General features: G+C 71.7%; 60 protein-coding genes (1 of these 60 only partly in view). 33 read left to right on the top strand and 27 right to left on the bottom strand.

Annotation, left to right across the window (positions count from 1 at the left end; all coding sequences use genetic code 11):
* The 4 genes from ACFSC0_RS00300 to ACFSC0_RS00285 all read left to right on the top strand — a co-directional run.
* Positions 1-252, top strand: the end of a protein-coding gene (locus ACFSC0_RS00300; protein WP_377281346.1) for a class I SAM-dependent methyltransferase. Its footprint begins 615 nt before the window's first position; only the last 252 of its 867 coding nucleotides appear in the window; the start codon falls outside the window, past its left edge; its stop codon occupies positions 250-252.
* 142 nt (positions 253-394) lie between these two features.
* Entirely contained in the window at positions 395-751 is a 357-nt protein-coding gene (locus tag ACFSC0_RS00295) for a hypothetical protein (RefSeq protein ID WP_377281347.1), read from the top strand.
* 197 nt (positions 752-948) lie between these two features.
* Positions 949-2031: a methyl-accepting chemotaxis protein gene (locus tag ACFSC0_RS00290; RefSeq protein WP_377281348.1), complete on the top strand. Its 1083-nt coding sequence runs from the start codon at positions 949-951 to the stop codon at positions 2029-2031.
* Between the two features lie 90 nt (positions 2032-2121).
* Positions 2122-2754 (top strand): DUF6655 family protein, encoded by a 633-nt coding sequence (locus ACFSC0_RS00285; RefSeq protein WP_377281349.1) that lies wholly within the window; start codon positions 2122-2124, stop codon positions 2752-2754.
* Between the two features lie 16 nt (positions 2755-2770).
* Here ACFSC0_RS00285 and ACFSC0_RS00280 read toward each other — a convergent pair whose 3' ends face one another.
* On the bottom strand, positions 2771-4003 hold the full coding sequence (locus tag ACFSC0_RS00280; RefSeq protein WP_377281350.1) for a TetR/AcrR family transcriptional regulator: 1233 nt from the start codon (positions 4001-4003) through the stop codon (positions 2771-2773).
* Positions 4004-4184: 181 nt separating this feature from the next.
* Here ACFSC0_RS00280 and ACFSC0_RS00275 point away from each other — a divergent pair, with 181 nt between their 5' ends.
* Positions 4185-6791, top strand: a complete 2607-nt coding sequence (locus ACFSC0_RS00275; protein WP_377281351.1) for a TonB-dependent receptor — start codon at positions 4185-4187, stop codon at positions 6789-6791.
* A 17-nt stretch (positions 6792-6808) separates the two neighbouring features.
* A complete protein-coding gene (locus ACFSC0_RS00270) occupies positions 6809-7864 on the top strand; it encodes a tyrosine-protein phosphatase (protein ID WP_377281352.1) in 1056 nt (351 codons plus the stop codon).
* 69 nt (positions 7865-7933) lie between these two features.
* Here the strand turns inward: ACFSC0_RS00270 and ACFSC0_RS00265 are convergent, their stop codons facing one another.
* Genes ACFSC0_RS00265 through ACFSC0_RS00250 form a run of 4 tightly spaced genes read right to left on the bottom strand, consistent with a single transcriptional unit; the run spans position 7934 to position 9499 of the window.
* Positions 7934-8116, bottom strand: a complete 183-nt coding sequence (locus ACFSC0_RS00265) for a DUF3606 domain-containing protein (protein ID WP_377281353.1) — start codon at positions 8114-8116, stop codon at positions 7934-7936.
* The gene (locus ACFSC0_RS00260; RefSeq protein WP_377281354.1) at positions 8116-8277 is read right to left on the bottom strand and encodes a hypothetical protein; all 162 of its coding nucleotides are present in this window, start codon (positions 8275-8277) and stop codon (positions 8116-8118) included. Before ACFSC0_RS00260 ends, ACFSC0_RS00265 begins: the two co-directional genes overlap by 1 nt.
* Positions 8278-8321: 44 nt before the next feature.
* Positions 8322-8702, bottom strand: a complete 381-nt coding sequence (locus tag ACFSC0_RS00255) for a DUF2200 domain-containing protein (protein ID WP_377281355.1) — start codon at positions 8700-8702, stop codon at positions 8322-8324.
* 44 nt (positions 8703-8746) lie between these two features.
* A complete protein-coding gene (locus tag ACFSC0_RS00250; RefSeq protein ID WP_377281356.1) occupies positions 8747-9499 on the bottom strand; it encodes an exonuclease domain-containing protein in 753 nt (250 codons plus the stop codon).
* A 134-nt stretch (positions 9500-9633) separates the two neighbouring features.
* Here ACFSC0_RS00250 and ACFSC0_RS00245 point away from each other — a divergent pair, with 134 nt between their 5' ends.
* The 4 genes from ACFSC0_RS00245 to ACFSC0_RS00230 are packed head-to-tail and all read left to right on the top strand — an operon-like array spanning position 9634 to position 11549.
* Complete coding sequence (locus ACFSC0_RS00245; protein WP_377281357.1) at positions 9634-10284, top strand: glutathione S-transferase family protein; 651 nt, start codon at positions 9634-9636, stop codon at positions 10282-10284.
* Between the two features lie 50 nt (positions 10285-10334).
* The gene (locus ACFSC0_RS00240) at positions 10335-10547 is read left to right on the top strand and encodes a DUF4287 domain-containing protein (RefSeq protein ID WP_377281358.1); all 213 of its coding nucleotides are present in this window, start codon (positions 10335-10337) and stop codon (positions 10545-10547) included.
* Positions 10548-10586: 39 nt separating this feature from the next.
* Positions 10587-11024, top strand: coding sequence for a YybH family protein (locus ACFSC0_RS00235; protein ID WP_377281359.1), 438 nt, complete (start codon positions 10587-10589; stop codon positions 11022-11024).
* A 27-nt stretch (positions 11025-11051) separates the two neighbouring features.
* Entirely contained in the window at positions 11052-11549 is a 498-nt protein-coding gene (locus tag ACFSC0_RS00230; protein WP_377281360.1) for a GNAT family N-acetyltransferase, read from the top strand.
* A gap of 16 nt (positions 11550-11565) precedes the next feature.
* Here the strand turns inward: ACFSC0_RS00230 and ACFSC0_RS00225 are convergent, their stop codons facing one another.
* A complete protein-coding gene (locus tag ACFSC0_RS00225) occupies positions 11566-13128 on the bottom strand; it encodes a long-chain-fatty-acid--CoA ligase (protein ID WP_377281361.1) in 1563 nt (520 codons plus the stop codon).
* A 133-nt stretch (positions 13129-13261) separates the two neighbouring features.
* On the opposite strand from ACFSC0_RS00225, the gene ACFSC0_RS00220 reads away from it, so the two are divergent.
* The 3 genes from ACFSC0_RS00220 to ACFSC0_RS00210 all read left to right on the top strand — a co-directional run bounded on the left by ACFSC0_RS00220 (position 13262) and on the right by ACFSC0_RS00210 (position 16098).
* Complete coding sequence (locus ACFSC0_RS00220; RefSeq protein ID WP_377281362.1) at positions 13262-13837, top strand: GbsR/MarR family transcriptional regulator; 576 nt, start codon at positions 13262-13264, stop codon at positions 13835-13837.
* 69 nt (positions 13838-13906) lie between these two features.
* Positions 13907-14608: a DUF4166 domain-containing protein gene (locus ACFSC0_RS00215; protein ID WP_377281363.1), complete on the top strand. Its 702-nt coding sequence runs from the start codon at positions 13907-13909 to the stop codon at positions 14606-14608.
* Complete coding sequence (locus ACFSC0_RS00210) at positions 14605-16098, top strand: TIGR01777 family oxidoreductase (RefSeq protein ID WP_377281364.1); 1494 nt, start codon at positions 14605-14607, stop codon at positions 16096-16098. The genes ACFSC0_RS00215 and ACFSC0_RS00210 overlap by 4 nt, the downstream gene beginning before the upstream one ends.
* Here the strand turns inward: ACFSC0_RS00210 and ACFSC0_RS00205 are convergent.
* The 3 genes from ACFSC0_RS00205 to gcvA all read right to left on the bottom strand — a co-directional run bounded on the left by ACFSC0_RS00205 (position 16080) and on the right by gcvA (position 18439).
* A complete protein-coding gene (locus ACFSC0_RS00205; RefSeq protein ID WP_377281365.1) occupies positions 16080-16733 on the bottom strand; it encodes a nucleotide-binding protein in 654 nt (217 codons plus the stop codon). The two genes, ACFSC0_RS00210 and ACFSC0_RS00205, sit on opposite strands and share 19 nt — an antisense overlap.
* A gap of 89 nt (positions 16734-16822) precedes the next feature.
* Entirely contained in the window at positions 16823-17386 is a 564-nt protein-coding gene (locus ACFSC0_RS00200) for a putative glycolipid-binding domain-containing protein (protein ID WP_377281366.1), read from the bottom strand.
* A 96-nt stretch (positions 17387-17482) separates the two neighbouring features.
* Positions 17483-18439: a transcriptional regulator GcvA gene (gene gcvA, locus ACFSC0_RS00195; RefSeq protein ID WP_377281367.1), complete on the bottom strand. Its 957-nt coding sequence runs from the start codon at positions 18437-18439 to the stop codon at positions 17483-17485.
* Between the two features lie 174 nt (positions 18440-18613).
* On the opposite strand from gcvA, the gene cobA reads away from it, so the two are divergent.
* The 6 genes from cobA to ACFSC0_RS00165 are packed head-to-tail and all read left to right on the top strand — an operon-like array spanning position 18614 to position 23556.
* Positions 18614-19459: a uroporphyrinogen-III C-methyltransferase gene (gene cobA, locus ACFSC0_RS00190; RefSeq protein WP_377281368.1), complete on the top strand. Its 846-nt coding sequence runs from the start codon at positions 18614-18616 to the stop codon at positions 19457-19459.
* A complete protein-coding gene (locus ACFSC0_RS00185) occupies positions 19456-19815 on the top strand; it encodes a DUF2849 domain-containing protein (protein ID WP_377281369.1) in 360 nt (119 codons plus the stop codon). Before cobA ends, ACFSC0_RS00185 begins: the two co-directional genes overlap by 4 nt.
* Before the next feature lie 8 nt (positions 19816-19823).
* Positions 19824-21479: a nitrite/sulfite reductase gene (locus ACFSC0_RS00180; RefSeq protein WP_377281370.1), complete on the top strand. Its 1656-nt coding sequence runs from the start codon at positions 19824-19826 to the stop codon at positions 21477-21479.
* Complete coding sequence (locus ACFSC0_RS00175) at positions 21463-21972, top strand: DUF934 domain-containing protein (protein ID WP_377281371.1); 510 nt, start codon at positions 21463-21465, stop codon at positions 21970-21972. Before ACFSC0_RS00180 ends, ACFSC0_RS00175 begins: the two co-directional genes overlap by 17 nt.
* Positions 21972-22712: a phosphoadenylyl-sulfate reductase gene (locus tag ACFSC0_RS00170; RefSeq protein ID WP_377281372.1), complete on the top strand. Its 741-nt coding sequence runs from the start codon at positions 21972-21974 to the stop codon at positions 22710-22712. The genes ACFSC0_RS00175 and ACFSC0_RS00170 overlap by 1 nt, the downstream gene beginning before the upstream one ends.
* A gap of 31 nt (positions 22713-22743) precedes the next feature.
* Entirely contained in the window at positions 22744-23556 is an 813-nt protein-coding gene (locus tag ACFSC0_RS00165; RefSeq protein ID WP_377281373.1) for a ferredoxin--NADP reductase, read from the top strand.
* Between the two features lie 208 nt (positions 23557-23764).
* Here the strand turns inward: ACFSC0_RS00165 and ACFSC0_RS00160 are convergent, their stop codons facing one another.
* The gene (locus ACFSC0_RS00160) at positions 23765-24247 is read right to left on the bottom strand and encodes a 3D domain-containing protein (RefSeq protein WP_377281374.1); all 483 of its coding nucleotides are present in this window, start codon (positions 24245-24247) and stop codon (positions 23765-23767) included.
* A gap of 153 nt (positions 24248-24400) precedes the next feature.
* Between ACFSC0_RS00160 and ACFSC0_RS00155 the strand changes: the two genes are divergently transcribed.
* The 4 genes from ACFSC0_RS00155 (at position 24401) to folD (ending at position 27471) form a co-directional block, all read left to right on the top strand.
* Entirely contained in the window at positions 24401-25021 is a 621-nt protein-coding gene (locus ACFSC0_RS00155) for a glutathione S-transferase family protein (RefSeq protein ID WP_377355020.1), read from the top strand.
* A gap of 9 nt (positions 25022-25030) precedes the next feature.
* Positions 25031-26038: a S1/P1 Nuclease gene (locus ACFSC0_RS00150; RefSeq protein WP_377281376.1), complete on the top strand. Its 1008-nt coding sequence runs from the start codon at positions 25031-25033 to the stop codon at positions 26036-26038.
* The gene (locus ACFSC0_RS00145) at positions 26038-26493 is read left to right on the top strand and encodes an NUDIX domain-containing protein (RefSeq protein WP_377281377.1); all 456 of its coding nucleotides are present in this window, start codon (positions 26038-26040) and stop codon (positions 26491-26493) included. Before ACFSC0_RS00150 ends, ACFSC0_RS00145 begins: the two co-directional genes overlap by 1 nt.
* Before the next feature lie 81 nt (positions 26494-26574).
* Positions 26575-27471, top strand: coding sequence for a bifunctional methylenetetrahydrofolate dehydrogenase/methenyltetrahydrofolate cyclohydrolase FolD (folD, locus tag ACFSC0_RS00140; protein ID WP_377281378.1), 897 nt, complete (start codon positions 26575-26577; stop codon positions 27469-27471).
* A 558-nt stretch (positions 27472-28029) separates the two neighbouring features.
* Here folD and ACFSC0_RS00135 read toward each other — a convergent pair.
* The 4 genes from ACFSC0_RS00135 to ACFSC0_RS00120 are packed head-to-tail and all read right to left on the bottom strand — an operon-like array spanning position 28030 to position 31491.
* Positions 28030-28647: an ABC-type transport auxiliary lipoprotein family protein gene (locus tag ACFSC0_RS00135; RefSeq protein WP_377281379.1), complete on the bottom strand. Its 618-nt coding sequence runs from the start codon at positions 28645-28647 to the stop codon at positions 28030-28032.
* Entirely contained in the window at positions 28644-29582 is a 939-nt protein-coding gene (locus tag ACFSC0_RS00130) for an MlaD family protein (RefSeq protein ID WP_377281380.1), read from the bottom strand. Before ACFSC0_RS00130 ends, ACFSC0_RS00135 begins: the two co-directional genes overlap by 4 nt.
* The gene (locus ACFSC0_RS00125) at positions 29582-30379 is read right to left on the bottom strand and encodes an ABC transporter ATP-binding protein (RefSeq protein ID WP_377281381.1); all 798 of its coding nucleotides are present in this window, start codon (positions 30377-30379) and stop codon (positions 29582-29584) included. The genes ACFSC0_RS00130 and ACFSC0_RS00125 overlap by 1 nt, the downstream gene beginning before the upstream one ends.
* Positions 30376-31491, bottom strand: a complete 1116-nt coding sequence (locus ACFSC0_RS00120) for an ABC transporter permease (RefSeq protein ID WP_377281382.1) — start codon at positions 31489-31491, stop codon at positions 30376-30378. Before ACFSC0_RS00120 ends, ACFSC0_RS00125 begins: the two co-directional genes overlap by 4 nt.
* A gap of 301 nt (positions 31492-31792) precedes the next feature.
* Here ACFSC0_RS00120 and ACFSC0_RS00115 point away from each other — a divergent pair, with 301 nt between their 5' ends.
* A complete protein-coding gene (locus ACFSC0_RS00115) occupies positions 31793-32158 on the top strand; it encodes a hypothetical protein (protein ID WP_377355019.1) in 366 nt (121 codons plus the stop codon).
* A 10-nt stretch (positions 32159-32168) separates the two neighbouring features.
* Positions 32169-32663: a YdcF family protein gene (locus tag ACFSC0_RS00110; protein WP_377281384.1), complete on the top strand. Its 495-nt coding sequence runs from the start codon at positions 32169-32171 to the stop codon at positions 32661-32663.
* A gap of 4 nt (positions 32664-32667) precedes the next feature.
* Here ACFSC0_RS00110 and ACFSC0_RS00105 read toward each other — a convergent pair whose 3' ends face one another.
* The 3 genes from ACFSC0_RS00105 to ACFSC0_RS00095 form a co-directional block, all read right to left on the bottom strand.
* Positions 32668-32889: a DUF3072 domain-containing protein gene (locus ACFSC0_RS00105; protein ID WP_377281385.1), complete on the bottom strand. Its 222-nt coding sequence runs from the start codon at positions 32887-32889 to the stop codon at positions 32668-32670.
* A 155-nt stretch (positions 32890-33044) separates the two neighbouring features.
* A complete protein-coding gene (locus tag ACFSC0_RS00100) occupies positions 33045-33578 on the bottom strand; it encodes a CinA family protein (protein WP_377281386.1) in 534 nt (177 codons plus the stop codon).
* Positions 33579-33582: 4 nt separating this feature from the next.
* A complete protein-coding gene (locus ACFSC0_RS00095; RefSeq protein WP_377281387.1) occupies positions 33583-34134 on the bottom strand; it encodes a hemerythrin domain-containing protein in 552 nt (183 codons plus the stop codon).
* Positions 34135-34241: 107 nt separating this feature from the next.
* On the opposite strand from ACFSC0_RS00095, the gene ACFSC0_RS00090 reads away from it, so the two are divergent.
* From ACFSC0_RS00090 to ACFSC0_RS00080, 3 genes are read left to right on the top strand one after another with little or no spacing between them, the layout of a single operon-like run.
* Positions 34242-35285 carry an NAD(P)/FAD-dependent oxidoreductase gene (locus tag ACFSC0_RS00090; protein WP_377281388.1) on the top strand — a complete coding sequence of 348 codons (1044 nt, stop codon included), beginning with the start codon at positions 34242-34244 and terminating at the stop codon, positions 35283-35285.
* Entirely contained in the window at positions 35285-36451 is a 1167-nt protein-coding gene (locus ACFSC0_RS00085; RefSeq protein ID WP_377281389.1) for an acyl-CoA dehydrogenase family protein, read from the top strand. The genes ACFSC0_RS00090 and ACFSC0_RS00085 overlap by 1 nt, the downstream gene beginning before the upstream one ends.
* 32 nt (positions 36452-36483) lie before the next feature.
* Positions 36484-36876, top strand: coding sequence for a DUF1801 domain-containing protein (locus tag ACFSC0_RS00080; protein WP_377355018.1), 393 nt, complete (start codon positions 36484-36486; stop codon positions 36874-36876).
* On the opposite strand, the gene ACFSC0_RS00075 is transcribed toward ACFSC0_RS00080, so the two are convergent.
* The 4 genes from ACFSC0_RS00075 to ACFSC0_RS00060 form a co-directional block, all read right to left on the bottom strand.
* Complete coding sequence (locus ACFSC0_RS00075; protein WP_377281391.1) at positions 36873-37649, bottom strand: sulfite exporter TauE/SafE family protein; 777 nt, start codon at positions 37647-37649, stop codon at positions 36873-36875. The genes ACFSC0_RS00080 and ACFSC0_RS00075 overlap by 4 nt on opposite strands.
* A gap of 71 nt (positions 37650-37720) precedes the next feature.
* Positions 37721-38158, bottom strand: coding sequence for an RrF2 family transcriptional regulator (locus tag ACFSC0_RS00070; protein ID WP_377281392.1), 438 nt, complete (start codon positions 38156-38158; stop codon positions 37721-37723).
* A gap of 66 nt (positions 38159-38224) precedes the next feature.
* Entirely contained in the window at positions 38225-38893 is a 669-nt protein-coding gene (locus ACFSC0_RS00065) for a DUF2306 domain-containing protein (RefSeq protein WP_377281393.1), read from the bottom strand.
* 123 nt (positions 38894-39016) lie between these two features.
* Entirely contained in the window at positions 39017-39712 is a 696-nt protein-coding gene (locus ACFSC0_RS00060; protein WP_377281394.1) for an energy transducer TonB, read from the bottom strand.
* 131 nt (positions 39713-39843) lie between these two features.
* Between ACFSC0_RS00060 and ACFSC0_RS00055 the strand changes: the two genes are divergently transcribed.
* On the top strand, positions 39844-40698 hold the full coding sequence (locus ACFSC0_RS00055) for a transglycosylase SLT domain-containing protein (RefSeq protein WP_377281395.1): 855 nt from the start codon (positions 39844-39846) through the stop codon (positions 40696-40698).
* Positions 40699-40813: 115 nt separating this feature from the next.
* Here ACFSC0_RS00055 and ACFSC0_RS00050 read toward each other — a convergent pair whose 3' ends face one another.
* Together ACFSC0_RS00050 and ACFSC0_RS00045 are read right to left on the bottom strand one after the other, a co-directional pair.
* Positions 40814-42010 carry a CaiB/BaiF CoA transferase family protein gene (locus ACFSC0_RS00050; RefSeq protein WP_377281396.1) on the bottom strand — a complete coding sequence of 399 codons (1197 nt, stop codon included), beginning with the start codon at positions 42008-42010 and terminating at the stop codon, positions 40814-40816.
* A 65-nt stretch (positions 42011-42075) separates the two neighbouring features.
* Entirely contained in the window at positions 42076-43860 is a 1785-nt protein-coding gene (locus ACFSC0_RS00045) for a hybrid sensor histidine kinase/response regulator (RefSeq protein WP_377281397.1), read from the bottom strand.
* Between the two features lie 163 nt (positions 43861-44023).
* On the opposite strand from ACFSC0_RS00045, the gene spbR reads away from it, so the two are divergent.
* The gene (spbR, locus tag ACFSC0_RS00040; RefSeq protein ID WP_377281398.1) at positions 44024-45172 is read left to right on the top strand and encodes a SpbR family protein; all 1149 of its coding nucleotides are present in this window, start codon (positions 44024-44026) and stop codon (positions 45170-45172) included.
* A 100-nt stretch (positions 45173-45272) separates the two neighbouring features.
* A complete protein-coding gene (locus tag ACFSC0_RS00035; protein WP_377281399.1) occupies positions 45273-46049 on the top strand; it encodes an NUDIX hydrolase in 777 nt (258 codons plus the stop codon).
* On the opposite strand, the gene ACFSC0_RS00030 is transcribed toward ACFSC0_RS00035, so the two are convergent.
* Together ACFSC0_RS00030 and ACFSC0_RS00025 are read right to left on the bottom strand one after the other, a co-directional pair.
* Positions 46046-46528, bottom strand: coding sequence for an Hpt domain-containing protein (locus tag ACFSC0_RS00030; protein WP_377281400.1), 483 nt, complete (start codon positions 46526-46528; stop codon positions 46046-46048). The two genes, ACFSC0_RS00035 and ACFSC0_RS00030, sit on opposite strands and share 4 nt — an antisense overlap.
* Before the next feature lie 66 nt (positions 46529-46594).
* Positions 46595-47371: an NAD kinase gene (locus ACFSC0_RS00025; protein ID WP_377281401.1), complete on the bottom strand. Its 777-nt coding sequence runs from the start codon at positions 47369-47371 to the stop codon at positions 46595-46597.
* Between the two features lie 538 nt (positions 47372-47909).
* On the opposite strand from ACFSC0_RS00025, the gene ACFSC0_RS00020 reads away from it, so the two are divergent.
* The gene (locus ACFSC0_RS00020) at positions 47910-48428 is read left to right on the top strand and encodes an endonuclease domain-containing protein (protein ID WP_377355017.1); all 519 of its coding nucleotides are present in this window, start codon (positions 47910-47912) and stop codon (positions 48426-48428) included.
* A gap of 10 nt (positions 48429-48438) precedes the next feature.
* Here the strand turns inward: ACFSC0_RS00020 and ACFSC0_RS00015 are convergent, their stop codons facing one another.
* A complete protein-coding gene (locus ACFSC0_RS00015) occupies positions 48439-49548 on the bottom strand; it encodes a DUF2336 domain-containing protein (protein ID WP_377355015.1) in 1110 nt (369 codons plus the stop codon).
* A 127-nt stretch (positions 49549-49675) separates the two neighbouring features.
* Between ACFSC0_RS00015 and glpK the strand changes: the two genes are divergently transcribed.
* The gene (glpK, locus tag ACFSC0_RS00010) at positions 49676-51172 is read left to right on the top strand and encodes a glycerol kinase GlpK (RefSeq protein WP_377281404.1); all 1497 of its coding nucleotides are present in this window, start codon (positions 49676-49678) and stop codon (positions 51170-51172) included.
* Here glpK and ACFSC0_RS00005 read toward each other — a convergent pair.
* On the bottom strand, positions 51151-52071 hold the full coding sequence (locus tag ACFSC0_RS00005) for a phosphotransferase (RefSeq protein WP_377281405.1): 921 nt from the start codon (positions 52069-52071) through the stop codon (positions 51151-51153). The genes glpK and ACFSC0_RS00005 overlap by 22 nt on opposite strands.
* Positions 52072-52194 lie beyond the last annotated feature (123 nt).

Genomic DNA, 52194 nt, shown 5'->3' with positions numbered 1-52194 from the left:
GCCGACGTCGGCGCGCTGGCCTGGTACCTGAAGAACGTCCCGTTCGTTTACCCCGGGTTCTTGATCGCGGCGGCCCGCGACCGGCTGCGGGCGCTGCATGCGGCGGGGCCGATCCAGGTGCGCCAGCCGCTGTTCCGAATCGAGGCGCGGCGCCGACCCAACGTGGGCCCCCGCCTTCGCGGGAATGAGCGGGGTTCTAGGAAGGTGACAGGTAGCCCTGTGGGCAACCAGTCACCGGCCGCCCTTTGGTGACTGGTTGGCCGGAGGCCTACCTGTCACCCGCGCCCATTCCTGGCCCCAGGCCCGATTTCGGCCCAGCCGGCGCCCCGCGGGGGTCGCATTAAGGCTTACAGGTGGCGCCCGGCCGGGGGGCGAAGCCCGAAAGGACTATCCAATGCGTTCGTTCCTGCCCCTGCTGGCCGCCTTCGCCATGGCTGCGCCCGCCGCCGCCCTCGCCCAGACTGCGCCTGCCGCGGCCCCGTCCGACGCCGCCGCGCCGGCCGCCGCATCCGGTGGAGCGTCCGCTCAGGCCGAGGCCGAAGTCGCGGCCGGCCAGTCGGTGAAGGACAAGACCGGCGCGGTCATCGGCGAGGTCGCCGAGGTGAAGCCCGACGCCTCGGGCAAGGCCACGGCGACGATCAAGATGGGCGCCGAGACCTTCGCCGTCGACACCTCCGCCCTGGCGGTGCAGGACGGGGCGGCGGTGATCAACGCCACCCAGGCCGAAATCCAGGCGATGCTGAAGAAGTAGGCGGACGACGGCGGGTGCGCGGCCCTGCGCCGCCGCCCGCCGACACCGCAGCAATCCGGTCCCCGCGCCACCTGCCGAGCAAGTGTGCAGAAATGATCGCGTCTGCCTATATTATGAACACTTAAGGTTAAATCTTATCGTTACTTTTCCGTGTTTCGCTGGATCAAAATACAACCAGCAGATTCGGGGAGAGGGCGGTGGAGCAGCGCGAGAACGACCTGCGTCCCGAGCGGATACTGGAGCTCTCCAAGCGCCTGAGCGACGTCGCGGGCCTGCGGATCGGCGAGATCGCCGCGGTCAACCGCATGGCCAAGATGCTATCGGTCAACGCCATGATCGTGGCCGCGCGGGCGGGCGAGGCCGGCAAGGGCTTCGCCGTGGTGGCCCAGGAATTCAAGAAGATCTCCGACGACATCGACGCGGTCGCCGCCTCCATGGAGAGCGAGGTGGCCGCGGACCTCGCCGAACTGACCAGCGTCGGCGGCGGCATCCTGGAGCATCTGCGCGGGCAGCGGCTGACCGACCTGGCGCTCAACGCCATCGAGATCATCGACCGCAACCTCTATGAACGGACCTGCGACGTGCGCTGGTGGGCGACCGACCCGGCGGTGGTCGAGTGCCTGGCCGAGCCGTCGCCGGAGCGGGCGCGCTATGCCACCCGGCGGCTGGGGGTGATCCTGGACGCCTACACCGTCTACCTGGACCTGTGGATCTGCGACGCCGAGGGGCGGGTGGTGGCGAGCGGCCGGCCCGAGCGCTATCCGGGCGCGGCGCGCGCCTCGGCGGCGAACGCGCCCTGGTTCAGGCAGGCGATGCGCACCGCCTCGGGCATGGACTTCGCCGCCTGCGACATCATGGAGGAGCCGGCGCTGAACGGGGCGGCGGTGGCCACCTACGCCACCGCCATCCGGGCGGGCGGAGAGGCCCGGGGCGACATCCTGGGCGTGCTCGGCATCCACTTCGACTGGCGGCCCCAGGCCCAGGCGGTGGTCGACGGCGTGCGGCTGACCGAGGGCGAGCGGGCCCGCTCGCGGGTGCTGATCCTCGACGCCTCCCACCGGGTGCTGGCCGCCTCCGACGGCAAGGGGGTGCTGACCGAGAAGGTGGCGCTGGACGTCTCGGCCGGGCCGATGGGCTGCTACACCGAGAACGGCCGCACGGTGGGTTATGCGCTCACCCCCGGCTACGAGACCTACAAGGGGATGGGCTGGTACGGCTGCGTGCAGCAGATGGCCGAGGCGGCCGGCGCCGGCGAGGCGGAGGCCAGGCGGGCGGCCTAGCGTGGACGCCGCGGGCCTAATCTCTCCATCATCGCGCCAGGAGTAACCTTCGGGTAACCACGCGGGCCGTTCTTCCTGGCCGGACGACCCATGCGACATCTGACGAGAAACCTCCTCGCCGCGGCGGGGCCGCTGTGCCTCGGCCTGGCGGCCTGCGCGACCGCCACCGAGACCCACCCGAACCGCACGGCGACCGAGCAGCTGCTGGTCTCGCGGGCGGTGGAGCGGGCGGCGGCCGAATTCTCCATGGCCCTGCCGAGCAAGGCGCGGGTCTACCTCGACGCCTCGGCCTTCCGCGGCGAGGGCTCGGACTACGCCGCCAGCGCGGTGCGCGAGGCCCTGCTCGCCCAGGGCAACCCGATCGCCACGAGCCGGGCCGACGCCGACGTGGTCGTGGAGGTGCGGCTGGGGGCGCTGTCCATCGACAAGACCCAGCGGGTGGTCGGCATCCCGCGCCTGACGGTGCCGGTCTCCAGCAACTTCTCGACCGTGACCGTGCCCGAGCTGTCGGCCTATTCGCGCCGCGACCGCACGGGCGTGGCGGAGTTCTCGGCCTTCGCCTACGAGGCGGCGACCGGCCGGCCCATCGCCCTGGGCGCACGCTTCTCCGGCACCGCCAAGATCCGCAGCCACACCATGTTCATGGTCTTCTCCTGGGGCGACCTGGAGGTCCGGCCCGACGACGCCTCGGTCGAGGCCGACCAGTGGTGGAAGCTCTGGTGAGCGGCCCGCCTCAGCCCTAGCCGAACAACGCGTCGACGTCGGCCATCGCCCGGCGGGTCAGCCAGGCCCGGCGCTCGCGGGGATCGACGCCGTAGACGCCGCGGATGGCGCCCATCAGGACCGTGGAGAGGAGGTGGGCGTCGAGGCGGTCCGGCGGGTCGCCCCTCGGTCGCAGGCTCTGCAGCGTCGCCACCGAGCCTTCGCCCCGGCCGGCGCGCAGCTGCATGGCCACGTCGCGGATCGCCGGGTCGCGGCCGGCCGACATGATCAGTTCCTCAAGGGCGATGGGCTCCGGGCGCAGGCCGCCGTGGGCGTCGACGACGACCCCGGCCAGGCCGTCGGCCACGGCGGCGATGGAAAGCTCCGAGGGGCCGGCGCGGCCGGCGTCGGATCCTGCGGCGACAAGCCGGCTGTGCAGCCGACGGAAGGCCGCATGGACCAGGGCCGAACGGGTCGGGAAATGGTGGGTCACATTGGCCAGAGAGGCGCCGGCGGCGCGCGCCACCGCCCGGTGGGTGAGGCCTTCGACGCCCTGCGCCCCCACGATGCCGATGCCGGCGTCGAGCATCCGGATCGCCGCCTCGGACGCCGGAGCGGTCCAGGGTCCGATCGCAGCGGCGGCCTGCCGTTCGGCCAGGGCGCGCCAGCCGTCCCAGCCGGGCAGCCCGGCGCGTGCGCCCCGCAGGCGCGCCGCCAGCCGCTCGCAGCTCTGCAGCAGCCACGGCAGCTCGAGCCGCCAGTCCGCCCCGCGCCCGTGGGTGAGGGTGGCGCCGGCGGCGAAATCGGCGACCGGCCCTGCGAGCGCCGCCGGCAGGCCGCAGCGCTGGACGATCTCGCGCCAGAAGGCGTCGGCCTGGACCTGGTCCTCGCGGGCGAGGGCGGCGAGGCCGGGCGTGCGGGCCGCGAGCTGGCGGAACTCGCGCGAGACCAGCAGCAGGTCGCGGCGCGAGCACAGGTCCTGGACCAGGGACGCCGTCCAGGCGGCCAGGGTCTGCGCCGGCGCGGAGGGCGGCGCGGCGGCCAGGGCGGCGGCGCGCCAGCGCTGCGCCTCGGCGCCGGCGTGGCCGAAAGCCCGCGCCAGCAGGCCATCGCGGCCGCCGAAGTGGTAGTTGACGGACGAGGCGCTCACTCCGGCCCGGTCGCCGACGGCGCGGGCGCTGACGCCCGAGGGGCCGTCCTCGTGCAGCAGATCCAGTGCGGCCTGCAGCAGGCGTTCCTGGGCCTCGGCCGGGCCTGCGTCATCCTTCATCCCTGTCACCCTAGGCGGATCCCCCTACGGATGAGGCGGGCCGTACAATCGTTCGACGAACCTCCGATGACAAGCAGACAAGTTCGGCAGGCCAAGGGCGTTTCATGAATCTGTCTTGGATTTGTTGCGCCGTACACATGTTCGAACACTAGGAGCCCCCCGCAACAACGAGGGGGTTCACATGATCCGGTTTGACGTTCGCTCCGCCCGCCGGGCGCTGCTGATGGGGGCGGCGGGCGCGGCCCTGGCGGCCGGCGCGGCCCAGGCCCAGGAGGGCGATGTCGAGGAGATCGTCGTCACCGGCGTCATCGTCGGCAGCCAGAGCGCGGCCCTGCTGCAGCAGCGCGAGGCCGACAACCTGGTGAACATCGTGGCGGCCGACACCATCGGCCAGTTCCCCGACCAGAACTCGGCCGCGGCGCTGGCGCGGATCCCGGCCGTGGCGGTCCAGCGCGACCAGGGTCAGGAGCGGTACCTGCAGGTGCGCGGCGCACCCAACCGCTGGACCAGCGTCTCCATCGACGGCATCACCGCGATCGGCGTGGACGAGGCCGGCGGCCAGCGCGCCTTCCGTTTCGACGCCGTGCCGGCGGTGATCCTCAGCGCGCTGGAGGTCAACAAGTCGCTCACCCCCGACCTCTCCGCCGAAGCGGTGGTGGCCCGGGTGAACCTCAAGACCTTCTCGCCCTTCGAGCGCCGCGGCTTCAACGCGACGGTCGAGGCGGGCCTGGGCGAGATGGACCTGGGCGGCGGAAAGCAGGAGCAGTACTCGGCGCGGCTGTCCTGGTCCGGCGAGCGGTTCGGCATCGTCGCGGCCGCCTCGCACTATCTGCGCGAGCAGACCACCGACAACCGCGAGTTCGACTACGACGCGGCCGGCCTGCCGACCGCCTTCGACGTGCGCAACTACCTGGTGACGCGGGAGAACAACGCCGCGCTGCTGGGGGTGGAGTTCCGGCCCGCCGACGGCCACAGCCTGTTCGCCAAGAGCCTCTACACCGAGTTCAACGACGACGAGCAGCGCAACCAGTACGTCTTCCAGATCGGCTCTGCGGCCTCGGGCGTGCGCGGCGCCACCGCCGGCGACCTGGTGGGCGTGCCGGTGCGCGGCAGCTTCAACTACGGCGAATACCGCAACTGGAACCTGATCCACACGATCGGCGGCGACCACGAGGTGGGCGGCTGGGATGCGAGCTGGCGCATCAACCGCACCGAGACGGAGAACACCACCGACCTGCCGCTGGTGCTGCAGCAGTACAGCTCCTCCTCGGTCGCCCTGCGCCCCTCGCTCAGCTACGACCTGTCCGACCCCAACTTCCCGCGGATCAGCCTCTACCGGACCGCGCCGGGCGCTACGGCCGGCAGCTTCGTGCGCGGCGCGCCGCTGACGGCCGTGGACCAGTCGGGCTTCAACCAGAACCTCGTCCTGCCGCTGACCTCGGCCGTCTCGTCGGAAAGCTGGACCTGGAAGGCCGACGCCTCGCGGTTCTCGGTCATCGCCGACCGGGAGGTCGAGCTCGGCTTCGGCGTCCAATACGACGACCGGCGGATCGACGGGGCGGTGCTCTCCGGCGTCGCACCGCCGGTGGCGATCTTCGCCCTGTTCCCGGCGGTGGGGCTGAGCTTCCGGCCCGGCGACTATGTGACCTCCGAGCCGTGGAACAGCGGCTTCCCGCGGGGCTTCGACGTCAACTACGTCGACAACGAGCGGATGACCGCCGACGTGCGCGCGGGCCTGGCGGCCCTGCAGGCCCGCGGCCTCTACGATCCGGCCCTGAACACCGCGCCGTCCGACGTCTATTCGATCGAGGAGAAGGTGCTGGCCGGCTACGGCATGGCCAAGTTCGAGGTCGGCCCGGCGCAGGTCGTGGCCGGCCTGCGGGTCGAGCGGCTGGACCAGACCATCGCCGGCTTCGTGACCGCGGGGACGACCGTCACGCCGCTGACGGTGGAGAACGACGACGTCGAGTTCTTCCCGAGCGTGAACGTCAAGTTCGACCTCACCGACGACCTGGTGCTGCGGCTGGCGGGGCAGCGGGCCATCTCGCGGCCCTCGTTCGGCACGGTGCGGACCGGCGCCTCGGTGAGCGATCTCGACGGCGTGGTCTCGGGCGGCAACCCGATGCTGGAGCCGGAGCTGACCTGGGGCGCCGACGCCTCGCTGGAGCGCTACCTGCCCGGCGCGGGCCTGGCCTCCATCGGGGCCTTCTACCGCCACGTGGACAATGTGCTGTTCAACACCACCGCGGTGGTCGGCGACGACCGCTATGACTCGGCTGGGATCGACCGCAGCGGCTACCGCTACAACTCCACCCTGAACGGCGACTCCGGCAAGCTGTACGGGCTCGAGCTGGCCTATGTGCAGCAGTTCGTCTTCCTGCCGGCGCCGTTCGACGGGTTCGGGGTGCAGGGCAACCTGGCCTTCCTCGACGGCGAGTTCACCACGCCGGACGGGCGCAAGGCGCCGTTCCCCGGCACCTCCAACACCATCGTCAACGCCTCGGTCTACTACGAGAAGCACGGCCTCTCGGCGCGGCTGAGCTACCAGTGGCGGGACGACTGGGTCGATACCCTGAGCCTGGTCGGCTACGGCGACCAGTACCGCAAGGCCTACGAGAGCCTGGACCTGTCGCTCCGCTACGCGGTGAACGACCGCGTCTCGGTGTTCTTCGACGCCAACAACCTCACCGACGAGACCTTCGTCGCCTTCGAAGGCGACGAGCGCCATCCGACCGAGGTCGAGCAGATCGGCCGCCGCTGGATGGCCGGCCTGCGCCTCTCCTTCTGAACCAGGGACGACAGATCATGCGAACGACACACCTGCTGGCCGGCGCCGTCGCCGCCTGCTTCTTCGCCACCGGGGCCGGCGCGGCCGTCTCGGACGCCGCCGTCGAGCGCTCGGGCGGCCAGCTGCAAGTGACCTGGACGGCCGCGGCCGGCGAGCCGGTGGACGTCTTCGTCGCCGACCGCCCGGACGCGCCGGTCTCGGCGATGACGCTGGTCTCAGACGACGACAAGGACGGGCGCCACGCGCTGGCGGCGCCCGAGCAGCGGCGCCTGTTCGTGCTGCTGCGCGGGCCGGACGGCGCCGACGTGCGGGTCGCCGAGCGGCTTGTGCCGCTGGAGGCGGTGCAGAACTTCCGCGACGTGGGCGGCTATCGCACCGCCGACGGCAGGCGCGTGCGCTGGGGCCTAATCTACCGCTCGGCCGAGCTTGCCGGGCTCAGCCCCTCCCACGCCGAGGTGGTCCAGGCGTTGGGCATCCGCAACGTCCACGACCTGCGCTCCAACTCGGAGCGCGAGAGCGCGCCCACCAACTGGCCCGGCGAGGCCAAGCCGGCGATCCACGCCGCCGACTACAAGATGGATTTCAGCGGCTTCGCGCAAGCCTTCGCCGGCGGCATCGACGAGGCCGAAGCCCGGGAGACCTTCAAGGCCTTCTACCCCCAGGTGCTGGAGAGCCACCGCGAACAGTTCCGGGACCTGTTCCAGTCTCTGCTGAAGGCCGAGGGCCCGGTGCTCTACCACTGCTCGGCGGGCAAGGACCGGACGGGCGTCGCCACCGCCCTGGTGCTCACCGCGCTCGGCGTGCCGCGCGAGACGGTGATCGCCGACTACGAGCTGTCGAACCGCTACTACCGGATGGACCTCAGCCGCGCGGCCGACGCGTCGCCGGAGTTCAGGATGTTCGCCAGCCTGCAGCCGGAGGTGGTCAAGGTGTTCCAGGGGGTCGAGGGCGAATACCTCGAAGCGGTGTTCGCCGAGATCGACCGCCGCGGCGGCATGGCCGCCTATCTGGAGAAGGAGCTGGGCGTCGGCCCGGCCGAGGTCGCCAGGCTGAAGGCGGCCTACCTGGAGTAGGAGAGGGGCGGCCCGGCGGGCTTCGGCGCGGCGGGCCGTTCTCCCTGCAGTCGCGCGGGCCGCGAGGCCTCAGCGGCGCTTGCCGAGCTCGGCGGCGATGTCCTTGGTCAGGCGGCCGACCTTGCGGTGGGCGGCGGTGATCTGCTCGCGCGTCACGCCCCAGCGCTTCATCCAGTATTCGACGGCCTTGCGCTCGGAGAGGTCCAGCCGCTCCTTGTCGATGAAGCCGCGCTTGTCCTTCAGGCCCGCCACTAGCGCTTCAGCCAGGGCTTGGAGGCGCCGGTCGGCATGCCCGCCTGCTCGCGCTTGACCTTGGCCCCCGGGGCCTTGGGCCGGGCCTCCTGCGCCGCCTTCTTCAGGCGCAGCGCCCGCTGCATGGGCGACTCGTCGGGGGCGTCGGGGCGGTCGGTCATGAGAGGGGGTGTAGCATAGGTGAGGGCGCGGCGGGGCGGATTTGCTATCGCGCCCCCTCGGCGGCGGGCGCCGGCTGGCGGCGGAGGATCTTCTCCATCGTCTTGCCCTTGGCGAGTTCGTCGATGAGCTTGTCGAGGTAGCGGATCTCCCGCATCAGCGGATCGGCGATCTCTTCCACGCGCACGCCGCAGATCACGCCCTTGATCTCGGCGCGGGCCGGGTTCAGCTCGGGGGCCTGGGCGAAGAAGGTCTCGAAATCCGTCTTGCTCGCCAGATGCGCCTCGAGCTGCGCCTGGCTGAAGCCGGTCAGCCAGCGGATGATCTCGTCGACCTCGGCCTTGGTCCGCCCCTTCTTCTCCGCCTTGGCGACGTAGTGCGGATACACGCTGGCGAAGCTGGTGGTGTAGATGCGGTGCTTGGTCATCTGATCCGCTCCCGTTCCAGGCGTCCTGGCGATGTTAGCATCAATCACAGGAGTTTGGGCTGGGTGGGCGGCGCACTTCGGCCCGGGCCCAGCTCGTCCCGGCGGCACAGTTCGCACTCGGCGCTGAAGCGGACGTCGGCGTCGCGGTCCCTCGCCAAGGTTCGGAGCGTTTCGGTCGGCAGCTCCGGCCAGGACGCGCCGCGATGCGGACCGCTGGGCACACGCGGCAGGAGCCCGGGCTCGCGGCTCCAGGCGACGAGCTGCTCGAGGGACGTCTCGTTCAGCATGTCGCGCAGGTGATGGGCGGTGACGTAGGCGTCCGGCAGGGCGCGGTGGGCGGGCAGGCCGGTTTCGTGGACAAGGCCCTCGGGCATGCGCTGGTAGCGCAGCATCTGGTTGGAGAAGCTCGGCAGCTGCGGCCACAGCCTGAGCGCGCACTTCCAGGTGCAGATCCAGTCGACCTCGCCGGTCAGCGTCGGCCGGCAATACCGCTGCTCGAACGCCGCCCGGTGCGCGGCGAGGGCCAGGACCCCGCCGGGCGGGCGCAGGACCTCGGGCGCGACGAGCTTCCAGTAGGGCGCGGCGGCGACGTCGGCGTCACGGATATGGTGGATGGCCATCGTCTCGGGCGAGATGGGCCGGCCGGGATTGACGAAGAGGGCGCCCCGTTCGTCGCTGAGCCGCCAGGCGCCGTCCGGGCCCTGCTCGAGGTCCTGCCAGCCGATCTCGCAGACGTCGTAGGGGCCGGCCCCGGCGGTCTCCAGGTCGATGACGCGGACGCGGGCGGGCGGGGTCACGAGGCGCAGGTCTCCGGTGCCCACTGGAGATAGGCGTGCTGGGGCCCATTGCGAGAACCGAATAAATTCGAACCGCACTGTCGTCCCACCCGCCCGCCGTTCGTCCTCGGGACGTGAAGACCTGGAGAGAGACGATGACCCCCACCATCACCGCCTTCGAACGCTCGCCGGACCGGGGGCGGGGCCTGGCGCGGGACATGCGGGTGCGATGGGCGCTGGAGGAGGTGGGGCGGCCGTACGACGTCCGGCTCGTCTCGTTCGGCGAGATGAAGCAGGCGGCGCACCTGGCGCGCAATCCGTTCGGGCAGATCCCGACCTACGAGGAGGGCGACCTGGCCCTGTTCGAGTCGGGCGCGATCGTGTTCCACATCGCCGAGCGGCATGGGGGCCTGCTGCCGGCGGAGCCGAACGCCCGGTCGCGGGCGGTGATGTGGATGTTCGCCGCCCTCAACACGGTGGAGCCGCCGGTGTTCGACCGCGACCTGGTGCAGATCCTGGAGCGGAAGGAGCCCTGGTACGAGGCGCGGATGCGGGCCCTGGAGGACAGCATCCGCACCCGGCTGGGCGCGCTTTCCCGCCACCTCGGCGAGGCCGACTGGCTCGACGGGGACTTCAGCGCGGGAGACCTGCTGATGGCGACGGTGCTTCGCCGGCTGAACGGATCGGCGCTGCTGGCGGACCACCCGAACATCGCCGCGTACGTGGCCCGCGGCGAAGCGCGGCCGGCGTTCCAGCGGGCCTTCGAGGCGCAGCGGGCGGTCTTCGAGGCCGCGTCGGGCGGCTGACAAGGGCGTCCCGGGCGCAACCGAATAAAGTGAGACAGGAGCAAAGGGCGATGGCTGACGAGCGGATCAAGGGACCGGCCTCCTACTTCCCGTCGATCGAGAAGAAGTACGGCCGCCCTATTTCGGAGTGGCAGGCGCTGGTGCGGACGCGCTACCCGGCGAAGCACATGGAGCTCGTTTCGATGCTCAAGACCGAGCATGGCATGGGACACGGGCACGCCAACGCCATCGTCGCCCACACGCTGGCGGAGGATAAGGTATAGATCCGAGGCCGGCGCAGCCGCCGGGGGGAGGACGAGGCCGTGTTCGCATCCATCGCTTTCGCCGCCGCCCTGGCCCAGGCCGATTGCGAGGCGCTGAAAGGGCAGGCGCGGGCGGCCATCGAGCACGCCAATGGCGATTTCGTCCGCGCCCTGCAGGCGCGCGACGCCGAGGCGATCGCGGCGGCCTATGCGGACGATGGGGTGTTCCTGCTGCCGGACGGCAAGGTGATCGCCGGGCGCGGGGCGGTGCGCGATCTCTACGCCGCGGCGGCGGCGGCCACCCCGCCGGTCCTCTCCGGGGCCATCGAGACCGAGGGCCTGGCCTGCGGCGGGCCGGACCTGCTGTACGAGTGGGGGCGCGGGCGGCTGATGGTCCGCGGCGCCGACGGCGTGGCGGCAGAGCGCGGCGGGCCTTACCTGACGGTCTGGCGCCGGATCGGGACGGAGTGGAAGATCGTCCGCAACCTGGCGTTCTGAACGGCGTAGCGGAAGGACGGGTGCCCCATGGCGGAGACTGAGGCGGCCGGCGTGCGCGTGCGGCCGGCGACGGCGGCCGATGCGCCGGCGCTGGGCAGGCTCGGCGCGCTGCTGGTGGCCGTCCACCACGACTACGATCCCGAGCGGTTCCTGGCGCCCGACACGGCGACGGCGGAGGGCTACGGCCGCTTCCTGGCCGGGCAACTGCGGCGCCCGGAGGTCGTCATGCTGGTCGCCGAGGCGGGCGGGCAGGTGCTGGGCTACAGCTACGCCGCCATCGAGGGGACCGACTACATGACCCTGCGCGGGCCGGCCGGCGCGCTGCACGACCTGCTGGTCGATCCGGCGCACCGCGGGCGCGGCGTGGGCCGGCGGCTGCTGGAGGCCAGCATCGCGGCCCTTGAGGCCCGCGGCGCGCCCCGCATCGTGCTCTCGACCGCCGAGCGCAACGTCGGCGCCCAGAAGCTCTTCGCGGAGGCGGGCTTTCGGCGGACGATGGTCGAGATGACCCGCGAGCTTCCCTGAGCGTGGCGGCCGCGCGCTAGTTGACGCGCCGCTCGCGCCCCTCCCAGAACGGGGCGCGCAGTTCGCGCTTGAGGACCTTGCCGGCGCCCGAGAGGGGCAGGGGCTCGTCCCGGAAGGTGATGCTCCGCGGGCGCTTGTAGTTGGCGATCAACGGCGCGCAGTGGGCGATGAGCTCCTGGGCCTGCGCCGTCTGGCCGGGACGCAGGACGACGACGGCGTGGACCGCCTCGCCCCATGCCTCGTCGGGAATGCCGATGACCGCCACCTGGGCGACGGCCGGGTGGGTGGAGAGGGCGCTCTCGACCTCGGCGGTGAAGACGTTCTCGCCGCCGGTGACGATCATGTCCTTCAGCCGGTCGACGATGTAGACGAAGCCATCCTCGTCCTGCCAGGCGCCGTCGCCGGTGTGGACCCAGCCGTCGCGGATGGCGGCGGCGGTCTGGTCCGGACTGTTCCAGTAGCCGTGCATCATGCCCGGGCCGCGGGCGATCACCTCGCCCACCTGGCCCGGCGCGACATCGGCGCCGTCGGGGCCGACGATGCGCACCTCGCAGCCGGGGGCGGGGCGGCCGGCGGAGGCGAGGCGGCCGGTGAGGGGGCCCTCCAGCACGTGGCAGTCGGGCGGCAGCGCGGTGACGACCGGCGCCATCTCGGTCTGGCCATAGACCTGCACGAAACGGACGTGGGGCAGCTTCTCCAGCGCCTCGGCCAGCACCCCGCGCGAGATGGTCGAGCCGCCGTAGCCGATCACCTGCAGGGACTTCAGCCGCTCGGTGGCGAAGGCCGGGTGCTGCAGCAGCATCGCCACCATGGTGGGCACGATGACGGTGTGGGTGGCGCCCTGGGCCTCGATCTGCGCCATCACCGCCTCGGGCTCGAACCTCGGCACATAGGCGTGGGCCGCGCCGACCATGAAGGCCGACCCGCCCAGGCAGCTGTCGGCCATGTGGAACATCGGGGCGGCATGCAGCACCACGTCGTCGGCCCCGACCTCCAGGACCTTGGTGCAGACCAGGTTGTTGTACCAGAGCGCCCGGTGCGGGATCATCACGCCCTTCGGAAAGCCGGTGGTGCCGCCGGTGTAGTAGAGGCCCGCCAGATCCTCGCCCCCGGCCTCAACGTCCGGCGCCGGGTCATGGCCGCCGATCAGCGCCTCGTAGGCCTGCATGTCCTCGGGCGGGGCGGCGTCGTCCAGCCACACGAGGCGCTGGAGGTCGGGGCAGGCCTCGCGGATCGCCGCGACCTGGCCGGCGAAGGCCTGGTCGACGAAGAGGACCCGCGTGCCGCTGTCGTTCAGCGAGTAGGCGTTCTCCGCGGGCGTCCAGCGGATGTTCATGGGCACGACCACGGCCCCGGCCCACCAGACGGCGAGCAGGAACTCGGAGTAGCGGTCGGAGTTGAGGGCCAGGATCGCCACCCGGTCCCCCCGGCCGACGCCGAGCCCGTGCAGGGCCTGCGCCAGCCTGGCGACCCGATCGCGGGTCTCGCCCCAGGTGCGGGACCGGCCGCCGAACGTGGTCGACGGCGCGCGGGGCCGGCTCTGCGCGGCGCTGTTCAGCATTCCCGTCAGGCCGTACATCGCCGCGTTTCCCGCCCGCGTTCAGTTCGCAGAACGACGGTAGGCGAGGTGCGCGGACAGTCAAGCCGATGTCGCCGGCCCGGCATCGACGAGACAACTTGACTTTGAAGCGGATTGAGCAGACGTTTCTGTCATGACAGAAATTACCGACAACGAGAGACGCCTTCCCCGAGCGGTCGAGCAGTTCGTGCTGCGTTGGGGGGACATGGGCGGGCAGTGGGGCGTGAACCGGTCGGTCGCGCAGATCCATGCGCTGCTCTACCTGTCGGAACGGCCGCTGACGGCCGAGGAGATCGCCGAGACGCTGGGGATCGCCCGGTCGAACGTCTCCAACAGCATCCGCGAACTGATCGGCTGGAAGCTGGTGCGGCGAACGCCCGTGCTGGGCGACCGGCGCGACCATTACGAGGCCGAGGCCGACCTGTGGCAGATGCTGATCCGCATCGCCCAGGGCCGTAAGGAGCGGGAGATCGACCCGATGGTCGAGGCCATCGGCCAGGTGCTGGCCGACGCCGAGGGCGACCCCACCATCAGCCGCGTCGCGCGCACCCGGCTGAACGAGATGCACGCCTTCGTGACGACCATCGACAACTGGTACGCCCAGATGCTGACGGTGCCGCCGAGCACGCTGATGTCGCTGATCAAGCTCGGCTCCAAGGTCGTCAACCTGCTCGGCATGGGCCGGGGCAAGCCGCCCAAACCTGGGTGACGTTTTGCCTGCATGTTTCTCTCGCAACAGAAATAACTGACGAAGATGAAGGGCGGACGGGCGATGGCGATGAGGCGGATCAGGGAGCGGTTGGAGCCTCCGGTCGAGGCGCCGGCCGCACGTTCGGCGCAGGGCGTCCTGCACGATGTGCGGTTCCGCACGCTGCTCGGGGGCGAGGCCTGGGACAGGCTGCCGAAGGCGGTCCGGGCGCGGTTCAGCAAGCGGCTGGGGCCGGGGCTGGCGGTCACCTACGTGGGCGAGATCACCGAGAGCCGCCGGAACTGGGCGGGCCGGCTGCTGGCGCAGGCGTGCCGCCTGATCGGCGGGCCGCTGCCGCTGCACGACCAGATCGGCGCCCCGGCGGTGGTGACGGTCACCGAGGACGCGGCCTGCGGCGGCCAGTTCTGGACCCGGATGTACGGCCAGGCCCGCGGCTTTCCGCAGGTGATCCACAGCAGCAAGCGGTTCGCCGGGCCCACCGGCCTGGAAGAATACCTCGGCTGCGGCTTCGGCATCGCCCTGGACGTGAGCGCCGACGAGGCGGCCATGCGCTTCCACAGCCGCCACTACTTCCTGGCGCTGGGGCGCCTGCGGCTGCGGCTTCCGGCGTGGCTCAGCCCCGGGGACCTGACCATCAGCCACATCGACCGCGGCGACGGGGCCTTCGACTTCGTCCTGGCCCTGCGCCACCCGCTGCTGGGCGAGCTCATCAACCAGACCGGGCTGTTCCGCGAACGGCCGGCCCGGCGCAACGGGGAGACCCGCAGATGACCGATCTGATCTGGGCCCTGGTGTTCGTGCAGGTCGCCCTGGGCGGCTTCGACACCCTCTACCACCACGAGCTGACCGAGCGCCTGGCCTGGCGCCCTTCCCAGTCGCGGGAGCTGCGCCTGCATGGGGTGCGAAACCTGGCCTATGCGGTGATGTTCGCAGCGCTCGGCTGGAGCCGGCCGCAGGGCGGGCTCGCCATCGCGCTGATGATCCTGATGCTGGGGGAGCTGGCGATCACGTTGTGGGACTTCGTGGAGGAGGACCGCACCCGCAAGCTGCCGGCGAGCGAGCGGGTCACCCACACCCTTCTGACGCTGAACTACGGGGTGGTGCTGGCCTTGGTGCTGCCCCTCCTCGGGCAATGGGCGAGGCTGCCGACGGGCCTGGCGGCGGCCTTCTACGGACCGTGGAGCTGGCTCTGCGCCGTCGCCGCCGCTGGCGTGGTCGTGTTCGGAGTGCGCGACCTGGCGGCGGCGCGCCGCGTTCGGCGCATCGCGCCCGCCGAGGCCGCGCCGCTGGCCGTGGCGCTGGGGGCGCGGCGTGCGGTGCTGGTCACCGGCGGCACCGGCTTCATCGGGCGACGGCTCGTCGAGGCCCTGGTGGCCGCGGGCCATGAGGTGACCGTGCTGACCCGCTCGGCGGCGAGCGCCGCCGGCCTGCCGGCCCCGATCCGGATCGTCACCTCGCTGGCGCAGCTCGCCGACGAGACCCGGCTCGATGCGATCGTCAACCTGGCGGGCGAGCCGATCTCCGACGGGATCTGGACGGGCGCCAAGCGGCGCCGGATCCTCCGCTCGCGCCTGCGGGTGACGCGGGACGTCATCAAGCTGATCGCCCGCCTGCGCGAGCGGCCGGACGTCCTGGTCAGCGGCTCGGCGATCGGCTGGTACGGCCTGCAGGAGGACGAGGCGCTGGACGAGACCTCGGCGGGGCGGGACTGCTTCTCGCGCACCCTGTGCCTGCGCTGGGAGCGGGCCGCCACGGCCGCCGAGGCGCTGGGCGTGCGCGTCGTGCGCCTGCGCATCGGGTTGGTCCTGGCGGCCGAGGGCGGGATGCTGTCGCGCATGCTGACGCCGTTCGAGTTCGGCCTCGGCGGGCCCTTCGGGGCGGGCCGCCACTGGATGAGCTGGATCCACCGGGACGACCTGGTGCGCCTGATCGTCCATGCGATGGCGACGCCCTCGATGGCCGGGCCCGTCAACGGCACGGCGCCCGCGCCGGTCCGCAACGGCGCCTTCGCGGCGGCCCTGGGGCGCGCGCTGAACCGTCCGGCCATCCTGCCGGCGCCCGCCGCGCCGCTGCGGCTCGCGCTCGGCGACTTCGCCGAGGAGCTGTTGCTGAGCGGTCAGCGGGTGCTGCCCGCCGCCGCGGCGGCGCATGGCTTCCGCTTCGCCTATCCGCACCTGGACGAGGCGCTGGCGGCCATCGTCGGCGCGCCTGCCGGGCGGGTCACCCCGGCGGCCGCCCCGGTTCAGGCCCGCTTGGCCTGACGGCTCTCGGCCAGGCGGGCGAAGACGTAGTCCCAGAGCTCGGCGACTTCCTTGGCCGCGGCGCGGTCGGAGGTCTCCTCGGCGGAGCGGCCGCGTTCGAGGGCGGTCTGGTAGCTGGCGCGCGAGCGCAGGATCACCGGGGCGACCGGGGCCTGCATGTAGTCGAGGCCCTTGAGGATGCGCTTGACCAGGGGGCTCTCGACGCCCTCGCGGGCGACGGGGGCCTGGTTGAGGATGACCGCGCTGGGCTTGCCGAGGCGGCGCACGATGGAGAGGGTGCGGACCAGGCCGGCCAGGTCCAGCAGGGTGGGGCGGACGACCATGATGGCCAGGTCGGCGAGGACGATGGCCTCGCTGACATCCTCCACCTGGCCGGCCGGGGTGTCGATGACCAGCAGCTGCTTGCCCAGGCCCTCGGCGGCGAACTGCGTGTTGAGCAGGGTGGCGCCGGAGACGACGGCGACCTCTGGGCCGGGGCTCTCGCGGGCCGAGAGCACGTCCTGGGCCGACTTCTGCGGATCGCTGTCGGCCAGCAGGGTGTCGACGCCGCGCAGATGGGCGGCCAGCGCCAGGTGGGTCGCCACCGTCGTCTTGCCCGAGCCCCCCTTGAGGGCGATCACCGCCACCGTTCTCACGTCGCCACCTCGATGCTCTCCGGCCCGGATAACGTCTTAACGGTGAATCTGGCGTGTTCACGGCGCCGTGGCCGCAGAGCGGCGATACGTCACGTGGGCGGAGCGGTCCGCGCGAAGAGGTGCTGGTAGGTCACGACCAGCCCCTGGGCGTCGACGTCCAGATCGGCCTCGAAGCCGGCGGAAAGGCCCAGGTCGACGTAGCGCAGCCGCTCCGGTCCCTGTCGGTCGTAGCGCTGGCGCGACCGGGCGACGGTGAGGGCGGGCGCGTCGATGTAGGCGACATCGAGGGTGAGGCTGGAGCCGGCTGCGCCTGGCGTGCGGCGGATCGGCAAGGTGTTGCAGAATGGCGTGACCGACAGGTCCGGCTCCTCGGCCCCGTCGAGGTCGGAGCGGTGGGCGCCGTCCACCCGCCAGCCGGCGCCGGCGCGCTCGAGCGTGAGGGCGCCGTGGCCGTGGGCGCTCCAGCGCTCGACGGTGACGGAGAGGGCGCGCCAGTCGGGCGTGAGCCGCCAGCGGTGGTCGAGGCGGAAGCCGCCGGCTTCGAGGCAGATGAGGCTGGAGGCGGCGAGGACGGCGTCGGGCGCGAGCGTGAGCTCGAGCCGCTCGAGGCCCTCGACGTCGAGGCGGCGCCAGAAGAGGGTGGTGGTGGTCATGGCGCGCCAGTGTAGCGCGCAAGGGCGCGGCGATCCGGGACCCAGATTCGGCGCGTGGACTCTGGGTCCCGGCTCTTCGGCCGGGATGACGGAGAGCTAGATCCCCGCCCCGGCGTCGAGGTTGCGGAGTTTTTCCTCGTGGTCGGCGGCTTCGGCCTCGATCCAGGAGATGAAGGCCTTGACCTGGGGCAGGCGGCCCTTGGCCTTGGGATGGACGAGGTAGTAGGCGAAGTCGACGGCGGTCTGGTCCTGCAGCGGGGCGACGAGGCGGCCGGCGTCGAGGTCGGCCTGGGCCAGGGTGCGCTTGGCGAGCGCCACGCCGCGGCCGTTGGCGGCGGCCTCGATGACCAGGCTGGACTGGTTGAAGCGGGGCCCTCGCGTGCCGTCGACGCCCTTCACGCCGCGGGCGGCGAGCCACATCGTCCAGTCGGGGCAGCTGTCGTCGGGTTCCGGCGAGCCGTCGTGCAGCAGCACGTGGCGGGCCAGGTCCGAGGGCTGGAGGATCGGGTTGGCGGCGACGAGCTCTGGGCTGGCGACCGGGATCACGGTCTCGCTCATCAGCCGGCGGACCTCCATGCCCGGATAGCGGCCGGCGCCGTAGCGGATGGCCAGGTCCACCTCGCCGGCGGTGAGGTCGACGAGATCGATGCCGGCGGAAAGCCAGACGTCGACCTGCGGGTGGGCGTCCTCGAACTTGCCGAGCCTGGGCACCAGCCACTTGGCGGCGAAGGAGGGGGCGGCGGTCAGCGTCAGCCGGCGTCCGTCCACGGCGGCGGTGAGCAGGGAGGCGGCCTCGGCCAGCCGGTCGAAGGCCTCGCGCAGGGCGGGCAGGGCGGTCTGGGCCGCGTCGGTGAGCAGCAGGCCCTTCGGCGTGCGCTTGAAGAGCGCGGCGCCCACATAGTCCTCCAGGTTCTGGATCTGCTGGGAGACCGCGCCCGGGGTGACGGACAGCTCGTCGGCGGCCCGGCTGAAGTTCAGGTGCCGTGCGGCGGCCTCGAACGCCCGGAGCGCGTTGAGCGGCGGAAGACGGCGTCTCTCGACGGATCGTTCCATAAGTTTTGCTGACAGCCCCGGCAGAAGTCCTTGGGTTGCGAAGTGGCCCCTCGCGTCCCAGTTTGCAAGCGTCCGGAGGTGTCTCGGCCCTTTTCACCTACGGACACGGCGGGGCGGACGAGGAGTCCGCCCCGCACTGAGTTTTAACATGCCGGTGTTAGAGAAGCTAAACCCATGACGACGCATCGCTCTTCAAGGCCGCCGAGGGCCGGACGCCTCGTCGTCCTGGGGCGGGGCCAGCGCGCCCGCAAGGCCGGGCGCGTGTGGCTGGTCGGCGCCGGACCCGGCGATCCAGAGCTTCTGACGCTGAAGGCGCTGAAGGCGCTGCAGATGGCCGACGTGGTGGTCCACGACGGGCTGGTCTCCGACGAGGTGCTGGACATGGCGCCCGCGAAGGCCCGCCGGATCAGCGTGGCCAAGCGCAAATCGCGCCACTCCTACGCCCAGGACGAGATCAACCGGATGCTGGTCGCCTTCGCCCGCGAGGGGCTGGAGGTGGTGCGGCTGAAGGGCGGGGACCCGTTCATCTTCGGCCGCGGCGGCGAGGAGCTGGAGGCCTGCCGCGAGGCGGGCGTCGAGTGCCACGTCGTGCCCGGCGTGACCGCGGCCCTGGCGGCGAGCGCCTCGGCCGGCGCGCCGCTGACGCACCGCGGATCGGCCCAGGCGGTGACCTTCGTCACCGGCCATGCGGCCAAGGGCGAGGAGCCGGACCTGGACTGGGAAGCGCTCGCCAAGGCCAACCAGACCGTCGTGATCTACATGGGCCTGTCCACCGCCGCCGGAATCGCCGCGCGGCTGATGGCGGCCGGGCGCGCGGGCTCGACCCCGGCGCTGATCGTCGAGAACGCCAGCCGCGGCGACGAGCGGCGGATCGCCACCACGCTGGCCGAGCTGGCCGGCGCGGCCGAGGGCCTGAGCGGTCCCGCGCTGCTGGTGGTGGGCGAGGCGATGGCGCTGGCCAAGGCGGGCGGGGCGCCCGCGGCCGTGCAGCCGTTGAAAGTGCAGGGAGTCTCCGAATGAAGGCGTTGACCGCCAACCGGCTGATCGACGGCGAGGTCGTCTTCTGGAAGGCCGGCCAGTGGGTCGAGCGGTTCGCCGACGTCGAGCTGTTCGACGATGACGCCGCCGCCGAGGCGGCCGAGGCCCACGCCAAGTCGCAGCCGACCGTCGTGGTCGATCCCTACCTGATCGACCTGGTGGAGACCGAAGGGGTGTGGATCCCCGTCGCCTACCGCGAGCGGCTGCGGGCCCTGGGCCCGACCAACCACATCGAACACGGCAAGCAGGCCGAGGGCGGCAAGGTGGTCGAGGCCCTGCAGCACGCCCACACCGCGGCCCGCTCGGCCGGCCGCATCAACCTGATCAAGCGCAAGTGAGGGCGGGGATGTACCGCTACGACACCATCGACAAGGAATTCGTCGCCGACCGGGCGGCGGAGTTCCGCGAACAGGTCGGCCGGCGCCTGGCCGGCGAGATCACCGAGGACCAGTTCAAGCCGATCCGGCTGATGAACGGCCTCTATCTGCAGCTGCACGCCTACATGCTGCGGATCGCAATCCCTTATGGGACGCTGAATTCCACCAAGCTGCGCAAGCTGGCCTACATCGCCCGCACCTACGACCGCGGCTACGGCCACTTCACGACGCGGACCAACCTGCAGCTCCACTGGATCAAGCTGCGGGACGCGCCGGACATCCTGGAGCATCTGGCCGAGGTCGAGATGCACTCGATGCAGACCTCCGGCAACGTCATCCGCAACATCACCGCCGACCCGTACGCCGGGGCGACCGCCGACGAGCTGGACGACCCGCGGGTGTGGTCCGAGGTGATCCGCCAGTGGTCGACCCTGCACCCGGAATTCTCGTTCCTGCCGCGGAAGTTCAAGATCGCGGTGACCGCCGCGGCCAAGGACCGGACGGCGACGCGGGTCTACGACATCGGCCTGGCCATGCGCCGCGGCCGCGACGGGCAGCTCGGCTTCGAGGTGATGGTCGGCGGCGGCCTGGGCCGCACGCCCTACCTGGGCCCGACGATCCGCGAATTCCTGCCGACCCGGCACCTGCTGTCGTACCTGGAGGCGATCCTGCGGGTCTACAACCGGGCCGGCCGGCGCGATAACCCGTGGAAGGCGCGGATCAAGATCCTGGTCGCCCAGCTGGGCGCCGAGGAGTTCGCCCGCCAGGTCGAGGCCGAGTGGGAGAAGTCGGACCACGCCAAGGTCGACCTGCCGGACACCGAGCTGGCCCGCATCCGCGCCAGCTTCGCCCAGAGCTTCGAGACCCTGCCGGCGCGCAGCGAGGCCTTCGAGGCGCTGAAGGCGTCCGATCCGGCCTTCGCCCGCTGGACGCGGCACAATCTGCATCCGCACAAGGCGCCGGGCTACGCCATCGTCGACGTCTCGCTGAAGACGCCGGGCCTGACGCCGGGCGACTGCTCCAGCGAGCAGATGGACCTGGTGGCCGACCTGGCCGAGCGCTACTCGCTCGACGAGATCCGGGTGAACTACCAGCAGAACCTGATCCTGCCGCACGTGAAGCTGGACGACGTGCCCGAGGTCTGGGCGCAACTGAGGGCCGCGGGCCTGGCGACGCCGAACATGGACCTGGTCAGCGACATCATCGCCTGCCCGGGGCTGGACTACTGCACCCTGGCCAACGCCCGGGCGATCCCGGTCGCCCAGCAGATCGCCGCCCGCTTCGCCGACGAGGAGCGGGCCGAGGCGATCGGCGAGCTGAAGATCAAGATCAGCGGCTGCATCAACGCCTGCGGCCACCACCACGTGGGCCACATCGGCATCCTGGGCGTCGATAAGAAGGGCGAGGAGTTCTACCAGGTCACCCTGGGGGGCTCGGGCGCCGAGGACGCGACCCTGGGGACCATCCTGGGGCCCGCCCTGCCGTACGAAAAGGTCGCCGAGGCCGTCGAGCAGATGGTCGAGGTCTACCTGCGCGAACGCAAGGAGGGCGAGCGGTTCCTCGACACCTTCCGGCGCACCGGCGTCGCGCCGTTCAAGGAGGCCGTCTATGCCGACGTACATTAAGCAGACGCAGGCCGGGCTGGCCCTGGTGGAGGATCCCTTCACCGTGGTCGAGGACGACGATCAGTACCTGCCGCCGGGCGACGTCATCATCTCGCTGACGAGGTTCCAGTCCGACGGCGACCGGCTGCTGTCGGAAGGCCGGGCGGTCGGCGTCAGGGTCCAGTCGGACGAGACCGTCGAGAGCCTGGCCTACGACCTGCCGCGGCTGTCGGTGGTGGCGCTGGTGTTCCCCAAGTTCCGCGACGGGCGGCCCTACTCCAACGCCCGGCTGCTGCGTGAACGCTACAACTTCGAGGGCGAGGTGAGGGCGGTGGGCGATGTGCTGCGCGAGCAGGCGCAGTTCATGCTCCGCTGCGGCATCGACGCCTTCGAGCCGGCCGACGGCTCCACCCCGGAAGCCTGGGCGCATGCGGCCGGACGCTTCCGGCACGTCTATCAGCGCGCCGCCGACGACCGGGTCCCGGCCTTCGAGTTGCGTGCGGAGAAACAGTGATGGCTTACGACACCCTGGATCGCCCCAAGTCCCTGGCCGCCCGGCTCGACGCCGAGCTGCGCCACGCCCATCCGACGACCGTCATCGAGGCGGCGGTGGAGCAGTTCGGCGACAAGCTGGCCCTGGTCTCCTCGTTCGGCGCGGAATCGGCGGTGCTGCTGCACCTGGCGGCGCAGGTGAAGAAGGACATCCCGGTCCTGTTCCTGGAAACCGGCATGCTGTTCGGCCAGACGCTGGACTATCGCAAGACGCTGGCGGCGCACCTCGGCCTGACCGACGTGCGCGACCTGCGGCCCCACTACCAGGACCTGGCCACGGCCGATCCGAAGAACGATCTTTGGAAGACCGACACCGACGCCTGCTGCCACATCCGCAAGGTGCTGCCGCTGGACCGGGCGATCGCCGACTTCGACGCCTGGATCACCGGCCGCAAGCGGTTCCACGGCGGCGACCGGCTTTCCCTGCCGGTCGTCGAGCAGGCGGACGGCAAGGTGAAGTTCAATCCCCTGGCCAACTGGGGCAAGGCCGAGCTCGACGCCTATGCGGCCGAGCACCAGCTGCCGGCCCACCCGCTGGTGGCGCAAGGCTTCCCCTCGATCGGCTGCTGGCCGTGCACCCAACCGGTGGAAGAGGGCGAAGACGTGCGCGCCGGCCGCTGGAAGGGCTTGGATAAGACCGAATGCGGCATACATGTCGCCCGCGCGCCGGGCGCCGTCGTGAACCTGGGCGGCGACATCTAGGTCGCCCACCAAGAGAGCAGATTACCTCCCCATGACCGATGTCACCGTGGCCGCGCCGGCCGTCAAAAAGGCCGGGGCCTTCTTCGTCGAGACCGTCACCTGGGTCCAGCACTGGACCGAGAGCCTGTTCTCGTTCCGCACGACCCGGGATCCGTCCCTGCGGTTCTCGTCCGGCCAGTTCGTGATGGTCGGCCTGGAGGTGGAGGGCAAGCCGCTGGTGCGCGCCTATTCCATCGCCTCGCCCGCCTGGCACGAGGAGCTGGAGTTCTACTCGATCAAGGTGCCGGACGGCCCGCTGACCTCGCGCCTGCAGAAGATCAAGGTGGGCGACCAGGTGCTGATCGGCCGCAAGCCGACCGGCACCCTGGTGCTGGACGGCCTCCGCCCCGGCAAGCGGCTCTACATGCTGGGCACCGGCACGGGCCTGGCCCCCTGGCTGTCGCTGGCCCGGGACCCGGAGGTCTACGAGCGCTTCGACGAGGTGATCGTCACCCACACGGTGCGCGAGATCGCCGACCTCAACTACCGCGAGCTGCTGGAGACCGAGCTGCCGAACGACGAGATCCTCGGCGAGCTGATCGGCGGCAAGCTGCGCTACTACCCGACGGTGACCCGCGAGCCGTTCAAGACCAACGGCCGGATCACCGACCTGATCACCTCGGGCAAGCTGTTCGAGGACCTCGGCGTGCCGGCCCTGGACCCGAAGGTCGACCGGCTGATGCTCTGCGGCGGCCCTTCGGTGCTGGCGGACCTGAAGCAGATCCTGCTCGACCGCGGCTACGAGGAAGGCAGCGTCGCCAGCCCCGGCGACTTCGTCCTCGAGAAGGCGTTCGTCGAGAGCTGATCGCTCATAAACTCCGCTCATCCCGGCGAAGGCCGGGACCCAGATCTTTCAGATTTGGCTGGAAGGGCGCGGCGCTTGTGGAGCCCGCATCTGAGCCCGCCATTCTGGGTCCCGGCCTCCGCCGGGATGAGCGGGTTTTATATCGCCCCACAAACGAAAAGCCCCTCCGCTGGGGGAGGGGCTGGTCGGTCAGGCTCTCTTGCCCGGCCTACTTCGGCGGGCAGCCCTTGAACTGGCCGACCTTGGTGACCGTCAGGCGGGAGAGGTTCAGCGGCATCATCGGCTTCATCGAGCCCTTGCCGTTGCCCGTGTAGAGGTCGATCCGCTCGCCCTTGATCGCGCCGCCGACGTCGGAGGCGTACCAGTAGCCGTCGTGCTTGGAGCCGTCCGGCATCGGCAGGCCGACGGTCTCCTTGATGAACAGGACCGTGCGGCGCGGGATCAGGTTCTTGTCGATGGCGGCCGTGCGCATGGCCACGACCTTGCAGCCCAGGCTGTCGAGCGCGCCGACCCCCTTGGCGCCCGCATGATAGAGCGTCGCCTTCAGCTTGTAGCCCGGGGAGCCCGGCGCCGAGCCGGTCAGGGCCGAAACAATCAGGTCGCCAATGGGATCGCTCGGCGCGGCGTGCGCGTTGGAAGCAATGGCGATGAGGGGGATGGCGGCTGCCAGGGCGGCGAGGCGGCGTCGCATGGACGGCGTCTCCTTCGTCGTTGAACTGGTAGTTACATTTCGTAACGGTCGCAGGCCTTGAGGACAACCCTCAAAGGTTAGCGTCGCTTGTCTGCGCGACACTATGGCCCACGACCTGATGGTCCTTTCAGAAAGCCTGGGCTTTACCCACCGATGTTCGACCAGTACGGGCCGAGTCGGGAGGGACGGCTCATGCTCATTTATGGCGATCTCGTGTCAGGCAACTGCCTGAAGGTGAAGTGGACCGCAGACTATCTGGGCCGGCCCTACGAGTGGGTTGACGTGGATGTTTTACAGAACGCTACCCGCACCCCCGATTTCCTGGCGCTGAACCCGGCCGGGCAGGTCCCGACGGTGGTCCTGGACGACGGGCGCCCGCTGGCCCAGTCGAACGCCATCATCCTGCACCTGGCGGAAGGCTCGGACCTGATCCCGGCCGACGCCTACCAGCGGGCCAAGATGCTGGAGTGGATGTTCTGGGAGCAGTACAGCCACGAGCCGGCGATCGCCGTCGCCCGGTTCTTCGTGAAATACCTCGGAAGGCCGATCGCCGAGCTGGACGCGAAGCTGGTGACCCGCGGCGACGCGGCGCTGAAGCTGATGGACGAGGCGCTGGAAAGGGGCGGGTTCCTCGCCGGGCCGCTCAGTCTCGCCGACGTCGCACTGGTCGCCTATACGAGGTGGGCCCACGAGGGCGGCTTCGATCTCTCCCGGTATCCCAGCGTGCAGGCGTGGATCGGCCGGGTCGAGGCGGGCCTTCACATCACCGATTAGGAGCCGAGGTTGGCCCGCCTTTCCATCGCCGCGCTGGCGGCCGTTCTGACGTTGACCGCGCCGCAGGCGGCGCTCGCCTGGGGGAACACCGGCCACCGGCTGGCGGGCATCGCCGCCATGCAGGCGCTGCCAGGCGAGCTGCCGAGCTTCCTGCGCCGGTCGGCCGCCGCCGAGGACGTGGGCGAGCTGTCGCGCGAGCAGGACCGCACCAAGGGCTCGGGCAAGGTCCACGACCACAACCGCGACCCGGCCCACTTCGTGGACATCGACGAGGCGGGCAAGGTGCTGGGCGGGCCGGCCTTCGCCCCCATGCCGGCCACGCGGGCCGACTACGAGACGGCGCTGCGGGCCCACGGCCTGGACTCCTGGAAGGCCGGCTACCTGCAGTTCGCCATCGTCGACGGCGTGCAGCACCTGACCAAGGATTTCGGCTACTGGCGGGTGCTGCTGGCGGCGGAGAAGCGGGCCTGGGGGCCCAAGCGGGCCTGGCTGGCCGCCGACCGGCGCCGGCGCGAGGCGCTGATCCTGCAGAGCATCGGCCACCTGTCGCACTATGTGACCGACGGCGCCCAGCCGCTGCACGCCAGCGTGCACTACAACGGCTGGGGGGATTATCCGAACCCCAAGGGCTACACGACGGCGCGGATCCATGGGCCGTTCGAGGGCGAGCTGGTGGTGAGCGGGGTGACGCTGGGCGGCATCAAGGGGCGGATGAGCCCCTTCCGCTCGTGCAACTGCCCCATCGAGCAGCGGACCGTGGACTATCTGCTGGCCTCGGCGGCGCAGGTGGAGCCGCTCTACGAGCTGGAGAAGGCGGGCGGGATCAAGCCGGGCGATCCGCGGGGGATCGACTTCGCAACCCGCCGGCTCGGCGTCGGGGCCTCCGAGCTTCGGGACCTGATCGTCGAAGCCTGGCGGGCGAGCGCGAACGCCGAGGTGGGCTGGAAGCCGGTGAAGGTCTCCGACGTCGAGGCGGGCCGGGTGGACCCCTACGACGCCCTGCGCGGGGCGGACTGATGGCCGTCCCCCAGTTCGGGGAGCCGGAGGCGGGCCGCGCGCACCGGGACCGGCCGGCCGCATTCGGCATCGCCGTCGACGACGGCAAGATCGCCCTCGTGCGGGTCGAGAAGCCCGGCCACGCCCCCTGGCTCGACCTGCCGGGCGGGGCGCTCGATCCCGGCGAGGACGAGGCCCAGGCGCTGGTCCGCGAGTTCGGCGAGGAGACCGGGCTGGCGATCGAGGCCGGGGCGCGGTTCGCGGCGGCCGACCAGTACTTCGTGAACACCGACGGCGAGGCGTTCAACAACCGGGCCGGGTTCTGGACGGTGGCGGCGTTCTCCGAGGCGGCCGGGCTGAAGATCGAGGACGACCACACGCTCGTCTGGCTCGATCCCCATGACGCCCTCAAACGCCTGCGCCACGACGCCCACGCCTGGGCGGTGGCGGCGTGGTTGCGGCGGGTGGCGCGCTGACGGTTTACCCCGCGGTTCCGTTGCACGCGCGCCGATCGGGAGCTAAGGGGGCGCCTTCCCTTGAACGAAGGCGGAATCGCGATGGCTGAGGCGCGGATCATCGACGGCAGGCCGATCGCCGAGCAGCTGCAGGCGCAGGTGGCCGCCGAGGTGGCGCAGCTGAAGGCCGAGCATGGCCTGACGCCCGGGCTGGCGGTGGTGCTGGTGGGCGAGGATCCCGCCAGCCAGATCTACGTCCGCTCGAAGGGTGAGAAGTCGCTGGCGGCCGGGATGCATTCGGTGACCCACCGGCTGCCGGAGCAGACCACCCAGGAGGCGCTGCTGGCGCTGGTCGCCGAACTCAACGCCGATCCGGCGATCCACGGCATCCTGGTGCAGCTGCCGCTGCCCAAGCACCTGGACCAGGGGCCGGTGATCGCGGCCATCGACCCGGCCAAGGACGTGGACGGGCTGACGACGATCAACGCCGGGCTGCTGGCCAGCGGCCTGCCGGCCCTGACGCCCTGCACGCCGCTGGGCTGCATGATCATGCTGCGCGAGACGCTGGGGAGCCTGTCGGGCCTGCGGGCCGTGGTGGTGGGCCGCTCGGTGCTGGTGGGCCGGCCGATCGCCCAGCTGCTGCTGCAGGCCGACTGCACGGTGACCATCGCCCACTCGCGCACCAAGGACCTGCCGGCGGTCTGCCGCGAGGCGGACATCCTGGTGGCCGCCGCCGGCCAGCCGCAGATGGTGAAGGCCGACTGGATCAAGGCGGGCGCGACGGTGATCGACGTCGGCATCAACCGCGTGCCGTTCCGCGACCCGGTGAAGGCCGCCGCCGGCAAGACCAAGGTGGTCGGCGACGTGGACTACAAGTCCGCCGCCAAGGTGGCCGGCGCGATAACCCCGGTGCCGGGCGGGGTCGGGCTCATGACGGTGGCGTGCCTGCTCAAGAACACCGTCACCGCCGCGAAGCGGATCCACGGGATCGAGGGGTAAGCCTTCCTCCCCTGCGAAGCGGGGGAGGGGGACCGCTCGCCGAAGCCGGCGGATGCCGGCTGGAGAGCGAGTGGGGGAGGGGGCGAGCCGCCTGCTCCGCAGAGTGGGAAGTGCAGATTGGAGCGATCCGCTGCGCCGCGCCTGTGGCTTGCCCTTTCCACCACCCGCTCTTCGCTCCGCTCGGCGGGCGGTCCCCCTTTCCCATGAATGGGAAAGGAAAGAGCTCGTCGGGGAGGCCGCGTGCGGACACCTCGGCTTGGATCTCATGGCGGCGAGGATGCCTGCCTGATCTGATCACTCAAGGACCGGCCGGAGGGCGGCCGCGGAGCGGCGGCGCCGGAGGCGCCGTCCTTGACTGATCAGATCAGGCAGGCTCGCATCTGCCGTGAGATCTATGGCGGGGAGGGCGGAGCGCCCTCCCAACTCATCCACCCCACATCCGTTATCGCCGGGCTTGTCCCGGCGGCCCAGCCCGTTGCGGCGGGAGCGGGCTCATCGGGATGGGTGGCCGGGACGAGCCCGGCCATGACGTGAGAGGGGAATTGCGCCGGGCGGGGCTCAGCCGGCCGCCGCCTGATTGGTCCAGGCCACCAGGTCCCGGACGATGGTGGTGACGGCCTGGTCGTAGGCGGCGACGATGGCGCCGACGCGGTTGTCGCCGGCCCGGACGGTCTGTTCGAACATCCGCTCGCCGACCAGGGAGCGGTCGTTGGCGCGGGTGAGGGCCGCGCGGACGCGGATGACGACCTGGGGCGCGGCCTCGGGGCCGCTGTCGTAGACCGTCTCGAAGGTGCGCACGTCGAGCCGCAGGGCCATGTCGGCCCGGGCGACCTCGCCGCGGGTGACGAGGCGCGCGGCGCCCGGATTGCCGTCGAAGCCGCGGGCCACCGCCTCGTCAAAGAGCACGCTGGCGGGGGCGACCCAGCGGGCGGCGGCGATGTAGGCCGCCTGGCCGCCGGTGACGGTGAGGATGCGGTCGCCGGCCGAGGCCTGCGGGAAGCGGGCCGGCGGCTTGAGCAGCCCGACCTGGTTGGCGGGGGCCTGGGCCTCGCCGCCCACGGGATCGACATCGAAACGGTAGAGGACCGCCGGATCGCTCTTGGGCAGCAGGGAGACGCAGGCGCTGGCGCTCATCGCGGCCAGCACGGCGGCCAGGGTTTTGACGGGCGCCCTCATTGCTCAACCTCGATCTCTTGCGACGGCGCCTTGCCGATCACGCTCTGGGGACTGCTCTGGATGTCGTCGACCAGCCGGTCGAGGGACTCGGCCGTCTCCTGAAGCTGGATCAGGGCCGAGGTCATGGCCGGCAGGCCGTTGGTGGCGAAGTCGGCGCTCGGACCTTCGAGCTTGGAGATCATCGAGCGGGCGTCGCGGGCGGCCGCGCCGGCCTCCTCGGCCGCCTGGGCCAGGTTGGCCATGGTGCGGCGGCCGTCGTTCTCGACCAGGCCGCGGCTGGAGGCGGCCAGGCGCTGGATCTCGAGGGTGGCGGCGTCGATCGACTGCAGCGCCTTCTGGGCGTCGGCGATGATCGCCTTGCGCTCGCGCAGCTCGGCGGTGACAGCCTGGGCGTCGGAGAGGGTGGCCGAGAAGGTCTTGATGTTCTCGTCGGAGAGGACGCGGTTGACCCGGTCCAGGGCCTCGATGGTGCGGGTCAGCACCGTGCCGCCGCCCTCCAGCAGGTCGGAGATGGTGCTGCGCTGGCTGCGCAGGACCGGGATGCGGTTCTCCGGGACGGTGTCCTTGAGCAAGGGGGCGCTGGGCGAGCCGGCGCTGATCTGGACGTAGTTTACGCCGGTGATGCCCTGGGGCTCGAGGGTGGCGAAGGAGTCGGTCTTGATCGGCACGTCGGAGTTGACCCGCGCCAGGGCCCGCACCCGGCTGGGATTGGCCGGGTCGAGCTTGATCTCGGTGACCTCGCCCACCTTGATGCCGTTGAAGTGGACCTCGCCGCCTTGGGAAAGGCCGCGGACCGGCCCCTGGAAGACGATGTCGTAGAGGTCGTAGTCGCGGTTCACCTGGAACCTGGCGAGCCAGACGATGAAGATGATCAGCCCCGCGAACAGGATCAGCGAGGACAGCCCGACGAGGGCGTAGTTGGCGTTCTTTTCCATCAGGCTTTCGTCGCCGCTTGGGCGGCCCGCCCGCGGGGGCCCAGGAAGTACTCCCGGATCCACGGATGGTCGCTCTTCTCCAGTTCGCGCACCGGTTCGGTCGCCACCACCCGCTTGTCGGCGAGGACGGCCACCCGGTCGGTGATCGCGTAGAGGGTGTCAAGGTCGTGGGTGATCATCATCACCGTCAGCGTCAGGCTGCGCGACAGCTCGAGGATCAGGTTGTCGAAGTCGGCGGCGCCGATGGGGTCGAGGCCGGCGGTGGGCTCGTCGAGGAACAGCAGCTCTGGGTCGAGGGCCAGCGCGCGGGCTAGGCCCGCCCGCTTGCGCATGCCGCCGGAGAGCTCGGCGGGCTTCAGGTCCCCGTGCTCCACCTTCAGGCCGACGAGGCGGATCTTGAGGTCCGCCAGCTCCTCGATCTCGCCGCGGGGCAGCTTGGTGTGCTCCCACATGGGCGCGGCGACGTTCTCGCGGACGGTGAGGTTGGAGAACAGCGCGCCGTGCTGGAACAGCACGCCCGAGCGGCGCTCCACGTCGCCCCACTTGGCGGGCGAGGCGGTCCGCTCCTCCTGGCCGAGCACCTTGACGGTGCCGGCGTCGGGCTCCTTCAGGCCGATGATGGTGTTGAGCAGCACCGACTTGCCGGTGCCCGAGCCGCCGACGACGCCGAGGATCTCACCGCGGCGGACGGTCAGGTCGAGATTGTCGTGGATCACGTTGTCGCCGAACTGGGAGCGCAGGCCGCGCACCTCGATGGCGTTCTCCGGCTCGCGCCCGGCCGCTTCCGGGGCGGTCAAATGTCCAGCTCCATGTAGATCAGGGCGAACACCGCATCGATCAGGATGATGGAGAAGATCGCGTGCACCACGGCGGCGGTGACCCGGCGGCCGAGGGACTCCACGTCGTTGCCCACTTCCAGGCCCTGGCGGCAGCCGATGCCGGCGATCACCGCGGCCATCACCGGGGCCTTGGACATGCCGACCCAGAAGTGGGTGGCGCCGACGTTGTCGGCGATCCGCTGCAGGAAGAAGGCCGGGCCCAGCTCGAGGACGCTCCACGAGACCATCAGCCCGCCGACCAGCCCGGCGATCACCGCCACGAAGGTCAGCAGCGGGATGGTGACCAGCAGGGCGAAGAAGCGCGGGAAGACCAGCGCCTCGAAGGGATCGACGCCCATCACCTTCATGGCGTCGATCTCCTGGTTCATCTTCATCGAGCCGATCTCGGCCGCGAAGCTGGAGGCCGACCGGCCGGCCAGCAGCACGGCGGTGATGACGATGGCGAACTCGCGCAGCACTGCGATGCCGATCAGCTCGACGGCGAACACCTGGGCGCCGAACTGCTGCAGCATGTTGGCGCCCAGCAGGCCCACGACCGCGCCGATGAAGAAGGAGGTGGTGGCGACGATCGGGATGGCGTCCAGCCCCGCCCGCTCGGCCAGCGAAATACAGGCGGCCCAGCGGATCCGCCGGGGATCGACGATCGCCCGCCCGACGACCACCAGCAGGTGGCCGAAGAAGGTGACCGTCTCCATGAAGTCGTGGCCGAGTTCGACCACCGCCCGGCCGATCCGTTCCATCAGCGCCCAGAAGCCTTCCGGCCGGGTGACCACCGGGTGGCGGGTCTTCAGGGCGTCGTCGACGATGTCGAGCAGGCGGTGCGCCTCGGGGCGGGCGTTCACCGTCCCGGCGTCGAGCCGGCCGCGGGCGGCCCGGTGCACGGCATAGGCGCCGGCGGTGTCCATGCGGCCGACGCCGGTCAGGTCGAGGTGGACCTTGGGCGCATCGGCCAGGGCCTCGCCGAGCTCCGCGCCCGCCTCGCCGATCGTGTAGGCGGTCCAGTCGCCGGTCAGCACGGCGGACAGCGCATCGCCGTCCTCGCGCAGGCTGAATTCGGCCGGTCGTTCCATGGATCCCTGTTCGATGCCCCCGCGAGCTCAGCGAGTCGCGGTCGGCCAAGCTAGCAGACGCACGAGGCTTGCACAGGAGAGGTTAACGGCCTGAACTCGCAGCGAACTGCAAGCGCTAGTGCGCCCCGGCCGAAGCCGGCAGGTGGGTCCGACCTTCCGCGGCCACCGGCCCTGTTGCAGCGCACAACGCAAGCAGCGCATAGGGAGCGGGCCGCGCCGCAACTGTCTGGGGACGATGCGGCCCCGGCCTCCGTTTCGCCAAATTCCGCCGCCTTGTTTCGGCCCGATAAAGCCTGGGAGAGTGAGTTTGCCCCGCCAGATCGACTTCGCCGGCAAGTCCGGCACGGTCTACCGCTACACCGTCCTGGAGGAGGATCGGGCCTTGCCGCCCGCGGGCGCGAACTACGTGATCGCCAAGCTTGAGGACCGCCAGGCCCAGATCGTCTTCGCCGGCCAGACCGACAACCTCTCGGCCGGCGCCTGGAAGGCCAAGTTCGACGAGGCGCGCAAGACGCACGGGGCGACCGACATCCTGATGCGGCTGAACGTGCGCTCGACCATCCGCCAGCAGGAGCAGGACGACCTGATCGAGGCCCACCACCCGCCGATGAACGGCGGCGGGCCGGCGCCGGCCAAGGATGCGGGCGACGAGCAGCCCCAGGCCTGACCGCGCGCCGGTGGAACTGATCCTGCTGCTCGGCGCCGCCGTGCGGCCGGACGGGCGGCCGAGCGCGGCGCTGGCCCGAAGGATCGCCGCAGCGGCCAAGGCGGCGGAGATCCATCCCAAGGCGATGGTCTTCTGCTCCGGCGGGGTCGGGCGGCACGGGCCGTCCGAGGCCTCGGTCATGGCCCGCGACCTTGTCCGCCTGGGCGTCGCGCCGGCCCGTCTGGTGCTGGACGAGGCGAGCCTGGACACCCTGCAGACCGCCGTCGCTGCCGCCCGCTACATGCGCGCCGAGCGGCTGACCCGCTGCCTGGTCTGCACCGACAGCTATCACGCGCCCCGGGCGCTGGCCCTGATGCGGGTGTTCGGGATGCAGGGGCGGATGTGGCCGGCCAGGGCCGGCCTGCGCCAGATGGGCCCGGCGGCCTGGGCCTGGATGCGGGCGCGAGAGGCGCTGGCGTTTCCCTACGACGTCGTGCTGGCGGTGATGAAGCGGCGGAGGATCTGAAGATTCACCGCCCCAGCTTCTCCTTCAGGGCGTCGATGCGCTTGGAGGCTTCGGCCTTGGTGAGGTCCTGGGGCGGGGGATCCTCGCCGGCCTCTTCGGCCAGGGTGGTGAGGTAGGAGGCCTGGGCGCCGGTCATCGGCTCGTCGCCGCTGACCCAGTCGTCGGGGTCCTTGCGGGTGTTCGAGCCGGGATCGGGGTCCAGCTTGGGGTTGGCGGCGTCCGCCATGGCAGGTCTCCGCGTTCGTGGTTCGTTCCAACGCTTCGGGCGGCGCCGGGTTCCTGGCGGTCGGGGCGGGTGACAGGTAGGTCCGTGCCGGACCAACCAGTCACCGAGGCCTGACGGTGACAGGTTGGGCGCGCGCCCTACCTGTCGCCACCCGCCTACTCCGCCGCGGCCCCGAGCGGGCGGGCGACCTGGTCGCGCACCAGTTCGAGGCAGACGCGCAGGCATTCCAGCCGGATGGCGGCCCGGCCGCGGGGGCCGAACTCCTCCTTGCGGTGGAGGGTGGGCCCGCCCCGGCGGGCGGCGGCGAAGTGGACCAGGCCGCCGGGCTTCTTCGGATCGGTGCTGTCGTCGGCGAAGCCGGTGACGGCGACGGCGATGTCGGCGCGGGAGGCGGCCAGCGCGCCCTCGGCCATGGCCCGGGCGCAGGCCTCCGAGACCGCGCCGTCCGTCTCCAGCACCGCCCTCGGCACGCCCAACAGCTCGTGCTTGGCCTCCTCGGTGTAGGTGACGAAGCCCCGCTCGAAGGCGTGGCTGCAGCCGGGGACGTCGGTCAGCAGCGAGGCGAGGAGGCCGCCGGTGCAGCTCTCGGCGGTGGCCAGCTTCAGCTCCCGCCGGCAGGCCTCCTCCAGGACCTGATTGGTCAGCTCGTCGAGCCAGCCCGGCAGGGCCGGCTCCAGGGCCTCGGACACCTTGCTATTGGACCGTCTTGGGCTGCATGGGCGACAGCTCGGCCATGAGCTCCTTCTTGCGCATCATGATCTGCTCGCCGATCGCCTTCAGGTCCATGTCGCTCTTCTGGAGCTGAGGGAAGTACTCCTTCTCCTCTTCCTCGACGTGGTGCTCGATCTGCTCCGACAGCACCTTGACCTTGGCGTCGTACATCTCGTCCGACGGCTCCATCTCCTCGATCTCGGCCATCAGCTTCTTGGCCGCGTCGTGCTCGACGATGGCTTCGTCGACGAGCTCCTCGTCCTTCACGACCTCGCGCGAGGCCGGGTAGACGAGCTCTTCCTCGAGCTGGGTGTGGACCTTCAGCGCGAGCAGGATCTTCTGCACGAGCTCGGCCTTCTTGGCCTCGCTGGAGGCCTTCTCGAACTGCGAGAACCAGCCCTCGACCTCGCGGTGGTCGGCCTTCAGCAGCGCGACCGCGTCCTTCTGTGCGGTCTTGCGGGTGGTGGTCTTCTTGGCCGCGGAAGACTTCGACTTGGCGGTCTTCTTGCCGGCCGACTGAGTGGCGGTCGCCATGAGTAGATATCCTCTTTCCGACCTTCGATGGTCGCTGCTCTTCAATCCCCGCGCCTGCACCGTGGTTCCGGCTTGATTTCCGCCGGATGACGGTGCGCTAAGGGGGTATGGCGGCGGCGCTCAAGGTGATCGTGGCGGGGGCGGGGGTGCTGGGCCTGACCAGCGCGCTGGCGCTCGCGAGGGCGGGGGCCCGGGTGGTGCTGACCGATCCGGCCCAACTCGGCGACAGCGCCTCCGGCGTCGCGGCCGGCATGCTGGCGCCGGTTTTCGAGGCCGCGCTGGACCCGCTGGCGGCGCCGCACTTCGACCTGCTGCTGGCGGCGCGCGACCTGTGGCCCGAGCTCGCCGAGAGCACGGGCGTGGCGCTCGACCGCACCGGCGCGATGGCGGTGGGGAGCGGCGAGCGGCTCGAGCGGCTGGTGACGGCGCTGGCGGCGCTGGGAGCGCGCGGCGAGCGGCTGACGCCCGAAGCGGCGGCGGCGCGGGCGCCGGGGGTGGCGCCGACGGAGGCCGGCGGCCTCTTCACCGGCGAAGACTGGCGGATCGACCCGGACCAGGCCCTGACCGCGCTCGCCGAAGCGGCGGCGGAGGCCGGCGTGGAGATCCGCCGGGCGCCGCTGCATCCGCAGGAAGCCTGCGACTGGCGGCTGCTGGCCACCGGCGCCGACCGGGTCCCGGGGGGGCTTGCGCCGGAGCTGGCGCGTCTGGAGCCGATCAAGGGGCACATCCTGCGCGCGCCGGGGGTCCGCTACCAGGGCGCCGTGGTGCGCGGCGAGGGGATCTATCTGACGCCCGGTGCCGGCGGGCTGGTGATCGGCGCCAGCATGGAGCGCGGCGCCCACGACCGGGCGGTGGACCCGGCCCAGGTGGAGCGGCTGGCGCAGGCCGGGCGGGCGCTGTTCCCGGCGCTGGCCGGCGCCGAACTTGCGGCCGGCGTCGGCGTGCGGGCGGCCAGCGCCGACGGTCTGCCGCTGGTGGGCTTCAGCCGCACGGCCGGGGTGATGATGGCCGCCGGCGCGCGGCGCAACGGCTGGCTGCTGGCTCCGCTGGTGGCCCAGATCGTGACCGCGCTGGTGTTCGGGGCCGACCCCGGGCCGTACGCGGCGCGGATGGCGCCGGAGAGGCTGGAGCCCGGGGGAGGGGCCTTCTGATGGACTTCACGCTGAGCGAGCGGCAGGCGGAGATCGCCGAGGCGGTGGCGCGGATCTGCGCGCAGTTTCCCGCCGACTACTGGCGCAGGGTCGACGAGACGGGAGACTTCCCCGAGGAGTTCGTCGCGGCGATGACCCAGGGCGGCTGGCTGGGCATCGCCATGCCCGAGGCGCTGGGCGGGTCGGGCCTGGGGCTCACCGAAGCGGCGGTGATGATGCAGCAGGTGACCCAGTCGGGGGCCGGCTTCTCCGGGGCCAGCGCCCTGCACCTCAACATCTTCGGGCCGATGCCGATCGCCAAGTTCGGCGCGCCCGAGCAGCGCGAGCGGCATATCCCGCGCCTGATCTCCGGCGAGGACCGGATGTGCTTCGCCGTCACCGAGCCGGACGCGGGGCTGGACACCCTCAGCCTCAAGACCCGGGCGCGGCGGACAAACGACGGCTACGTGATCTCGGGCCGGAAGATCTGGACCACCGGGGTGGCGCGGGCGAACAAGATCCTGATCCTGGCGCGCACCACGCCCCGCGAGGAGGTCGCCAAGGCCACCGAGGGGCTGTCGCTGTTCTACACCGACCTCGACCGCAGCCGGATCGAGGCCAAGCCGATCCCGAAGATGGGCCGCAAGGCGGTCGAGTCGAACACCCTGTTCATCGACGACCTGCCGGTCCCGGCCGAGGACCTGGTCGGCGAGGAGGGCAAGGGCTTCACCTACATCCTGCAAGGGCTCAATCCCGAGCGGGTGCTGTTCGGGGCCGAGGCGGTGGGGCTGGGGCGGGCGGCGCTCGGCCGCGCGGCCGCCTACGCCAAGGAGCGGGTCGTGTTCGGCCGGCCGATCGGCCAGAACCAGGGGGTGGCCCATCCGCTGGCCAGGGCCTGGATCGAGCTGGAAGCGGCCAACCTTTTGGCCTTCAAGGCTGCCAGCCTCTACGACGCCGGCCAGGAGTGCGGGGCCGAGGCCAACGCGGCCAAGTACCTGGGCGGGGAGGCGGGCTTCCGCGCCTGCGAGACCGCGGTGCTGACCCACGGCGGCATGGGCTACGCCAAGGAATACGACGTCGAGCGCTACTTCCGCGAGGCGATGATCGCCCGCCTGGCGCCCATCACCCGCGAGATGGTCTTCAACTTCGTCGCCGAGCGGGTGCTGGGCATGCCGAAGAGCTATTGAGGGCCGCTGGCCTGGGCTGGCACTCTGTCGGCGTGGACGAGCTCTTCCTGTTCCCGAGCGCCGTGGCGCGGGACCCGGCCGTGGACGCCTGGTTCGCCGCGCCCGACCATGAGCTGCGCCGGCTGGCGCAGCCCTGGTTCGACGAGATCCGCGGCTGCGGGCCGGACGTCCGCGAACTGATGCACGACGGCCATCCCACCGCCTGCGTGGAGGACGCCGCCTTCGCCTATGTCGACGCCTTCAGCGCCCACGCCAGCGTCGGCTTCTTCTTCGGCGCCGCGCTGGACGATCCCGCTGGCCTGCTGGAAGGCGGCGGCAAGCGCATGCGGCATGTGAAGCTGCGCTGGGGCAAGCCGGTCGACGCGCCCGCGCTGCGGGGGCTCATCGCGGCGGCGTACCGCGATATGCGGGCAAGGCTCGGCTAGAGGAGGCCGGCCAGGCGCGCGGTCTGATAGCCGGCGAGCCCCACCACGACGATGCCCACGGCGTAGGTGAGCACCCGCACCGGCAGGATCCGCACGATGAAGCCGGCCAGCGGGGCGGCCAGCAGCCCGCCGAAGATCAGCCCCGCGACGGAGGCGGCGTGGCTCGTCAGCCCCTCGGCCTGTTCCCAGTGGCCGGAAAGCAGAGCGGCCAGGAAGGCCGCCGAGATGGTCGAGGTGACGAAGAACTCGGCGGTGTTGGCGGTGCCGATGCTGACCCGCGGCTCGGCCCCGACGCCGACCATGGCGGTCGTGACGGTGGGGCCCCAGCCGCCGCCGCCGACCGCGTCGAGGAAACCGCCGACCAGCCCCAAGGGGCCGCTGTACTTGACCGGGAACCGGCGCGGCTCCCGGGAGCGCCAGGCGCGGTAGAGGATCGCCAGGCCCATCAGGGCCAGGTAGCCGGTGATGAAGGGCTTCAGCAGGTCGCCGTCGATCGACGTAAGCACGAAGGCGCCGAGCGCGCCGCCGACGCAACCGCCGGCCGCCAGAGGTGCGAACAGCTTCCAGTTCACGTTGCGGTTCACCGCGTGGGAGCCGGCCGAGGCGGCGGTGGTGAACACCTCGGCGGCGTGGACGCTGGCCGAGGCGGTGGCGGGCGGGACCCCGAAGCTGAGCAGTACGGTCGAGGAGATGACCCCGTAGGCCATGCCCAAAGCGCCGTCGACGGCCTGCGCGAGGAAGCCGACGAAGGCGAACAGAAGGAAGTCGTCCATGGGGTGCTCCGGCGAGGGGCCGAACCTGAACGCGAAATCCCACTAATGCGATGGAGATTAGGTGTTATGCCTTACAGGGATTCTAGAACCGGACTTTCGGAACGCGCGGCGGCCTCCAGGGTCCAGGCCTCCAGCACCTGCGCCATCGCCTCCCGCGCCCGGACGAGCGCCGGATGGATGGGGCAGTCTTCGACGCTCGGGCAGGTCTCGCAGGGGCGATAGGCGGTCTTGGAAGCGCAGGGCGCCAGCGCCAGCGGCCCGTCGAGGGCCCGGATCACGTCGGCGAAGGAGATCTCCGACGCCGGCCGCGCGAGGGCGTAGCCGCCGAACCGGCCGCGGCTGCTGACCAGCAGGTGGCGGCGCTTCAGCTCCAGCAGGATGGCCTCGAGGAACTTGCGCGGGGCGGCCGCCTCCTCGGCGATCTCGGCGATCGCCGCGGGCCGGGCGTCGGCGCGCGAGGCGAGGTGAACCAGCGCACGGAGCGCATAACGGGCCCGCTGGGAGAGCATGGCCCACCACTAGTGCCGTCGGCTGCGCCGCGCCAGCCCGCGCGGGCCCGCCCGGTGCGGGGACGGTCAGCCGGGCGTCGGGGAAAGGCGCCGCGACGGCCTCCGTGCGAGGCGCACGCGGGCCAGCCAGAAGGCCATCGCCGCGAACGGGGCGAACGCCAGGGCGTACAGCGCCGGCGAACCCCTGACGGCCTCGGGCATGACGTCCTGCTGGCCGAGGAAGAAGGAGCCGGTGGCGATGAAGAAGCCGAAGCACATCCGCCAGAGGTGACGCGAGATCCGCTGGGCCGGCCCCAGCCGGGTCCGCAGGATGGCGTTCAGGTCGAGCCCGCCGGCCAGCAGGCAGATCGCGGCCAGCGCCAGCACGGGACCGCGGCCGACCGGCGTCGGCGAGGCGGCCGTGGAGAGGCCGAACCAGGCCATGGCCGCGCCGACCGCGAGGATGGCCAGGCAGGCTGCGATCTCGCCCCGGCCGGTCGTCCCGTCCCGTCGGCGGGCGGCGAGCCAGGCGGTGATGACGAAGTAGCAGGCCACCAGCCCGCCGAGGGCCTCGGCCGGCTTGCCCTGCAGCACGTCCAGCATCGTGGCCGTCGCGCCGAGCACCAGCATCGAGGCGACGAAGGCGGCGCCGACACGGGTGTGGAGCGCGCCCCCTTTACGGGCGGCGATCGCGACGCCGCCCGCCAGGAGGGCCAGTACGCCTCCGGCGATGTGCGTCGACATCAGGATGTCCATGCCGGTCCTCAGCGGCCACGCGCCGTGCGCCGAGCATGAGCGCCGCGGGCCCGCCGCGCCATGGCCGCGGGCGCCAGACGCATGATCGTCGGGGACGCCCCGCCGGCGTCTGTGGAGGGAGGCTCACTCCACCCGGAACCGCACGGGGATGGTGACGCTGGCGCCGTCGACGGGTCGGCCGTCTTCCATCATCGGGCTCATCTGGAAGAAGCGGGCGAGCTTGAGGGCGGCCTCGCCGAACCCTTCGCCGGCCGGCGTCTCTGAGACCACGTGGCAGTCGCGGACCCTTCCGTCGGCGGCGACCTGGCAGGTCATCTTCGCAAGCCCCGCGGTGCCCATGCGCTCGGCGCGGGTCGGATAGTAGCGGCCGACTTCGCGGGCGCTGGGCATCTTCAGCCACCTGGGCGCGGTGACGACCTTGGGAGCGGGCGGTTCGGGGAGGGGCGGGGGCCGGACCGGGGGGCCAACGACGCTCGCGAACTGCGACGGCGCGGGCGGGTCTTCCGCGACCGGGGCCTGGATCGGCGGGACCGGCAGGTCGGGCGTCGTAACGAGGCTCTTGCGGGGCGTCGTCGCCGGTTTCGTCTCGGGCGGGACGGGCGGCGGCTCGGCCTTCGGCGGGGTGAAGATCTCGACGATGGTGTGGGGCGTGTCAGGGATGGCCGGCGGCTCGGGGGCCAGGAAGGTCCGGCCGGCGAGATAGAGGCCCGCGGCTGCGTGCACGCCGACCGACACGGCGATGGCGACGGTGGTCCCCTTGGGGAGGCGGCGCGGCGTCAAGGCCCCGAGGGCGCTGGCGGGAAGGACGTAGGCGACCATGGGCGCTTCTTTATTGCGAACCTGAAGTAAAGTGTCATGAGGGACGTAATGTGGCAATACTGAGAAATGCGCGACCGCCTCGGCGATCATGGTTAGCGGAGCGTTAACCAGAGGCGCGCGACTCCTACCGCATGGCTGTTCAGGGAATCCGCGGAGTCGTGGAGGCGGCGATCCAGCGCGCGTCGGAGGCGACGGGCGTGGATTTCACCTTCCTGGTGAAGACCGCGGGCCGCGAGAGCGGCATGAACCCGCAGGCCAAGGCCCGCACGTCGTCGGCCGCGGGGCTGTTCCAGTTCGTCGAGCAGACCTGGCTGTCCACCCTCAAGCGTCACGGGGCCAAGTACGGCTACGGCCGCTACGCCGAGCTGATCCAGAAGGGGCCGGACGGGCGCTACCGGGTGGCCGGCGAGGAGGCCCGCAAGGCGGTGATGGACCTTCGGCTCGACCCGCACGCCGCCTCGCTGATGGCCGGGGAGCTGACCAGCGACCACGCCGCCTACCTCAAAGGCCGGATCGGCCGGATGCCTTCGGCCGGCGAGCTCTACGCCGCCCACTTCCTGGGACCGCAGGGCTCGGCCCGGTTGATCGAGGCGGCCCAGAGCCGGCCCGAGGCCTCGGCCGCCAGCCTGTTCCCGGAGGCGGCCCAGGCGAACCGCGCCATCTTCTACCGCGACGGCCGGCCGGCGACGGTGGCCGAGGTCTACGCCAACCTGACCCGCACCGGCGCGGGCGTCCCGCGGCACGCGGCGCCGACGGGGCCGCGCGCCCCCGGGCCGGCGCCCGAGGCGGACCCGGGCTTCATCCAATACGCCAGCGCCCGCCGCGCCGAGCGGCTGCGCGAGCAGGAGATGCTGGTGGACCTGGTGCTGCGCGGCTCCCAGGCGCCCGACCGGCCGGGCGAGAGCTCCGCCGCGAGCCTGTCCGGCTCGCTGTTCACCACCGAGATGCTGAAGATCCTGGCCGACGCGCGCGATAAGCCGCGCTAATCCCATCTCCGTCATCCCGGCCGAGCGCAGCGAGAGCCGGGACCCAGCGGGCGCGCACCGACTCAGGACCTGGGTCCCGGATCGGCCGTGCGGCCGTCCGGGATGACGGGAGGGGTTAGGCCGCCGCGCCGCTTTCGAGCATGGCGTCGATGTCGGCGCCCGAGTAGCCGAGGTCGGCGAGGATCTGGCGCGTGTGCTGGCCGACGGCCGGGGCGGGCGGGCGCGGCGAGAGGGGCACGCCTGGGAAGCGGGCGGGGCCGGAGGGGGAGAGGTAGGGCTCGTCGCCCTCGTGCTCGATCTCGACGAAGCAGCCGGAGGCGTGGGCCTGGGGATCGGCGGCGACCTCGGCGGGGGTCTGCACCGGCGCCCAGACCATGTCGGCGTCGTCCAGGCGCTGGGCGATGGTCTCGAAGGGCAGGGCGTTGAAGCCCTGGTCGAGCTCGGCGGTGAGTTCGCGGGCCAGGTCCTTGCGGCCGCGGCTGGTGGAGAAGCGGGCGTCGTCCAGGAGGTCGGCGCGGCCGGCGGCCGTGGCGACGGCTTCGAAGTCCGGGCCGCCCTCGCGCCGGCGGATGACGAACCAGCGCCCGTCGCTGCTCTGGTAGAAGTTGCCCAGCGGGTCGAGCGGATCGTCCCTCGTGCGCATCCGCGACAGCCGCCCGAGCCTAAGCTGCACCGCCAGGTCCGAGCCCATGGTGTAGATGCCGGTGGAGAGCAGGGAGGTCTCGACGAGGCGGCCCTGACCGGTGCGCTCGCGCTCGTAGACCGCCGCCAGGATCGCCGAGGCGGTAGCCAGCGAGCAGATGTGGTCGCCGAAGCCGCTGCGCAGCATGAAGGGATCAACGCCGCGCGGGGCGGTCATGTGGGCGACCCCGCCGCGGGCCCAGAAGGCGGCCATGTCGAAACCGGGCTTGGCCGCGTCCGGCCCCTCGAGGCCGTAGCCGGTCACCACCGCGTAGACGAGACGCGGGTTGCGGGCGCGCAGGGCCTTATCGTCCAGGCCGTAGCGCTTGAGGGAGGCCAGCCGCACGTTGGTGAGGAGGACGTCGGCCTGATCGGCCAGCCGGATCAGCGCCTCGCGGCCTTCCGGGCGGGTGATGTCCAGCGCCATCGCCCGCTTGCCGCGGTTGTCGAGCTCGAAGGTGGGGTTCTCGCGGATCTCGTTCTTGGCGTCGGCGAGGGCCCGCCGCATCGGATCGCCGCCCGGCCGTTCGACCTTGATGACCTCGGCCCCCCAGTCGCACAGCAGGCCGGCCGCGCCGGGAGCGGCGATGTAGGAGGCGAACTCGACGACCTTCAGACCCTGCAGCAGCATCCCCGCCGAACCTCCGCCTGGATGGAGCGGCCATTAAGAGGGGCCGCGCGGCCCGGCGGCAAGGCTCAGGCGACCTGGCGGGGCGCTTCCAGCGGGCGGGCGGCCTGGGCGATGGCGCGGGCCGCCGCGCCGACCGTGACGGGCCGGCGAAGGACCAGGTCGGCGCCGGCCTGGCTGCACTCCAGCGCCTCCTCGGCCTCGCCGCCGATCACCGCGACGATCCGCAGGCGCTTGCCGTCCAGGCCCTTCAGTGCGGCGACCAGGGCCGTCCCGTCCGGGTGGACCATCCGGCCGCCGACGACGGCCAGGTCGAGCTCGCAGGTGCTGGCCAGGTCCAGGGCGCGGCGGGCGTCGGCGGCGTGGACGACCTTGTGGCCGAGCTTCTCCAGGACGCTGCGGAGCATGGCGGCGTCCAGGGAATCGTCCTCGGCCATCAGGATGCGCAGGGCCCGGCTCTTCGGCCGCAGCGGATCGGCGACCTCGGCCAGCGGCCGGGCGCGCTCGCGCGGGGCCGCCGGGTCGTAGGCGATCTCCAGGCGGAAGCGGCTGCCGACGCCGACTGCGCTGTAGGCCTCGATCTCGCCGCCCATCAGCCGGGCGAGCTGGCGCGACAGGGACAGGCCCAGGCCCGCGCCGGGCACGCCAGCGCTCGTGCGGGCGATGCGGTGGAAGGGCTGGAAGGCCTCGGCCAGCTCCTCGGGCGAGAGGCCGGGGCCGGTGTCGGCGATCTCGATGGCCAGGCGCCCGGCCTGGCCGCGCTCGAGGCGGGCCTCGACCCGGCCGCGGACGGTGAACTTCACCGCGTTGGCGAGCAGCGCGACCAGGATCTGGCGGACCCGGGCCGGGTCGGCGATGGCCGCGCCGGTCTCGGCCTCGGCCAGCTCGGGATCGACGTGCAGGGCGATCTCCAGGCCCTTGGCGGCGGCCATCGGGCGCATCTGGGCCAGCACGTCACGGGCGAGGCCGACGACGTCGAACGGGCGCGCCTCGACCGACAGCCGCCCGGCCTCGGCGGTCTCGGAATCCAGGGTGGTGTCGAGGACGGAGATCAGCTCGTTGGCGGACTCCAGCGCGGCGGACAGCTGCTCGCGGGTGGGCGCGGCCCGGCCGCCTCCGGCCGCGGCGGCCAGCACGTGGGCGACGCCGGTCAGGCCGCTGCGGATCTCCTGGGAGAGGGTGGCGATCAGGTCGGACTTGGACTGGGCCAGCCGCTTCTGCTCGTCCATCTTGCGGGCCCGCTCGGCGATCAGCGCCTCGCGCTCGGCGGCCAGGGCGAACTGGCGGCGCAGGATGCGGTTGAGGATCAGCACCAGGGCCAGCGCCAGGGCCATCGCGCCGGCCGCCTGAGGGCCGAGCTCGGCGCCGTGCGGGCCGGCGTACATGGCGATCATCGGGCCGGCCGCGGCGAGCGGCGCGACGATCAGGATCGAGGGCAGCCAGGTGGCGGTGAAGAAGATGCACAGCGCCGAGGCGCCCAGGCTGACCAGCAGCAGCGGCTCGCGCACCGGCCCGCCGGCGTCGGCGAAGACGGCGATGTTGGCGCAGACCGCCGCCCAGATCAGGCCCGAGAGGATATGCACCCGGGCGCGGGCGGCAAGGTCGCCGGCGGCCGGCGTCTTCAGCCAGTTCACCACCGCGTAGAAGATGCCCCAGGCGATGGCGAAGCAGAGCAGCACCGGCATCATCAGCACGGCCATCGGCGAATAGCTGCCGGCCCAGATGAAGATCGGCAGGCCGACGGCGAAGGCGATCAGCGCGTAGGGCAGCAGCGCCGTCTGCGCCTCCAGGGCCTGCTGGGGCAGGGACGCGCCGGGCCGGGCCGCCTCGAGCTTGGGGGGAACTGCCGACACCTGGGCCGTCTCCGAAACTGGCCCTCCAGGCTAGCCGGTTAGGGTTGGCGGCCGGTTAGAAAACAGGATTAACCAACGGTTTGCGCGGCAACCACTCGTTAAGCCAATGGGCGGATCGTGGACCGCTCAGGGGTTTTGTTCTGGCGCGCGGGGGCAGGCGGCCATGGCGGTGACGCGCGGAGCGCTGACGGAAGGCGATATCCGCAGTCTTGTGAAGGGCGCGACGCCCGACGAGCGGGCCGCCGCCGCCGAGAAGCTGTGCCGCGCCATCGGCGGCGGCGCGCTCTCCGAGGCGGACCGGGCGATGGCCCAGGACATCCTGCGGATCATGGCCCGCGACATGACCGAGATGGTCCGCCGCTCGCTGGCCGTCACCCTGAAGGAATCCCCGGTCGTGCCCCGCGACGTGGCCATGCACCTGGCCAGCGACGTGGCGGCCATCGCCCTGCCGATCCTGTCCTTCTCGCCGGCCTTCACGGACGACGACCTGGCCGAGGTGGTGCGGCTGGGCGGGCCGGTCCGGCAACTGGCCATCGCCCGCCGCCCGAAGCTGTCGTCCAAGGTGACCGACGTCCTGGCCGATGTCGGCGACGAGCCGGCGGTGCATGCGGCCTGCGGCAACCCCGGCGCGGAGTTCAGCGAAGGCGGCCTGGAGCGGGTGCTGGAGCGGTTCGAGCGCTCGGAGCGGGTGCTGGCGGCCGTCGCCCTGCGCAACGCCCTGCCGCTGAGCATCGCCGAGAAGCTGATCGGCCTGGTGGCCGGCGAACTGCAGAGACAGCTCGCGGACCGCTACGGCCTGGCCGCGGAGGCGGCGGCGGACGTGGTCGAGCTGACCCGCGAGCGGGCCACCGTCGACCTGGTGGACGAAGCCGGCCGCGCGGCGGACATCAAGGCCTTCGTCGCCCACCTGGCCAAGCAGGGCCGGCTGACCGCCTCCCTGCTGCTGCGGGCCGCGGCCCAGGGCCAGATGAGCCTGTTCGAGTGGGGCGTGGCCGAGCTCGCCTGCGTGCCGCATCACCGGACCTGGCTGATGATCCATGACGCCGGGGCCCTCGGGCTGCGCGCCATCTACGATCGCGCCGGGCTGCCGGCCAGGCTCTACGGCGCCTTCCGCGCCGCGGTCGACACCTTCCACGCGCTGGAGGCCGAGGGCGGGCCGCTGGACCGCGAGCGGTTCCGGGCCCGCATGCTGCAGCGCTTCCTCAGCCGTCCGCACACCATGAACCGCGAGGACCTGGACTATCTGCTCGAGCGGATGGATGCGCTGTCCCGGCGGGACTCGCTGGTCGCCGACACGCGGCTCGCGGGCTGAGATGGAGGTGCGTGACAGGTAGCGCCGGAGGGCGCAACCGGTCACCGGTTACCCAGCGGCAGGCTTGTGGACGTGAGGGCCTGGCCGCAAGCTCGCCCGCATGACCGATCCAGCTTCCGCGCCGATCCTGCCGGCGGCGACCATCCTGGTGCTCCGCGACGATCCCGGGTTCGAGGTGCTGATGGTGCAGCGGCACCACCAGATCGAGTTCGCCTCCGGCGCGCTGGTGTTCCCGGGCGGAAAGACCCACGAGGGCGACCATGACCCGGCGTGGGCCGACGCCTGCCTCGGCTGGGACGAGGTGGAGCCGGAACAGCGGGCGCTGCGGATCGCAGCGGTGCGCGAGGTGTTCGAGGAGGCCGGGCTGCTGCTGGGCGCGACCCGGCCGCTGGACCCGTCGGCCTGCGAACTCTCGGTTCGTCAGGCGGTGGACCGGGGCGAACTGCCGTTCCTGAAGGTGGTGCGGGACCTGGGCGAGAAGGTGGACCTGACCGCGCTGACGGTGTTCGCCCGCTGGATCACCCCGCCGCTGACGCCCAAGCGTTACGACACCTGGTTCTACGTGGCCCGCGCGCCGGCCGACCAGCTGGCCCTGTGCGACGGGCGCGAGACGGTGGACGCGGTGTGGATCGCGCCGGCCGAGGCGGTGCGGATGGCGCTGGCCGGCGAGCGCAAGGTGGTCTTCCCGACGCGGATGAACCTGCAGTTGCTGGCCGAGGCGAAGGGCGCCGAGGACGCCATCGGGCGGGCGAAGGCGCGGCGGCTGGTGACCGTCCGGCCGCAGGTGGAGGAGCGGCCCGGCGGACGCGTGCTCACACTGCCGACCGACGCCGGCTACGGCGAGGTGGCCGAGCCGCTTTCGAAGGTGATGGGCTAGGCGCCCGCTTCGGCGACCTTGCGCTCGAGCTCGAGGATCAGGGCGCGGCCGACCGGGTGCTCGTCGGTCTTGATGCTGTCGCGCACCGAGGCCTTGATGGCGTCGATATGGGCGTCGATCAGGGTCATCGGCGCGGTGAGCCGCTTGTCCTTGTCGTCGATCAGCCGGCAGAGCGAGGCGGCGATGCGGGTGATCAGCGGGAACTCGTAGGTGGAGCCCAGGCCCTTGAGGTCGTGGGCCCGCAGGTAGAGCTGCTCCATGGTCTCGGCGTTGACGCCGTCGGCGCGGACGCGGGCGCGGGCGGTCTCGAGCTTGACCACCTCGTCCTGCAGCCACTGGGCGAAGTTGCCGGACAGGCTCTTCAGGGCGGCCTCGGCCTTGGCGATGGCGTTCGGGTCGATGGCGCCGAAGCGGCCGCCGACCTTCAGCTTCAGGGTGTTCGCGGCCGGGGTCGCCTGGCCGGTGTTCTGCTGGCTCACAAAGGGCCTCCAAACGCCGTTCGCCTGGCAGGCTAGGCGCGATCAGTTAAAAATGATCGAAGGGTTTCAGACAGCGAATTGCTCGGCGAGCACGCGCTCTTCGAGGCTTCGCCCGGCGTCGAACAGCATCGTCAGAGAAATGTCGCGGTTCTCAGCGATCTCCACCCAGCAGACGTCGCGGACCTCGTAGTTGTCGGCGACCGCGCTGACCGGCCGTTTGTCGGCTTCCAGGATGTCGAATCTCACGCAGGCCGCGTGCGGCAGCAGGGCGCCGCGCCAGCGACGGGGGCGGAAGGCGCTGATCGGGGTCAGGGCCATGACCCGCGCGTCCAGGGGGATGATCGGGCCGTGGGCGGAGAGGTTGTAGGCCGTCGAGCCGGCGGGCGTGGCCACGAGCGCCCCGTCGCAGGACAGCTCGGAGAGCCGCACCTTGCCGTCGACGCTGATGCGCAGCTTGGCGGTCTGGCGGGTCTGGCGCAGCAGCGAGACCTCGTTGATCGCCAGGGCGCTGTGCTGACGGCCGGCGACGTCCGTGGCGGTCATGCCGAGCGGATGGATGATCGCCTGCTCGGCCGCGGCGATCCGCTCGAACAGCTCGTCCTCCTCGTAGTCGTTCATCAGGAACCCGACCGAGCCGCGGTTCATGCCGTAGATCGGCTTGGGCTGCTCCATGTTGCGATGGAGGGTCTCGAGCATGAAGCCGTCGCCGCCCAGGGCCACGACCACATCGGCGTCGCGCTCGGGCACCGAGCCGTAGCGGTGCGCCAGCCGGCGGCGCGCCTCCTGGGCTTCCGGACGGTCGCTGGCGGCGAAGGCCAGGCGGAGATGGGGCGCGCTCGTCATCGGGCGCCAGAAACCCCGACCGGCCGAGGATTGTCAAAGGTGAAGGAGGGGCGAGATCAGGTTGGCGGCCGACACGGCCAGATGCTGGCGCGATAACGCGGCTGAAATAGCCATCCGCTGGCGACAAGCTCAATTCGGCTGCCGGGTACGCAGAGATGGCGGTTGGGCAACCTTACCCGGATGCGCTGCCCCCCAGGCAACCGGACGAAGGCGAGCGGGATCGTCCCTTCCTCGGTTTGGGCGCCTCCGAGGCGTTCAACCCTGCCAAACAGGGGCGGCGGTATGGGGCGGTCTGCACGAGAGGCCACGAAGAGTGAGGTCCCGATCGCCGCGGCTAGCAAAACGAGGATGGGCAGGTACTGCCAGAATGGCTCGAGGTCCGTTGGGAAGCGACGCACGGGCGCAGTGTAGGATACGACGCTCTCATCCGCCTAGATCTGCAGGAGAGGTGTCGTGGGAGGCGGCGACGACTTGACGATGCTGCGCGTGAAGTTCATGTTATGTTCTACCTCCCCCGCGAAGCGGCGGGAGGGGGACCGTGCGCCGAAGCCGGCGAACGCAGGCTGGAGAGCGCGCGGTGGAGGGGGCAGGCCGCCTGCGAGCACGTACGCGACGCGACCTGATCACGAACCGCGCCAGGGCGATGCGGCGGGCGATGACCGAGCCGGAGGTCATGCTTTGGAGCCGATTGCGCGGACGATGCCCGGACAAGCCCACTTTCAGACGGCAGCACCCGTTCGGCTCGATGGTGTTCGACTTCTACTGCCCTGCGGCGCGGCTGGCGGTGGAGGTGGACGGCGCCACCCACTGGGAGGACGAGGCCCAGGCCAAGGATGAGGCGCGCGACCGCTGGCTGGCGGGGCAGGGCGTGGAGGTGATGCGCATCCCCGCCTCGGCGATCTACAGGAACCTGGCCGCTGTCGTGGACGCCATTCTCCAGCGGGTCGACGAGCTCATTGCGGCCGAACGCCGGCGGATGTGGCCCGCCCCCTCCACCCCCCGCTCTCCGCTGCGCTCGGCGGGCGGTCCCCCTCCCGCCGCTTCGCGGGGGAGGTAGGAGCGAGCGCCTACGCCGCCTGCAGCGCCTCGCGGAAGGCGGCGGCGGCGGCGGCGGGGGTGTAGGCGGGAAGGTCGGCGACCACGGCGCGGGCGTCGCCGCCGCCGCCGGGGCGGCCGCCGTTCAGCTTCCAGACCAGACCCAGCACGGTGGGGAAGGCGCTGCGGTCGATGCCGACGGCCGCGCAGGCCATGGCCAGCAGCTCGGGGCGCTCGCTGCCGACCGCCCGGTGCACGTGGTCGAGGTCGAAGTCGCCGAGCATGGCCAGGGCGCTGATGAAGCGCGGCAGCTTGCCCTCGCGCAGGGCGCGCATCAGATAGCCGGGCTTGAGCTGGCCGGCGGCGGCCAGCTTGCCGACCAGCCGGCCCTCGGCCGCGGCGTCGATCGTCTCGACGCCGATGACGCCCTCATCGTCCGCCTGGCCGCCGTGGGCTTCGCGCACGGCCTCGGCGAGGGCGTCGTCGAGGGCGTCCAGGTTCAGGCGGAAGTCCTTGGCCAGTTGCTGGCGCAGCGACTGGCCGACCCAGACGTAGAGCTCGCGGGCGAGGTCCGGGGTCAGGTCCTTGCGCCGGGCCAGCGGGGCCCGGAGCGTGGCGATGCGGCGGGCCGCGTAGACGAGGCGGGAGAGGTTCTCCGGAGTGAGCTCGATCTCGGTGTTGGCGGCCAGGGCGGTCATCACCGCGGGTTTCTGGCTGGCCAGGATGGCGGCGATGACCGGCTCGCCCAGCCGGGGCCGCCTGGCGATCTCCACCTGGTGTTCGAGCGTCGCCTCCAGCAGCAGGCGCACGAGGTCGCCGTCCTGAAGCACCGGGCTCTGGGCGATCACCGGCCGGGCGATCTCGATTTCGTCCAGGGCCAGGACGTTGATGAGGGCGACCGGCGCCCAATCGACCGGAGCGAGCTTTTCGGCCAGACGGCGGCGGATGTCGCGTTCGGCCTCGACCACCAGAGTCATGAAGATGGAGCTGAGCAGGTCCTGGATCGGCCTGGAGGCCTTGACCTCGCGCGCGTCGCTGGTCGCGCACAGGTCGACGACGGCCATCAACAGTCGCTCGCGATCGGCGGGCGCCTTGCTCCTGGCGAGCCGAAGAAGGTCGTCGGCTCTGACCGCGACGCTCACGATGTCCCCCTTGCCCTATTCTAGGCGTGGAGGGCTTATGTGCAGGCCACAAGGTGAAGAAGCAGTTTAAACGGGCCCTTGCGCGGCCCGGTTAAGACGCCGCAAGACGAGGGGAGACGACGATCGCATGGCCGAGCCGCTGATCCTGGCGCTGGACCAGGGCACGACGAGCACGCGGGCGGTGGTGTTCGACCGCCACGGGGCGGCCCTGGCCGAGGCGTCCCGGCCGCTGAAGCAGCACTATCCGGCCGACGGCTGGGTGGAGCACGACGCCGACGAGATCTTCGCCGAAAGCGTCGAGGCGATGCGCGAGGCGATCGCCCGCTGCGGTCGCCCGGCCGAGGACGTGGCGGCGATCGGCATCACCAACCAGCGCGAGACGGTGGTGGTCTGGGACAAGGCCACCGGGCGGCCGATCCACAAGGCGATCGTCTGGCAGGATCGGCGCACGGAGGACGTCTGCGCCCGGCTGCGCGGCGAGGGGCTGGAGCCGGAGATCACCCGGCGCACCGGCCTGCTGCTGGATCCCTACTTCTCCGGGACCAAGCTCGCCTGGCTGCTGGACAGGGTGGAGGGGGCGCGAGCCAGGGCGGAGCGGGGCGAGCTGCTGGCCGGCACCATCGACACCTGGCTGGTCTGGAAGCTGACCGGCGGGGCGCGCCACGTGACCGACGCCACCAACGCCTCGCGCACCCTGCTGTTCGACCTCAGGGCCGGCGACTGGTCGGAGGAGATGCTGCGGGTGTTCGGCGTGCCCCGGGCCGTGCTGCCGCAGGTCGTCGACTGCGCCGGCGAGGGCTTCGGCGAGACCGCGCCGGAGTTGTTCGGCCGGGCGATCCCGATCCGCGGGGCGGCGGGCGACCAGCAGGCGGCGCTGATGGGCCAGGGGTGCGTGCGGCCGGGCGAGATGAAGGCCACCTACGGCACCGGCTGTTTCCTGCTGGTCAACACCGGCGAGGCGGCGCCGGTCTCGGGCGCGCGGCTGCTGACGACGGTGGCGGCCCGGGTGGGCGGGCGGACGACCTATGCGCTGGAGGGCTCCATCTTCGTGGCGGGGGCGGCGATCCAGTGGCTGTGCGAGGGCCTGGGCGTCGACAGCCCGGCCAACGCCGAGCAGCTGGCGCAGGCCGCCCGCGAGGGGCACGGGGTGATGATGGTCCCCGCCTTCACCGGCCTGGGCGCGCCCTGGTGGGACGCCGGGGCGCGGGGCGCGATCACCGGGCTGACCCGCGACGCGGGCCTGGCCGAGATCTCCCAGGCGGCGTTCGACGCCTGCGCCTGGCAGACCCTGGACCTGATCGAGGCGATGCGCTCGGACGCGCCGGCGGCCTTCGGCCCGGACGTGGAGCTGCGCATCGACGGCGGCATGAGCCGCAGCGCCTGGTTCGCCCAGCGGCTGGCCGACCTGACCGGCGTCTCCGTCTGCCGGGCCAGCTACCTGGAGACGACGGCGCTCGGCGCGGCGCTGTTCGCGGGCCTCGGCGCCGGGATCTACGGCTCGATGGAGGAGGCGGCCAAGGCGCGGCCGACGACCGACCACGCCAGGCCCGCGTGGGGGACGCGCGAGCGAGGCGCGGGCTATGAACGCTGGCGGGCCGCGGTTCAGCGGGTGAGGAGCGCGTAGGCGGCCAGCGCCTGGCGGCGGAAACCGGCGTGCCGATCGCGCATCCTGGCGGCGGCCTCGGCGGGATCGTCCGCTGACGTGGCCCAGACCGAGATCTGGCCGCAGGGGCGCAGACAGGCGCCCAGGTCGAACCACGGCAGGAGGGTCAGGTCGACCTGCGGCGCGGCGCGGGCGTAGGCGGCGGTGAACGGATCGACGGCCTCGGGCCCGTACGCCCACAGCAGGTCCAGGCGGCTGATCGCGAGGTCGTAGAGGGGATCGCCGACGGCGGCGTCCTCCCAGTCGATCACCCCGCTGATGCGGCCGTCGCGCCAGAGCACGTTGCCGGGCCAGAAGTCGCCGTGCAGCAGGACGTCGGCGTTGGAGCGCGGCGGGCGCGGCCGGTTTTGCAGCGCCGCGCGGACCTCGCTCTCGCCGAGGCTTTCGTCAGGGTCTTCGGGCGTGCGGGCGAAGAAGGCGAAAGCCCGCTGGTCCAGGTTCGGCAGCAGCGGCAGGAAGCGAGAGAGGTCGGCGGCGTGGATCGCGGCGAGCTGGCGGGCGAGGGCGTCCAGCTTGCCCGGCAGATCCGCCTCCCCAAAGTCCAGCTCGCCCTCCAGATAGTCGAGCACCAGGGCCGGCTGGCCGAAGATCTCACCTTCGGCGTCCAGCAGGCGGGGCCGCGGCGCAGGCAGACCGGCCTCGCCGAGCCGCTCGAGGAGCGCGACGTCCGCCTCGCGCAGGTCGCGCAGGTAGTGGCCGCCGGGCCGGCGGACGACGAACCTGCGGCGCTCGCCGCCGGGCAGCTCGATCTCCAGGGCGCTGGTCGCCGCCGACACGCCGCCGGTCAGCGGCCAGGCCCGGACCAGCGCGCCGCCGAGGCGGTGGGCGAGCTGGGCGAACGGATCGGAGGGCGCGTCCATGGCAGCGCCACCATAGCCATAACTTGACGCTGGCGCGCGGGGAGGGGACTCTGGCCCCAACGAGATGAGTGGGAGACGCGCCATGGCCGACGGATCGCTGGCGATCAATTCGATGAAGGACAA

The sequence above is a fragment of the Phenylobacterium terrae genome (assembly GCF_042681205.1).
Taxonomy (GTDB): domain Bacteria; phylum Pseudomonadota; class Alphaproteobacteria; order Caulobacterales; family Caulobacteraceae; genus Phenylobacterium; species Phenylobacterium terrae.
This window is presented reverse-complemented; position numbering and strand designations above follow the sequence as displayed.

What these genes read in the sequence shown, in the direction of transcription:
- ACFSC0_RS00295 (WP_377281347.1), top strand. Translation starts at nt 395, where the DNA reads ATGCGTTCGTTCCTGCCCCTGCTGGCCGCCTTCGCCATGGCTGCGCCC.
- ACFSC0_RS00285 (WP_377281349.1), top strand. Translation starts at nt 2,122, where the DNA reads ATGCGACATCTGACGAGAAACCTCCTCGCCGCGGCGGGGCCGCTGTGC.
- ACFSC0_RS00280 (WP_377281350.1), bottom strand. Translation starts at nt 4,003, where the DNA reads ATGAAGGATGACGCAGGCCCGGCCGAGGCCCAGGAACGCCTGCTGCAG.
- ACFSC0_RS00275 (WP_377281351.1), top strand. Translation starts at nt 4,185, where the DNA reads ATGATCCGGTTTGACGTTCGCTCCGCCCGCCGGGCGCTGCTGATGGGG.
- ACFSC0_RS00270 (WP_377281352.1), top strand. Translation starts at nt 6,809, where the DNA reads ATGCGAACGACACACCTGCTGGCCGGCGCCGTCGCCGCCTGCTTCTTC.
- ACFSC0_RS00260 (WP_377281354.1), bottom strand. Translation starts at nt 8,277, where the DNA reads ATGACCGACCGCCCCGACGCCCCCGACGAGTCGCCCATGCAGCGGGCG.
- ACFSC0_RS00255 (WP_377281355.1), bottom strand. Translation starts at nt 8,702, where the DNA reads ATGACCAAGCACCGCATCTACACCACCAGCTTCGCCAGCGTGTATCCG.
- ACFSC0_RS00245 (WP_377281357.1), top strand. Translation starts at nt 9,634, where the DNA reads ATGACCCCCACCATCACCGCCTTCGAACGCTCGCCGGACCGGGGGCGG.
- ACFSC0_RS00240 (WP_377281358.1), top strand. Translation starts at nt 10,335, where the DNA reads ATGGCTGACGAGCGGATCAAGGGACCGGCCTCCTACTTCCCGTCGATC.
- ACFSC0_RS00230 (WP_377281360.1), top strand. Translation starts at nt 11,052, where the DNA reads ATGGCGGAGACTGAGGCGGCCGGCGTGCGCGTGCGGCCGGCGACGGCG.
- ACFSC0_RS00225 (WP_377281361.1), bottom strand. Translation starts at nt 13,128, where the DNA reads ATGTACGGCCTGACGGGAATGCTGAACAGCGCCGCGCAGAGCCGGCCC.
- ACFSC0_RS00220 (WP_377281362.1), top strand. Translation starts at nt 13,262, where the DNA reads ATGACAGAAATTACCGACAACGAGAGACGCCTTCCCCGAGCGGTCGAG.
- ACFSC0_RS00215 (WP_377281363.1), top strand. Translation starts at nt 13,907, where the DNA reads ATGAGGCGGATCAGGGAGCGGTTGGAGCCTCCGGTCGAGGCGCCGGCC.
- ACFSC0_RS00210 (WP_377281364.1), top strand. Translation starts at nt 14,605, where the DNA reads ATGACCGATCTGATCTGGGCCCTGGTGTTCGTGCAGGTCGCCCTGGGC.
- ACFSC0_RS00200 (WP_377281366.1), bottom strand. Translation starts at nt 17,386, where the DNA reads ATGACCACCACCACCCTCTTCTGGCGCCGCCTCGACGTCGAGGGCCTC.
- gcvA (WP_377281367.1), bottom strand. Translation starts at nt 18,439, where the DNA reads ATGGAACGATCCGTCGAGAGACGCCGTCTTCCGCCGCTCAACGCGCTC.
- cobA (WP_377281368.1), top strand. Translation starts at nt 18,614, where the DNA reads ATGACGACGCATCGCTCTTCAAGGCCGCCGAGGGCCGGACGCCTCGTC.
- ACFSC0_RS00185 (WP_377281369.1), top strand. Translation starts at nt 19,456, where the DNA reads ATGAAGGCGTTGACCGCCAACCGGCTGATCGACGGCGAGGTCGTCTTC.
- ACFSC0_RS00180 (WP_377281370.1), top strand. Translation starts at nt 19,824, where the DNA reads ATGTACCGCTACGACACCATCGACAAGGAATTCGTCGCCGACCGGGCG.
- ACFSC0_RS00175 (WP_377281371.1), top strand. Translation starts at nt 21,463, where the DNA reads ATGCCGACGTACATTAAGCAGACGCAGGCCGGGCTGGCCCTGGTGGAG.
- ACFSC0_RS00170 (WP_377281372.1), top strand. Translation starts at nt 21,972, where the DNA reads ATGGCTTACGACACCCTGGATCGCCCCAAGTCCCTGGCCGCCCGGCTC.
- ACFSC0_RS00165 (WP_377281373.1), top strand. Translation starts at nt 22,744, where the DNA reads ATGACCGATGTCACCGTGGCCGCGCCGGCCGTCAAAAAGGCCGGGGCC.
- ACFSC0_RS00160 (WP_377281374.1), bottom strand. Translation starts at nt 24,247, where the DNA reads ATGCGACGCCGCCTCGCCGCCCTGGCAGCCGCCATCCCCCTCATCGCC.
- ACFSC0_RS00155 (WP_377355020.1), top strand. Translation starts at nt 24,401, where the DNA reads ATGTTCGACCAGTACGGGCCGAGTCGGGAGGGACGGCTCATGCTCATT.
- ACFSC0_RS00145 (WP_377281377.1), top strand. Translation starts at nt 26,038, where the DNA reads ATGGCCGTCCCCCAGTTCGGGGAGCCGGAGGCGGGCCGCGCGCACCGG.
- folD (WP_377281378.1), top strand. Translation starts at nt 26,575, where the DNA reads ATGGCTGAGGCGCGGATCATCGACGGCAGGCCGATCGCCGAGCAGCTG.
- ACFSC0_RS00135 (WP_377281379.1), bottom strand. Translation starts at nt 28,647, where the DNA reads ATGAGGGCGCCCGTCAAAACCCTGGCCGCCGTGCTGGCCGCGATGAGC.
- ACFSC0_RS00130 (WP_377281380.1), bottom strand. Translation starts at nt 29,582, where the DNA reads ATGGAAAAGAACGCCAACTACGCCCTCGTCGGGCTGTCCTCGCTGATC.
- ACFSC0_RS00120 (WP_377281382.1), bottom strand. Translation starts at nt 31,491, where the DNA reads ATGGAACGACCGGCCGAATTCAGCCTGCGCGAGGACGGCGATGCGCTG.
- ACFSC0_RS00105 (WP_377281385.1), bottom strand. Translation starts at nt 32,889, where the DNA reads ATGGCGGACGCCGCCAACCCCAAGCTGGACCCCGATCCCGGCTCGAAC.
- ACFSC0_RS00095 (WP_377281387.1), bottom strand. Translation starts at nt 34,134, where the DNA reads ATGGCGACCGCCACTCAGTCGGCCGGCAAGAAGACCGCCAAGTCGAAG.
- ACFSC0_RS00090 (WP_377281388.1), top strand. Translation starts at nt 34,242, where the DNA reads ATGGCGGCGGCGCTCAAGGTGATCGTGGCGGGGGCGGGGGTGCTGGGC.
- ACFSC0_RS00085 (WP_377281389.1), top strand. Translation starts at nt 35,285, where the DNA reads ATGGACTTCACGCTGAGCGAGCGGCAGGCGGAGATCGCCGAGGCGGTG.
- ACFSC0_RS00075 (WP_377281391.1), bottom strand. Translation starts at nt 37,649, where the DNA reads ATGGACGACTTCCTTCTGTTCGCCTTCGTCGGCTTCCTCGCGCAGGCC.
- ACFSC0_RS00070 (WP_377281392.1), bottom strand. Translation starts at nt 38,158, where the DNA reads ATGCTCTCCCAGCGGGCCCGTTATGCGCTCCGTGCGCTGGTTCACCTC.
- ACFSC0_RS00065 (WP_377281393.1), bottom strand. Translation starts at nt 38,893, where the DNA reads ATGGACATCCTGATGTCGACGCACATCGCCGGAGGCGTACTGGCCCTC.
- ACFSC0_RS00060 (WP_377281394.1), bottom strand. Translation starts at nt 39,712, where the DNA reads ATGGTCGCCTACGTCCTTCCCGCCAGCGCCCTCGGGGCCTTGACGCCG.
- ACFSC0_RS00055 (WP_377281395.1), top strand. Translation starts at nt 39,844, where the DNA reads ATGGCTGTTCAGGGAATCCGCGGAGTCGTGGAGGCGGCGATCCAGCGC.
- ACFSC0_RS00050 (WP_377281396.1), bottom strand. Translation starts at nt 42,010, where the DNA reads ATGCTGCTGCAGGGTCTGAAGGTCGTCGAGTTCGCCTCCTACATCGCC.
- spbR (WP_377281398.1), top strand. Translation starts at nt 44,024, where the DNA reads ATGGCGGTGACGCGCGGAGCGCTGACGGAAGGCGATATCCGCAGTCTT.
- ACFSC0_RS00035 (WP_377281399.1), top strand. Translation starts at nt 45,273, where the DNA reads ATGACCGATCCAGCTTCCGCGCCGATCCTGCCGGCGGCGACCATCCTG.
- ACFSC0_RS00025 (WP_377281401.1), bottom strand. Translation starts at nt 47,371, where the DNA reads ATGACGAGCGCGCCCCATCTCCGCCTGGCCTTCGCCGCCAGCGACCGT.
- glpK (WP_377281404.1), top strand. Translation starts at nt 49,676, where the DNA reads ATGGCCGAGCCGCTGATCCTGGCGCTGGACCAGGGCACGACGAGCACG.
- ACFSC0_RS00005 (WP_377281405.1), bottom strand. Translation starts at nt 52,071, where the DNA reads ATGGACGCGCCCTCCGATCCGTTCGCCCAGCTCGCCCACCGCCTCGGC.